The organism is Streptomyces chrestomyceticus JCM 4735, assembly GCF_003865135.1.
GTDB lineage: Bacteria > Actinomycetota > Actinomycetes > Streptomycetales > Streptomycetaceae > Streptomyces > Streptomyces chrestomyceticus.
This window is the reverse complement of the sequence record NZ_BHZC01000001.1, coordinates 3,039,904-3,095,558: the sequence shown is the minus strand read 5'-3', so window position 1 is coordinate 3,095,558 and position 55,655 is coordinate 3,039,904. Positions and strand designations below refer to the sequence as shown.

At 72.6% G+C, this 55,655-nt stretch carries 50 protein-coding genes and 3 pseudogenes (2 of these 53 only partly in view); 24 read left to right on the top strand and 29 right to left on the bottom strand.

The features are described from left to right. Positions 1-1,721, top strand: partial view of an ATP-binding protein gene (locus tag EJG53_RS42405; RefSeq protein ID WP_125044938.1) — the 3' portion only. The gene continues 799 nt to the left of window position 1, outside the view; the window shows 1,721 of its 2,520 coding nt (coding positions 800-2,520); its start codon lies beyond the left edge, outside the window; its stop codon occupies positions 1,719-1,721. A 141-nt stretch (positions 1,722-1,862) separates the two neighbouring features. Here EJG53_RS42405 and nucS read toward each other — a convergent pair whose 3' ends face one another. Beyond that, positions 1,863-2,525, bottom strand: a complete 663-nt coding sequence (gene nucS / locus EJG53_RS12690; RefSeq protein WP_031008081.1) for an endonuclease NucS — start codon at positions 2,523-2,525, stop codon at positions 1,863-1,865. A 214-nt stretch (positions 2,526-2,739) separates the two neighbouring features. Here nucS and EJG53_RS12685 point away from each other — a divergent pair, with 214 nt between their 5' ends. Beyond that, the gene (locus EJG53_RS12685; protein WP_125044937.1) at positions 2,740-3,132 is read left to right on the top strand and encodes an SCO5389 family protein; all 393 of its coding nucleotides are present in this window, start codon (positions 2,740-2,742) and stop codon (positions 3,130-3,132) included. A 242-nt stretch (positions 3,133-3,374) separates the two neighbouring features. Here EJG53_RS12685 and EJG53_RS12680 read toward each other — a convergent pair whose 3' ends face one another. Beyond that, the gene (locus EJG53_RS12680; protein WP_125044936.1) at positions 3,375-4,415 is read right to left on the bottom strand and encodes an LLM class flavin-dependent oxidoreductase; all 1,041 of its coding nucleotides are present in this window, start codon (positions 4,413-4,415) and stop codon (positions 3,375-3,377) included. Positions 4,416-4,604: 189 nt separating this feature from the next. On the opposite strand from EJG53_RS12680, the gene EJG53_RS12675 reads away from it, so the two are divergent. After that, on the top strand, positions 4,605-4,922 hold the full coding sequence (locus tag EJG53_RS12675) for an ATP/GTP-binding protein (RefSeq protein WP_125044935.1): 318 nt from the start codon (positions 4,605-4,607) through the stop codon (positions 4,920-4,922). 12 nt (positions 4,923-4,934) lie between these two features. On the opposite strand, the gene EJG53_RS12670 is transcribed toward EJG53_RS12675, so the two are convergent. From EJG53_RS12670 to mce, 8 genes and pseudogenes are all read right to left on the bottom strand, one after another. Beyond that, positions 4,935-5,909 (bottom strand): ABC transporter permease, encoded by a 975-nt coding sequence (locus tag EJG53_RS12670; RefSeq protein WP_125044934.1) that lies wholly within the window; start codon positions 5,907-5,909, stop codon positions 4,935-4,937. Continuing rightward, the gene (locus EJG53_RS12665; RefSeq protein WP_125044933.1) at positions 5,906-6,277 is read right to left on the bottom strand and encodes a hypothetical protein; all 372 of its coding nucleotides are present in this window, start codon (positions 6,275-6,277) and stop codon (positions 5,906-5,908) included. The genes EJG53_RS12670 and EJG53_RS12665 overlap by 4 nt, the downstream gene beginning before the upstream one ends. After that, positions 6,274-7,557, bottom strand: coding sequence for an ABC transporter ATP-binding protein (locus tag EJG53_RS12660; RefSeq protein WP_125044932.1), 1,284 nt, complete (start codon positions 7,555-7,557; stop codon positions 6,274-6,276). Before EJG53_RS12660 ends, EJG53_RS12665 begins: the two co-directional genes overlap by 4 nt. 161 nt (positions 7,558-7,718) lie before the next feature. Further along, positions 7,719-8,492, bottom strand: coding sequence for an ABC transporter permease (locus EJG53_RS12655; protein ID WP_125044931.1), 774 nt, complete (start codon positions 8,490-8,492; stop codon positions 7,719-7,721). Positions 8,493-8,494: 2 nt separating this feature from the next. After that, positions 8,495-9,534, bottom strand: a pseudogene (locus EJG53_RS12650) (ABC transporter ATP-binding protein). 256 nt (positions 9,535-9,790) lie between these two features. Beyond that, complete coding sequence (locus tag EJG53_RS12645) at positions 9,791-10,729, bottom strand: coiled-coil domain-containing protein (RefSeq protein WP_031008063.1); 939 nt, start codon at positions 10,727-10,729, stop codon at positions 9,791-9,793. 114 nt (positions 10,730-10,843) lie between these two features. Beyond that, positions 10,844-15,121 (bottom strand): polarized growth protein Scy, encoded by a 4,278-nt coding sequence (gene scy, locus EJG53_RS12640; RefSeq protein ID WP_125044930.1) that lies wholly within the window; start codon positions 15,119-15,121, stop codon positions 10,844-10,846. A 199-nt stretch (positions 15,122-15,320) separates the two neighbouring features. Beyond that, positions 15,321-15,794, bottom strand: coding sequence for a methylmalonyl-CoA epimerase (gene mce, locus EJG53_RS12635; RefSeq protein WP_125044929.1), 474 nt, complete (start codon positions 15,792-15,794; stop codon positions 15,321-15,323). A 173-nt stretch (positions 15,795-15,967) separates the two neighbouring features. On the opposite strand from mce, the gene EJG53_RS12630 reads away from it, so the two are divergent. The 3 genes from EJG53_RS12630 (at position 15,968) to EJG53_RS12620 (ending at position 18,463) form a co-directional block, all read left to right on the top strand. Then, positions 15,968-17,143 carry an acetyl-CoA C-acetyltransferase gene (locus EJG53_RS12630; protein ID WP_125049335.1) on the top strand — a complete coding sequence of 392 codons (1,176 nt, stop codon included), beginning with the start codon at positions 15,968-15,970 and terminating at the stop codon, positions 17,141-17,143. Between the two features lie 87 nt (positions 17,144-17,230). Continuing rightward, positions 17,231-18,199 carry a methylmalonyl Co-A mutase-associated GTPase MeaB gene (meaB, locus tag EJG53_RS12625; protein ID WP_125044928.1) on the top strand — a complete coding sequence of 323 codons (969 nt, stop codon included), beginning with the start codon at positions 17,231-17,233 and terminating at the stop codon, positions 18,197-18,199. Between the two features lie 3 nt (positions 18,200-18,202). After that, the gene (locus tag EJG53_RS12620) at positions 18,203-18,463 is read left to right on the top strand and encodes a hypothetical protein (RefSeq protein WP_125044927.1); all 261 of its coding nucleotides are present in this window, start codon (positions 18,203-18,205) and stop codon (positions 18,461-18,463) included. 74 nt (positions 18,464-18,537) lie between these two features. Here the strand turns inward: EJG53_RS12620 and EJG53_RS12615 are convergent, their stop codons facing one another. After that, positions 18,538-19,200 (bottom strand): PepSY domain-containing protein, encoded by a 663-nt coding sequence (locus EJG53_RS12615; protein ID WP_125044926.1) that lies wholly within the window; start codon positions 19,198-19,200, stop codon positions 18,538-18,540. Positions 19,201-19,325: 125 nt separating this feature from the next. On the opposite strand from EJG53_RS12615, the gene EJG53_RS12610 reads away from it, so the two are divergent. Together EJG53_RS12610 and EJG53_RS12605 are read left to right on the top strand one after the other, a co-directional pair. Next, positions 19,326-19,988 (top strand): response regulator transcription factor, encoded by a 663-nt coding sequence (locus tag EJG53_RS12610; protein ID WP_125044925.1) that lies wholly within the window; start codon positions 19,326-19,328, stop codon positions 19,986-19,988. Then, on the top strand, positions 19,981-21,390 hold the full coding sequence (locus EJG53_RS12605) for a sensor histidine kinase (RefSeq protein ID WP_125044924.1): 1,410 nt from the start codon (positions 19,981-19,983) through the stop codon (positions 21,388-21,390). Before EJG53_RS12610 ends, EJG53_RS12605 begins: the two co-directional genes overlap by 8 nt. Positions 21,391-21,442: 52 nt before the next feature. On the opposite strand, the gene EJG53_RS12600 is transcribed toward EJG53_RS12605, so the two are convergent. The 4 genes and pseudogenes from EJG53_RS12600 to EJG53_RS12585 form a co-directional block, all read right to left on the bottom strand. Next, positions 21,443-21,919 (bottom strand): MarR family winged helix-turn-helix transcriptional regulator, encoded by a 477-nt coding sequence (locus tag EJG53_RS12600; protein ID WP_031008046.1) that lies wholly within the window; start codon positions 21,917-21,919, stop codon positions 21,443-21,445. Positions 21,920-22,035: 116 nt separating this feature from the next. Further along, a pseudogene (locus EJG53_RS12595) lies at positions 22,036-22,808 on the bottom strand (AIM24 family protein). Beyond that, positions 22,805-23,455, bottom strand: a complete 651-nt coding sequence (locus tag EJG53_RS12590) for an AIM24 family protein (RefSeq protein WP_125044923.1) — start codon at positions 23,453-23,455, stop codon at positions 22,805-22,807. The pseudogene EJG53_RS12595 and the gene EJG53_RS12590 overlap by 4 nt, the downstream one beginning before the upstream one ends. Beyond that, the gene (locus EJG53_RS12585) at positions 23,455-24,093 is read right to left on the bottom strand and encodes an AIM24 family protein (protein ID WP_125044922.1); all 639 of its coding nucleotides are present in this window, start codon (positions 24,091-24,093) and stop codon (positions 23,455-23,457) included. Before EJG53_RS12585 ends, EJG53_RS12590 begins: the two co-directional genes overlap by 1 nt. A gap of 129 nt (positions 24,094-24,222) precedes the next feature. On the opposite strand from EJG53_RS12585, the gene EJG53_RS12580 reads away from it, so the two are divergent. Both EJG53_RS12580 and EJG53_RS12575 read left to right on the top strand, forming a co-directional pair. Further along, positions 24,223-24,567, top strand: a complete 345-nt coding sequence (locus tag EJG53_RS12580) for a DUF3817 domain-containing protein (protein WP_031008038.1) — start codon at positions 24,223-24,225, stop codon at positions 24,565-24,567. Beyond that, positions 24,564-24,869, top strand: a complete 306-nt coding sequence (locus EJG53_RS12575) for an MTH1187 family thiamine-binding protein (protein ID WP_125044921.1) — start codon at positions 24,564-24,566, stop codon at positions 24,867-24,869. Before EJG53_RS12580 ends, EJG53_RS12575 begins: the two co-directional genes overlap by 4 nt. An 18-nt stretch (positions 24,870-24,887) precedes the next feature. On the opposite strand, the gene EJG53_RS12570 is transcribed toward EJG53_RS12575, so the two are convergent. Next, a complete protein-coding gene (locus EJG53_RS12570) occupies positions 24,888-25,892 on the bottom strand; it encodes an ArsR/SmtB family transcription factor (RefSeq protein WP_125044920.1) in 1,005 nt (334 codons plus the stop codon). Between the two features lie 118 nt (positions 25,893-26,010). Between EJG53_RS12570 and EJG53_RS12565 the strand changes: the two genes are divergently transcribed. The 4 genes from EJG53_RS12565 (at position 26,011) to EJG53_RS12550 (ending at position 30,160) form a co-directional block, all read left to right on the top strand. After that, positions 26,011-27,324: an MFS transporter gene (locus EJG53_RS12565; protein ID WP_125044919.1), complete on the top strand. Its 1,314-nt coding sequence runs from the start codon at positions 26,011-26,013 to the stop codon at positions 27,322-27,324. A gap of 96 nt (positions 27,325-27,420) precedes the next feature. Then, positions 27,421-27,930, top strand: a complete 510-nt coding sequence (locus EJG53_RS12560; protein WP_125044918.1) for a MarR family winged helix-turn-helix transcriptional regulator — start codon at positions 27,421-27,423, stop codon at positions 27,928-27,930. Positions 27,931-27,983: 53 nt separating this feature from the next. Next, a complete protein-coding gene (locus EJG53_RS12555) occupies positions 27,984-28,316 on the top strand; it encodes a DUF3817 domain-containing protein (RefSeq protein ID WP_125044917.1) in 333 nt (110 codons plus the stop codon). 143 nt (positions 28,317-28,459) lie between these two features. Beyond that, positions 28,460-30,160 (top strand): acyl-CoA mutase large subunit family protein, encoded by a 1,701-nt coding sequence (locus EJG53_RS12550; protein ID WP_125044916.1) that lies wholly within the window; start codon positions 28,460-28,462, stop codon positions 30,158-30,160. Between the two features lie 53 nt (positions 30,161-30,213). Here EJG53_RS12550 and secD read toward each other — a convergent pair whose 3' ends face one another. The 4 genes from secD to EJG53_RS12530 all read right to left on the bottom strand — a co-directional run bounded on the left by secD (position 30,214) and on the right by EJG53_RS12530 (position 35,469). Then, on the bottom strand, positions 30,214-32,556 hold the full coding sequence (secD, locus tag EJG53_RS12545; RefSeq protein ID WP_125044915.1) for a protein translocase subunit SecD: 2,343 nt from the start codon (positions 32,554-32,556) through the stop codon (positions 30,214-30,216). 121 nt (positions 32,557-32,677) lie between these two features. After that, the gene (locus EJG53_RS12540) at positions 32,678-33,181 is read right to left on the bottom strand and encodes a hypothetical protein (protein ID WP_125044914.1); all 504 of its coding nucleotides are present in this window, start codon (positions 33,179-33,181) and stop codon (positions 32,678-32,680) included. 111 nt (positions 33,182-33,292) lie between these two features. Further along, positions 33,293-34,690: a sensor histidine kinase gene (locus EJG53_RS12535; protein WP_125044913.1), complete on the bottom strand. Its 1,398-nt coding sequence runs from the start codon at positions 34,688-34,690 to the stop codon at positions 33,293-33,295. After that, on the bottom strand, positions 34,687-35,469 hold the full coding sequence (locus EJG53_RS12530) for a response regulator transcription factor (protein ID WP_244955113.1): 783 nt from the start codon (positions 35,467-35,469) through the stop codon (positions 34,687-34,689). Before EJG53_RS12530 ends, EJG53_RS12535 begins: the two co-directional genes overlap by 4 nt. Positions 35,470-35,532: 63 nt before the next feature. Between EJG53_RS12530 and EJG53_RS12525 the strand changes: the two genes are divergently transcribed. Then, positions 35,533-36,696 carry a UDP-N-acetylglucosamine--N-acetylmuramyl-(pentapeptide) pyrophosphoryl-undecaprenol N-acetylglucosamine transferase gene (locus tag EJG53_RS12525; protein ID WP_125044912.1) on the top strand — a complete coding sequence of 388 codons (1,164 nt, stop codon included), beginning with the start codon at positions 35,533-35,535 and terminating at the stop codon, positions 36,694-36,696. Between the two features lie 62 nt (positions 36,697-36,758). Beyond that, positions 36,759-37,754, top strand: coding sequence for a GDP-mannose 4,6-dehydratase (locus EJG53_RS12520; protein ID WP_125049333.1), 996 nt, complete (start codon positions 36,759-36,761; stop codon positions 37,752-37,754). A 78-nt stretch (positions 37,755-37,832) separates the two neighbouring features. On the opposite strand, the gene EJG53_RS12515 is transcribed toward EJG53_RS12520, so the two are convergent. Continuing rightward, positions 37,833-38,519 carry a TetR/AcrR family transcriptional regulator gene (locus EJG53_RS12515; protein ID WP_125044911.1) on the bottom strand — a complete coding sequence of 229 codons (687 nt, stop codon included), beginning with the start codon at positions 38,517-38,519 and terminating at the stop codon, positions 37,833-37,835. Positions 38,520-38,873: 354 nt separating this feature from the next. Between EJG53_RS12515 and EJG53_RS12510 the strand changes: the two genes are divergently transcribed. The 4 genes from EJG53_RS12510 (at position 38,874) to EJG53_RS12490 (ending at position 43,135) form a co-directional block, all read left to right on the top strand. Next, positions 38,874-39,836 (top strand): tetratricopeptide repeat protein, encoded by a 963-nt coding sequence (locus EJG53_RS12510; protein WP_125044910.1) that lies wholly within the window; start codon positions 38,874-38,876, stop codon positions 39,834-39,836. A 626-nt stretch (positions 39,837-40,462) separates the two neighbouring features. Next, positions 40,463-41,104: a DUF6230 family protein gene (locus EJG53_RS12500; protein WP_125044909.1), complete on the top strand. Its 642-nt coding sequence runs from the start codon at positions 40,463-40,465 to the stop codon at positions 41,102-41,104. Positions 41,105-41,244: 140 nt separating this feature from the next. Then, a complete protein-coding gene (locus EJG53_RS12495; protein ID WP_125044908.1) occupies positions 41,245-41,751 on the top strand; it encodes a DUF6114 domain-containing protein in 507 nt (168 codons plus the stop codon). Continuing rightward, complete coding sequence (locus EJG53_RS12490; protein ID WP_125044907.1) at positions 41,741-43,135, top strand: hypothetical protein; 1,395 nt, start codon at positions 41,741-41,743, stop codon at positions 43,133-43,135. The genes EJG53_RS12495 and EJG53_RS12490 overlap by 11 nt, the downstream gene beginning before the upstream one ends. Before the next feature lie 80 nt (positions 43,136-43,215). Here EJG53_RS12490 and pyk read toward each other — a convergent pair whose 3' ends face one another. The 3 genes and pseudogenes from pyk to pta form a co-directional block, all read right to left on the bottom strand. Next, a complete protein-coding gene (gene pyk, locus EJG53_RS12485) occupies positions 43,216-44,643 on the bottom strand; it encodes a pyruvate kinase (RefSeq protein WP_031008005.1) in 1,428 nt (475 codons plus the stop codon). Positions 44,644-44,759: 116 nt separating this feature from the next. Beyond that, positions 44,760-45,971, bottom strand: a complete 1,212-nt coding sequence (locus EJG53_RS12480; RefSeq protein WP_125044906.1) for an acetate kinase — start codon at positions 45,969-45,971, stop codon at positions 44,760-44,762. 43 nt (positions 45,972-46,014) lie between these two features. After that, positions 46,015-48,113: pseudogene (gene pta / locus EJG53_RS12475) on the bottom strand (phosphate acetyltransferase). Positions 48,114-48,342: 229 nt separating this feature from the next. Between pta and EJG53_RS12470 the strand changes: the two are divergent. The 4 genes from EJG53_RS12470 to EJG53_RS12455 all read left to right on the top strand — a co-directional run bounded on the left by EJG53_RS12470 (position 48,343) and on the right by EJG53_RS12455 (position 50,566). Then, positions 48,343-49,368: an ATP-dependent 6-phosphofructokinase gene (locus tag EJG53_RS12470; RefSeq protein WP_031007997.1), complete on the top strand. Its 1,026-nt coding sequence runs from the start codon at positions 48,343-48,345 to the stop codon at positions 49,366-49,368. Between the two features lie 168 nt (positions 49,369-49,536). Then, a complete protein-coding gene (locus EJG53_RS12465; RefSeq protein WP_125044905.1) occupies positions 49,537-49,956 on the top strand; it encodes a phage holin family protein in 420 nt (139 codons plus the stop codon). Beyond that, a complete protein-coding gene (locus tag EJG53_RS12460; RefSeq protein WP_125044904.1) occupies positions 49,953-50,306 on the top strand; it encodes a DUF3618 domain-containing protein in 354 nt (117 codons plus the stop codon). The genes EJG53_RS12465 and EJG53_RS12460 overlap by 4 nt, the downstream gene beginning before the upstream one ends. Then, positions 50,306-50,566 carry a DUF4235 domain-containing protein gene (locus EJG53_RS12455; protein WP_031007993.1) on the top strand — a complete coding sequence of 87 codons (261 nt, stop codon included), beginning with the start codon at positions 50,306-50,308 and terminating at the stop codon, positions 50,564-50,566. Before EJG53_RS12460 ends, EJG53_RS12455 begins: the two co-directional genes overlap by 1 nt. 101 nt (positions 50,567-50,667) lie before the next feature. On the opposite strand, the gene EJG53_RS12450 is transcribed toward EJG53_RS12455, so the two are convergent. From EJG53_RS12450 to EJG53_RS12430, 5 genes are all read right to left on the bottom strand, one after another. Beyond that, complete coding sequence (locus EJG53_RS12450) at positions 50,668-50,973, bottom strand: hypothetical protein (RefSeq protein WP_031007991.1); 306 nt, start codon at positions 50,971-50,973, stop codon at positions 50,668-50,670. Positions 50,974-51,107: 134 nt separating this feature from the next. Continuing rightward, positions 51,108-52,766: a catalase gene (locus EJG53_RS12445; RefSeq protein ID WP_125044903.1), complete on the bottom strand. Its 1,659-nt coding sequence runs from the start codon at positions 52,764-52,766 to the stop codon at positions 51,108-51,110. A gap of 137 nt (positions 52,767-52,903) precedes the next feature. Next, on the bottom strand, positions 52,904-53,896 hold the full coding sequence (locus EJG53_RS12440) for a YihY/virulence factor BrkB family protein (protein ID WP_125044902.1): 993 nt from the start codon (positions 53,894-53,896) through the stop codon (positions 52,904-52,906). An 82-nt stretch (positions 53,897-53,978) separates the two neighbouring features. Then, entirely contained in the window at positions 53,979-54,386 is a 408-nt protein-coding gene (locus EJG53_RS12435) for a HalX domain-containing protein (protein ID WP_125044901.1), read from the bottom strand. Between the two features lie 119 nt (positions 54,387-54,505). Then, positions 54,506-55,655, bottom strand: the 3' end of a protein-coding gene (locus EJG53_RS12430) for a polymorphic toxin-type HINT domain-containing protein (protein WP_167515102.1). It continues 2,807 nt past the right edge of the window; the window shows 1,150 of its 3,957 coding nt (coding positions 2,808-3,957); its start codon lies off the right edge, out of view; its stop codon occupies positions 54,506-54,508.

Here is a 55,655-nt window from a genome sequence, read left to right as displayed (position 1 = left end):
CCGCCGACCTGTGGTTCGAGTCCGAAGGGCTGCCCCTGCGCTTCGTGCAGGCCGGTGCCCTGCTGCGGCAGCGGACCCGTGCCGGCCAGGACACCTTCGATGCGTACGGGGAGCACTCCGACGACGACGCCGCGGCCGGGGACGGCCAGGGCGGCACCGCCGGACCGCTGCCGACCGTCGCCGAGGCCGCCTCGCCCGCGCCGCTGATCGCCGCCGGCCTGAGCGAGGCGGCGCGCGAGACGCTGCGCTTCGCGGTCGCGCTGGGCGGCGAGCTGCCGCACCAGGCGCACCTGCCCGCGCTCGCCCAGGACACCCACGCGGACGCCGCCCTCGGCGCGCTGCTGGACTGCGGGCTGATCACCCCGGCCGGGGGCCACTACCGGCTCGCGGCGACGGTGGAGGACCAGTTGACGGCCGCCGGGTACGACGACGGCGCGGGCGAGCGGGCCCTGACCGCCGCCCAGCACTACGCCTGGTGGGCCGGGCACCCCTCGGTCACGCCCGAGCGGGCCGCCGCCGAGGCCGACGCGATCCTGGCCGCCATGAACGTCCTGACCGGCAGCCGGGAGAGCGGCCACCCCAGCGCCGCCGTCCTGCTGGCCCGTACGGCCGCCCCGGCCTTCGCCGCCGCCCTGCACTGGAACGCCTGGGAGCGCAGCCTGCGGCACGGCGCCGAGGCCGCCCGCATCGCCGGGGAGGTCGCCGAGGAGGCGTACTTCCACCACGAGCTGGGCGTCCTCGCCCTGTGCACCGGCAACCTGGACCGGGCGCGGGCCGAGCTGGAGGCGTCGATAGGACTGCGCGGCGTGCTCTCCGACCGGCGGGGCGCGGTCGCGGGACGGCGCGCGCTGGCCCTGGTCGCCGACCGCTCCGGCACGTTCACCCCGCCCGCCGGTACGGCCACACCGGCCGGCGAGGAGATCCCGGACGCGCGGACGGAGGAGTCGGCCTCGCCGCCCGGCGGGGTGCCCGCCGCCCTCGCCGCGGCCCCGGCCGTCGACGCGACCGCGCCCACCGTGGTCACCCACGCCGTCACCGGCGGCGGCAAGAACGCCGGCCAGGGCGGCACCAGGGCCGGCGGCCGCAAGGCCGTGGTGCTGAGCGCCCGGCGCAACCTGGTCGCCGCGGCCGCGGGCGCCCTGCTCGTCGCCGTCCTGGGCACCGTCGTCACCCTGGGCGCGGTCTCCGGGAACGACGACGGCGGCCCGGGCGGGAAGGTCAAGACCGAGCAGTCCGCAGAGCCCGGCAAGGACGGTGACGGCCTGCCAGCCGACCAGCCGGGCACCGGCGGCACCCGCACCGGCCAGGGCAGCCGGCCCGGCACCGGCGGCCATGGCTCGACGACGCCGGGCACCGGCGGACAGCCCACCGGCTCGCCCGCCCCGAGCACCGGCGCCACGGACCCGACCACCGGCCGGCCCACCGACGGCAGCACGGACCCGACCGATCCGACGACGCGCCCGACCGACCCGACCACCCGGCCCACCGACACGGGGACGGGCACCGGCAGGCCCACGGACAAGCCGACCGGCAAGCCGACGGACAAGCCCACCGACAAACCGACGGACAAGCCGACCGACAAGCCCACGGACAAGCCCACGGACAAGCCGACCAGCCAGGAACCGACCGGCACCACCGGCAACCCGGCGCCCAGCAGCGCCAACGGCAGCAGCTCGGCGGCCACCACCTCCGGTGGCACGGGCGGCGGCACGGACGTCTGAACACAGCACGACGGCCCGGTACGGAACCGTCCGCCTCAGGGGCGGGCGTTCCGTACCGGGCCGTCGTCGTCCGTACCGGCGGGGTCCGCGGGGCCGGGCGTGCTCACTCCCGGCGCCCCGGCCCGCACCGGTCCGGGCCGCTCAGAACAGCCGCAGCTTGTCGTCCTCGATGCCGCGCAGCGCGTTGTAGTCCAGCACGACACAGCCGATACCGCGGTCGGTGGCCAGCACCCGCGCCTGCGGCTTGATCTCCTGGGCCGCGAAGACGCCCTTCACCGGAGCCAAGTGCGGGTCCCGGTTGAGGAGTTCGAGATAACGGGTGAGCTGCTCGACCCCGTCGATCTCACCGCGCCGCTTGATCTCCACGGCGACCGTCGCGCCGTCCGCGTCCCGGCACAGGATGTCCACCGGGCCGATGGCGGTGGGGTATTCGCGGCGGATGAGCGAGTAGCCCTCGCCGAGGGTCTCGATCCGGTCGGCCAGCAGCTCCTGGAGGTGCGCCTCCACGCCGTCCTTGATGAGACCCGGGTCCACGCCCAGCTCGTGCGCCGAGTCGTGCATCACCTCTTCCAGGGTGATGATGAGCTTCTCGCCCCCCTTGTTCTCCACCGTCCACACACTGCCGTCGCCCTCCTTGAGGGTGCACGGCGGGGACATCCAGTTCAGGGGCTTGTAGGCCCGGTCGTCCGCGTGGATGGAGACCGAACCGTCCGCCTTCACGAGGATCAGGCGAGGGGCCGACGGGAGGTGGGCACTGAGCCGGCCCGCGTAGTCCACGGAGCAACGGGCAATGACGAGACGCATGGTGCGCCACGCTACTCGACCGGAGGCCGCCGACGCGATTCGCCCCTGAACCGCCCGCTCCGCCGGCGGCCGGTTGTCTCGGCAATCTTCTGGTGTGCGCCGGGTGTGCGGCATACCGTTGAAGCGGGGGGTCGTGGTACGGACACGCTCCGTCGCGAAACCCCCGTCCCATCCCTGAGGCTCCGTCCCGGCGGGGCCGCGAGAGGAGAACCTCATGTCGCTCGACGTCTCACCGGCCCTCCTCGAACAGGCCGAGCGAGGCGAGGTCGACGAAGCGGAATTTGTCGACTGCGTCCGGACCTCCTTGCCCTACGCATGGGGGATGATCAGCTCCCTGGTGGCCCAGCTCAAGGTGGACGGCGGCGAGTTCGCCGACAACCGGACGCCGCCGCCGGACGAGCGGGCACGCGGTGAGCTGCTGCGAGCACTGGCGAGTGACGCGATACGCGGATCGTTGGAACGTCACTTCGGTGTGCGGCTGGCATTCCAGAACTGCCATCGGGTCGCGGTCTTCCCGCTCGACCCGTCGGTGGACGACAGGCTGGCCAAGTTCACCTCCGTCCGTGGCCAGCTTCTGAACCAGTCGCCTGAGCTGCGCGACTGCTGACCGAAGATGCTGCCGCTGCGCATGCGCGACGGAGGCCGTACGGCAAGGGTGCGCCGGCGGCAGCATCGGCCGGACCGGCGCGGGTACGGCGGCGCCGGCGCGGCGCGCACGGCGTCCCCCGGGCGCGGGGCCGGGGGACGCCGGGTACGCCGGCGGGGGACGCTGGGCGACGGCGGGCCCGTCCCGACGGCCCGCGCGAGCCGCCCCGCCGCCCCGGAGCAGCCTTCGGAACCGCCTCCGGATCAGCCCTCGGATCGGCCGAGCCGCGGCAGCACCTCGGCGCCCAGCCGCCGGACGTTCTCCTCGGTGGCGGCCAGGTCGCCGGAACCCTCCACCAGCAGCGCGAAGCGCCGGATGCCGGTCCGCTCCGCCGAGGCCGCGAGCCGGTCGGCGCACCGTTCCGGCGGCCCGACCGGATGCAGGTCGCAGAGCAGCTCCGCATAGGCCAGCGGGTCGCGCATGGCGCGGTGCCGACCGTCGACCGTCTCATGGGCCGCCAGCCCGCGCCGCAGCCAGCCCGGCATCGCCTTCGTGAGGACCTCGGCCGCGCCCTGCCGGGTGTCGCCGACCTGCACCACCCCGGCCGAGACGTGCTCCGCCGCTGCGACCAGGTCCGGGTCGCGCCCGGCCGCCAGCGCGGTCCGGCGCCACAGCGCCACCATCTCCGCCTTCTCCTCGTCGCCGCAGTGCATCCCCAGCAGCATCGGCAGCCCGCGCTCGGCGGCCAGCCGCACCGTCCCGGGTGAGGTGCACGCCAGGACGACGGGCGGGCCGGACGGCATCTCCAGCGACTCGTCGGGCCGCGGTACGACGGCGACCTCCCGGAAGGAGTGACGTTCCCCCGCGGCGCCGACCCGCGGCTCGCGCAGCCAGCGGAGCAGCAGGTCCAGCGACTCGGGGAAGTGCTGCTCGTAGGCGGCCAGTCCCGACCCGAAGACCTCCAGGTCCACCCAGGGACCGCCCCGGCCGACACCGAGGGTGAACCGCCCGCCGGAGGTCAGGTGCAGCAGCGCGGCCTGTTCCCCGAGGGCGACCGGATGCTGGGTCGGCAGCACGCTGACGGAGGTGCCGACGCCGATCCGGTGGGTACGGCCCAGCAGCAGGGCGGCCAGTGTCGCCGCCGACGGGCAGACCCCGTACGGCACGAAGTGGTGCTCCGCCAGCCAGACGGCGTCGAGCCCGGCCTCCTCCGCGACTTCCGCGGACCGCACCGCCCGGTGGAGTGCCTCTCCCTGCCCCTGACCGGGAAACTGGGCGGCCAGAATGAAAGTCCCAACACGCATCGCTCTTCTGCCTCCTCGCAGCCGACGCGACATCCCCCTAACAGGCAACAACGGGTGACACGTGCCAAGGGCACGGCCTGCGGCGAAGTTTCCCGATGATCGCAGGATTGCGGCGGCCGACTACGCCCCATGACGGAGCCGCGTAGGGTGGTGACGGCCCGTGACCCCGCAGATTTCCCGAGGTGCCCAGTGTCTCCGCGTCGAAACCGCTCTCGCGGCGGTGAGAAGCCAGCCGACCACGCGGGCGGGGGCCGCTACGGCCTGGAACGTACCGAGGAATGGCGCGGCGAGGAGTGGGTCGTACGGCATCTGGGGGGCGGCGGGGCGGCCAAGCACTACCGCTGCCCGGGGTGCGACCAGGAGATCCCGCCGGGGGTGCCGCACGTCGTCGCCTGGCCGCGGGAGGGCGACGTGGACGAGCGCAGACACTGGCACAAGGCGTGCTGGAACGCACGGGACCGCCGGAGCGCGCGGCTCCAGCGGTCCCGTAACGCGCCGAGGTACTGAGCGGGGCCCCGGTCAGACGTCGCGCTTCTGCAGCGCCGCGTACGCGCCGCCGAGGACGACGGCGGTGACGCCCGCGAGGAGGAGCAGCGGCTGCCAGCCGGTCGGGCCGTCGGGCATGAACGGCTGGCCGTAGAGCGAGGCGAGGTTGTTCGGGACCGAGTACTCGATCAGCTTGGTCGCGAACGGGCGCAGGCTCTCCGAAGTGATCATGAAGACGGCCATCAGCATGGGCAGCAGGACCAGGCCCGTCATCGCGCTGATCGCACCGGCCGAGTGCCGCAGCAGGGTGCCCGCCGCCAGGGACAGCAGACTCAGCACGGCCACGAACAGACCGGCGCCGACGGTGGCGCGCAGCCACTCGTCACCGGTGGGCGCCGGGCCGGTGAGCATCCCGGCGTGCGCCACCGCGACCAGTGCGTTGGAGACCGTGGTGACGACGAACGTCAGCCCGAACAGGACGATCGCCTTGGCGGTCAGCACCCGCGCCCGGCTGGGGCAGGCCGTGAACGTCGTACGAATCATGCCGGTTCCGTACTCCGAGGAGATCACCAGCACGCCGAGCGGGATCACGCACAGCGTCCCCAGCAGCAGGCCGAACCAGGCGAAGCCGAGCTTCGGCTCGACCACCCGGTCCGGGTCCGCCAGGGCCAGCGCCGTCAGCAGCCCGATGCCGACGTTCAGCAGGACCAGCACCCCCAGCGTCCACATCGTGGAGCGCACCGAGCGGATCTTCGTCCACTCGGAGGCGAGCGCGTGGCCCAGGGTCGTCCGGCGCACCGGAATCGGCGAGACGTAGGCCGGACCGGCGCCGCTGGGGCCGGCGGCCTGCCAGGCGGCCGGGATCTGCTGCTGGTGCGGCGGCTGCTGGGCCTGCTGGGGCGCGGCTTGCTGGTGCGCCTGCTGGTGCGGTGCGGGCTGGTGCGGCTGCTGGTAGGGCGCCTGCTGCGGCGGAGGACCGGCGGGCGGCTGCTGGGCCTGGAGCGTCATGGTGCCCGCGTCCTTGGGCGCGCCCTGGGGGCCTGCGGTGCGCTCTGCGGGGCCTGCGGCGCGGGCTGGGCCTGGAGCATCATCGTCCCGGCTTCCTTGCCGGGCGCGGCGGCGGGCGGCTGCTGAGCCTGGAGCATCATCGTTCCGGCTTCACGGGCCGGAGGCTGCGCCGAGGGCTGCGGCTGGGCCGGAGACTGCTCGGCGGGCTGCTGCTGGGGCGCGTGAGCGGCCAGCGGCCGGGGCTCCGGCTGCTCGGCGGGCGGTTGCGCGGGCGGCTGCGGTGCTCCCGCCGGGGGTGTCGGGCCGGTGCCGGGCGCTTCGGTGGCGTGCGGCTCAGGCTGTGGCTGCGGCTGCTGAGGGCTGGTCATCGGGCGTCCTCGGTGTGCGGCTCGGAGGTGTCGGCGGGGGCGGCGGGCTGGGCGGCGGGCGGCATCGGCGCCGGGGCGCCGGCCTGCGGGCCCGGCTGCGGCTGCCCGTACGGGTTCGGCTGTCCGTACGGCGAGCCCTGGCCGGCCATCGGCGGCGGGTAGCCCTGGCCCGGCACGCCGCCGGGCCCCTGCGCGTACGGGTTCGGCTGCCTCTGAGCCCCGGGGAGCGGCTGACCCGGGTGGCCGGGCTGCCCGTACGGGCCCGGCTGCGGCGCCGCGTACCCCTGCGGCGGCTGCCCCGGCGCGCCCGGGCCCTGCGGCGCGAGACCAGGCGCTTGCTGCTGGAGGCCGGCCCGCTGGTCGGTCGTCGAGCGGTAGTCCACGACCCCCTGCGTCAGTTGCATGTACGCCTCTTCCAGCGACGCCTGATGCGGCGACAGCTCCCACAGGCGGATGTCCGCGTCGTGCGCGAGGTCGCTGATGCGGGGCAGCAGCAGCCCGCTGACGCGCAGCGCGCCGTCCTGCTCCGGTACGACCCGGCCACCCGCCTCGCCGAGCAGCGCGCCCAGCTTCTCGCGCAGCTCCGGCTCGGTGTCCGGCGTACGGACGCGGGCGAAGTCGGCGGAGTTGGCCGAGATGAAGTCCTTGACCGACATGTCGGCCAGCAACTGGCCGCGGCCGATGACGATGAGGTGTTCGGCGGTCAGCGCCATCTCGCTCATGAGGTGCGAGGAGACGAAGACCGTACGGCCCTCGGCGGCCAACTGCTTCATCAGGTTGCGGACCCACAGGATGCCTTCGGGGTCCAGGCCGTTGACCGGCTCGTCGAAGAGCAGCACCTGCGGGTCGCCGAGCAGCGCCGCCGCGATGCCCAGGCGCTGGCCCATGCCGAGCGAGAAGCCGTTGGAGCGCTTGCGGGCGACGTCCTGGAGGCCGACCACGCCGAGGACCTCGTCGACGCGGCGGGCCGGGATGCCGGAGAGCTGGGCGAGGCAGAGCAGGTGCTGGCGCGCGCTGCGGCCGCCGTGCACCGCCTTGGCGTCGAGCAGGGCGCCGACGTGCCGAGGGGCGTTGGGCACCTGGCGGAACGGGATGCCGCCGATCGTGACGCGGCCGCTCGTCGGGGTGTCCAGCCCCAGGATCATGCGCATCGTCGTGGACTTGCCGGAGCCGTTGGGGCCCAGGAAGCCGGTGACGGTGCCCGGCCGCACCTGGAACGACAGGTTGTGCACGGCTGTCTTGGCGCCGTAGCGCTTCGTCAGACCGAATGCCTCGATCATTCTCCGCCCCTCAGAAATGGTTCGGGGCAGAGGTGCTCTCGTACCCCCGTGAGGGTTAGGAGGTTATCCGCAGGCTGACGGTTCCCGTCAAAACGCGGGCCGGCGCGGGGGCCCGGGGCGCGGCCGGCCCGCGCCGTACGGCCGCCGCCGGCGCCCCGGCCTCAGGCGTCGCGCCGCTTCAGCAGGACGTATCCGCACACCAGGGCGGCCACCGTCCACGCCACCATGATGGCGAACCCGCCCCACGGCCCGTACGGCACCTCGTCCCCGGCCGGCGGCACCACCTGCATCACCTTCTGGCCGGCCTGGTCGGGGAGGTACCAGCCGATCTTCTTGGTGGCCGAGACGTTCCCCAGGACGGTGGAGATCAGGAAGAAGAACGGCATCAGGATGCCCAGCGCCAGCATCGGGCTGCGCAGCATCGTGGCCACGCCCATCGAGAACACCGCGATCAGCGTCATGTACAGCCCGCCGCCCACCACGGCGCGCAGGACGCCCGGGTCGCCGAGGGACGCCGCGTGCGTGCCGAGCATCGCCTGCCCGATGGAGAAGGAGAGGAAGGCCGTCACGAAGGAGACGACGAGGGCGAGCAGGGTGGCGACGGCGACCTTGCTGAAGAGGAAGGTGCCGCGCTGCGGTACGGCGGCGAGCGAGGTACGGATCATGCCGGTGCTGTACTCGTTGGAGACCACCAGCACCCCGAAGACGATCATCGCGAGCTGGCCCAGTCCCATCCCGGCGAAGCTGATGGCCGTGGCGTCGAAGGTGATCCGGTCGCGGGGGGACATGGTGCCGAAGTCGTTGGAGGCGAGCAGGCAGATCAGCGCGCCCAGCGCGACCGTGACGACCAGCGCGACGCCCAGCGTCCACACCGTGGACCGCACCGACCGGATCTTCGTCCACTCCGACTTCAGGACCTGCGGGACGGCCGCCATCGTCAGGACCTCCGCTTCGTGTTCCGCCAGCCGGCGCCCCAGCCACCGCCGGGCGGGGTGCCCGGGGGCGGCGCTCCCGGCGTCCCGGGCGGCGGCGGGGCCTCCGGCAGGCCGTCCTCCGGCGCCGCGGGCCGCGGTGTCGCCGAGTGCGCGTGGTACTCCACCGAGCCGGCGGTCAGTTGCATGAACGCTTCCTCCAGGGACGCCTGCTGCGGGCTCAGTTCGTGCAGCACGATCCGGTGCCGCGCGGCCAGCTCACCGAGGTCGGCGGCGCTCACCCCGTCGACCTCCACCGCCTCGCCGGCCGGCGAGGCATGGTGCCCGGCCCCCGGAGCACGTCGAGCAGCCGCTCGCGCTCCGGCGACCGCATCCGTACGTACGCGCGCGAGTTCTCCCGGATGAACTGCGCCATCGAGGTGTCCGCCAGCAGCCGCCCTTGGCCGATGACGATGAGGTGGTCGGCGGTCAGCGCCATCTCACTCATCAGGTGCGAGGAGACGAAGACGGTGCGGCCCTGGGCGGCCAGACCCTTCATCAGGTTGCGGATCCAGTGGATGCCCTCGGGGTCGAGTCCGTTGACCGGCTCGTCGAACATGAGGATCTCGGGGTCGCCGAGCAGCGCGGCCGCGATGCCCAGGCGCTGGCCCATGCCCAGGGAGAAGCCGTTGGAGCGCTTCTTGGCCACCCCGGTGAGGCCCACGGTGTCCAGCACCTCGTGGACGCGGGCGCGCGGGATGCCGTTGCTCTGGGCCAGGCACAGCAGGTGGTTGAAGGCGCTCCGGCCGCCGTGCACGGCCTTGGCGTCCAGCAGGGCGCCGATGTGCTCCAAGGGGTTGGACAACTGCCGGTAGTGCCGTCCGTCGATACGGACCTGTCCCGACGTCGGGTGGTCCAGGTCGAGCATCATCCGCATCGTCGTGGACTTACCGGCGCCGTTGGGGCCGAGGAAGCCGGTGACGATCCCGGGCCGCACGGTGAAGGTCAGCCCGTCCACGGCGAGCTTGTCGCCGTACCGCTTGGTCAGCCCCGCGCTCTCGATCATGTACAGCACGCTAAGCGGGGGCCGGTGCCCCCGCATCTCGGGCGTACCGGACACCGCGCGGAAGGGCCACCGGTCGCCGGACCGCCCCCGTACGACGGTCCGTACATCTGCTGAAAGCATTCCGCCCGCCCGGCCTCCGGGGGAGAGGCGGGGCGGGCGGAGCGCGTCTGCTGCCGTCGGGCGCGGTCCCGGCCGTCACGGGAGCGGGCTGCGGGAGCCCACCGGCCGTACCGGCGTCACAACGGCGAACGGCGCCTCAGCGCGACTGCTGCGCCGGGACGCCGCGGGAGATGGGCTCCTCGTCCGCCGGGGTGCCGGCCGCGGCGACCGCCGCGCCGGTGAGCGTGGCGAGCATCTCGCGGACGTTCGTCAACTGGGCGTTGATGGAGTCCCGGCGGTTGGTCAGCGCCGCCAGCTCCCGCTCGGACTCGCTGCGGATCCGGTCCGCCTTGGCGTTCGCGTCCGCCACGATGTCCTCGGCCTGGCGCTGCGCCGTCTCCACCGTCTGGCGGGCCCGGCGCTCCGCGTCCGTCCGCAGCTTCTCGGCCTCCAGCCGGAGCTGCTCGGCCCGGTGCTCGATCTCCGCCAGCCGCTTCTCGGCCTTGGCCTGACGGGAGGCCAGGTCCCGCTCGGACTGCTCGCGGCGCTTGGCCAGGTTGGTCTCGAAGTCCGCGGCGGCCTGCGCGGCCTTGGCGCGGGTCTCCTCGAAGAGGGAGTCCGCCTCCTCCCGCTTGGACTGCGCGTCCTTCTGCGCCTCGGCGCGCAGCGCGGTCGCCTCGCCCTGCGCCTTCTCGACGATGCGGGCGCCCTCGTCCTCGGCCTTGGCCTTGCGGTCCGTCGCGAACTGCTCGGCGTCGTTACGGACCTGCTGGGCGGCCGACTCGGCCAGCTCGCGGTGCTGCTCGGCGGCCCGCCGGGCCTCCTCGCGCAGGTCCTTCGCCTCTTCCTCCGCCAGCCGGAGGATCTTCTCGACCCGCGCGCCGAGGCCCGCGTAGGACGGTTCGGCGTCGTTGACCTGGGCCTGGGCGTTCTGCGTTTCGAGGTGCAGCTCCTCGATCCGCTTCTCCAGCGAGGTGATACGGGCCAGGGCGCTGTCGCGGTCGGCGACCAGCTTCGAGATGCGGTCGTCCACCTGACCGCGGTCGTACCCACGCCGCACGAGCTCGAAGCCGTAGGGGGAGGAAGTGTCGCTCATGGGGTTCCTGTCGAAAGAGACCGGTGAGGTGATAAAGGGAATCCTAGGGGCCGCAACGGCGTGTCATCGAGTCATTGCGCGTTTGAAGTGCAGAATGGCCCCTCATTCGGGTGGCTACCCCTCAGACTGCTTGCCACTCGAACGAGTTGCGCCCGCCCCCGCCGCGGCCTTCGCCCCGTCCTTGCCACCACCGTTGGCCGGGGCCTCGAAAGACTCCAACGCCTCCAGCACGTCCTGGACACGGGAGATCTCCGTGTTGATGTCCTTGCGGCGCCGCACCAGCACCTCCAGCTCGCGCTTGCCCTCCTCGACGATCCGCTCCGCCTCCGCGCGGGCCTCGGCGCGCATCCGCTCCGACTCCCGTACGGCCTCGGCCTTCTTCTGCTCGGCCTCCTTGAGCAGCCCCTCCGCCTTCTTGACCGCCGCGATGCGGACCTTGCTGGCCTCGCTGCTGGCGTCCGACACCATCCGCTTGGCCTTCTCCTCGGCCTCCGCCTGCTGCTGCGTGGCCTGCGCGATCAGCTTGTCGACCCGCTCCCCGGCGTTCTTCATCGTCTCCGAGGACTCGCGGCGGGCCCGCTCGTGCAGCTCCTCGACCTCGCTCTCGATCCGGGCCCGCAGCTCCTCGGCGCGGTCCCTTATCGCGGTGGCGTCCCCGCGGGCCTCGCTCAGCAGGACGTCCGCGTCCGTACGGGACTTCTCGACCCGCGCGTTGCCCTCGGCGGTGGCCTCGGCGACGATTCGGTCGGCCTCCTTGCGGGCCGCGCCCACCATCCGGTCGGCCTGCTCCTCGGCGGCGGTCGCCGACTTCAGCGCCTCCTCCTGGGCCTTGGCCACCAGTTGGTCGGCCTGCTCGGCGGCGTCCGCGCGGCGCTGCGCGGCGTCCTTGCGGGCCGCGTCGACGGTCTGCTCCGACTCCTCCAGCGCCTCGGTGCGCAGCCGGTCGGCCTCCGCCTCCGCTTCCGCCTTGATCCGCTCGGACTCGGCCCGCGTACGGGTGGCGTGCTCCTGCGCCGAGGTGACGGTGTCCGCCGCCTCCGCGCGCAGCCGATCCGCCTCCGCGGTGGCCTCGGCGATCATCCGGTCCGCCTGCTCGCGGGCGTCCGCCCGGGTGCGGTCGGCGTCCCGCTCGGCGCCCGCGACGGTCTCCGCGGCGTCCGCGCGCAGCCGCTCGGCCTCGCTGCCCGCCTCGGAGATCAGCGTGTCGGCCTGCTCCGCGGCGTCCGAACGGGTCCTGTTCGCCGCCTCGCGTGCCTCGTCGCCGATCCGCTCCGCCTCCTGGCGCGCGGTCTCCAGCGTCTCGGCGGCCTCGGCCCGCAGCCGCTCCGCCTCGCCGGTCGCCTCCGCGACCAGCTCCGCCGCCCGCTGCTCGCCCTCGGCGCGCAGCCGCTCGGCGGCCTCCCGGCCCTCGCGCACCGTACGGTCCGCGTCGTCCTGCGCCGAAGAGGTCAGCTCGGTGGCCTCGGTGACGATCCGTTCGGCCTCCGCGCGCGCCTCGGTGAGCAGCCGGTCCACCTGTTCGGCGGCGTCCGAACGCATCCGGTTGGCGTCGTTGCGGGCCTCCGCGCGGGCGCGGTTGGCGTCCTGCTCGGCCGAGGCCAGCGCGTCGGACGCGTCCGTCCGCATCTGCTGCGCCTTGGCGGAGGCGTCCGACACCAGCTTCTCGGCCTGCGCGGTGGCCTCCGCGATCAGGCTGTCGGCCTGTTCGGCGGCGTCCGTACGCGCCTGGCCGGCCGCTTCGCGCGCCTCGTCCAGCGTGCTCTCGGCCTCCGCGCGCAGCCGCTCGGCCTCGGCGGCGGCCTCGGTGCGCAGCCGGTCGGCCTCCGCGATGGCCTCCGCGACCGTACGGTCGGCGAGGGCCTTGGCGGCCTCGGCCTCCTCCTGGGCCTCGCGCCGGGTGCGGCCCGCGTCCTCGGCGGCGCGCTCGCGCTCCGCGTAGGCGTCGGCCCGTACCCGGTCGGCCTCCTCCTGCGCCTCGGTCCGCGTACGGTCCGCGGCGTGCTCGGCGGCCGAGCGCAGCCCGGCGATCTCCTCCTCGGCCTGCTCGTGCAGCCCGGCGACCGCGTCCCGCACCTGCTGGGCGGTCTGCTCCGCGGCGGCGACCAGCTCGGCGGCGCGCCGGTCCGCCTCCTCGACCAGCCGCTCCGCCTCCTCCTGCGCCTCGGCGACCCGCTTGCGGGCCGAGGCGAGCAGCTCCTCGCTCTGCTCGCGCGCGGCGGTGCGCTCCTGGTGGGCCTCCTCGCGGGCCTCGCCGAGCAGCTCCTCGGCCTCCCGGCGGCGGCGGGCCGCCTCCTCCTGGGCGGCGGCCAGCGCCTCGGCGGCCTCGGCGCCGGTACGCTCCGCGGCGGCCGCGGCCTCCGCGCGCACCCGGTCCGCGGTCTCCTGCGCCTCGGTCTTCAGCCGCTCCGCCTCGGCGGCGGCGTCACTGCGCAGCCGTACGGCGACGGACTCGCCCTCGGCGCGCGCGGCGGACGCGTCGGTCGCCGCCTCCGTACGCAGCCGCTCGGCCTCGTCCTCGGCCTGCTGCTGGAGCACCCGCAGCCGCTCCGCGGACTCCGCCTTGAGCTTGGCGGCCTCCTCCTGCGCCTCCCGGCGCAGCTTCTCGGCCTCGCCGCGGGCGTCGTGCAGCGCCTCCTCGGCCGCGGTGACCTTCTCCGCGGCGTCCGCCTGGAGCCGGTCCAGCTCCTCCTGCACCTCGGTACGGCGCTCGGCGGCGGCCTCCTCGGCCTCCGTACGGAGCTGCCGCGCGGCCTCCTCGGCCTCCGCCTTCAGCGCCGCGGCGGCCTCCTCGCCCTCGCTGCGCAGCTCCTCGGCCTCCGCACGGGCGCGCTCCAGCGCCTCCTCGGCCTGCTTGCGCAGGGCCGTGGCCCGCTCGATGGCCTCGGTACGGACCCGCTCGCTCTCCGCGCTCGCGCCCGAACGTGTCTCCTCGGCGTCGGCCTTCGCCTCGGCCAGCAGCTCCTCGGCCCGGGCGGCCGCCTCCTCGATCTGCTGGACCGCCTCACGGCGCGCCTCGGCCCGGATCCGGTCGCCCTCGTCGACGGCCTCGGACCGGAGCTGCTCGGCCTCGCCGCGCAGCCGCCGTGCCTCCTCCTGGAGCTCGACGGTCTTGGCGCGGTACTCCTTCGTGTCGTCCTTGGCGGCGCCCTTGAGCTGCTCGGCGGTGTCGTGCGCCTCACCGCGCAGCCGGTCCGCCTCGGCCTCGGCCTCCCGGCGGACCCGCTCGGCCTCCTCGGCGGCGGCCTTCGTGGTGGCCTTGGCGTCCTCGGACGCCTTGGTCAGCACCTCCTCGGCGGTCCGCGCGGCCTTCGCGAGCTGCGCCGCGGAGTCCTCCGCCGCCTTGGACCTGGCGGCCTCCTGCGCCTCGGCGACCAGCCGCTCGGCCTCCGTACGGGCGTCCGCGCGCAACTGCTCGGCCTCCGCCTTGAGGGCGTCGGCCTCCTTCGTGGCCTCGGCGACCAGCCGGGCGATCTCCGCCTTGGCGGTCCGCAGCCGCTGCTCCTGGTCGGACTCGGCGGCCGACAGCCGCTTGGCGGCGCTCTCCTGCGCCTCGGTGACCAGCTTCTCCGCCTCGGCGCGGGCCTCGCGCAGCGCGCGGTCGGCCTCCTGCAGCCGTTCCTCGGCGGTCCGCGTCAGCTCGGCGGACTGCCGCCGCGCCTCCTCGGTCTCCGTACCGACGCTCGTCCGGAGCTGCTCGGCCTGCTCGGTGGCCTCCTGGGCCTGGGTGGAGGCGGCGTTCAGCAGCCGCTCGGCGTCCGTACGGGCCCGGCGCAGGAGCGCGTCGGCCTCGGCGCGGGCCTGCTCGGCCTCGCTGCCCAGCCGGGCGCGGGTCTGCTCGGCCAGCCGCTGCGCCTCGGCGCGGGCGGCGCTCAGCGCCTGCTCGGCCTCGGCCCGCGACTCGTCCATGAGCCGGCGCGCCTGCGACTCCGTACGGGCGCGAAGCTGCTCCGCCCAGGCGACGTTCTCGTTGACGTGCGACTCGACGGTCTGGCGGCGCTCGTTGAGCTCCTCGTCCAGCCGGCGGCGCCGTTCGACCGCCTCGGCGTGCAGGTCGGCCTCCATGCGCGCCTGGCGCTCGGCCTGCTCCTGCAGGAGCCGCTGCGTCTGGGCGCGGGCCTCGCGCACCTCGCGCTCGGCGTCCGTACGCAACTGGTCGGCCTGGATCTGGGCGTTGCGCAGGAGCTGCTCGGCCTGATGGCTGACGTTGTCGTAGGCGGGGCGGGCCGCGATGGTGCGCCGCGCCTCGTGGAGCTTGGCTCGCAACACCTCGACCTGGTACCCGAGGTCGTCGGCGTGCTGGACCGCCTTGTCCCGCTCGGTCTTCAGCCGCTCCATCTCGGCCTCGAACTGCGAGAGGTGGTCGTCAGCCTCGTAGCGGTCGTTGCCCCGCACTGCGCGGTCCCATCCGTCCCCTGGTCATGGTGGCGGCCGGCTCCCATCTGCTCGTCCGCAGCCCGAATTGCCTCGTGCCGGGCGCGTGCTGGAGCTGACCCTTCCGAAGAAATGGTGTCAGATCATCGGCGGAGTGTGGACCGGGCCCCGACCCGGCCCCCGGCCGAAGGTGCACTCTACCGGCCGGGGAAGGGAAAGGTCAGTGCTCAGTCGTGGAGGGAGACGAGGAAGCGGGGCCGGCAGTTCCCTCGTGGGGCGCCGCGGTGACCAGTTCGGTCAGGACACCGTGGCAGTCCTTGGGGTGCAGAAAGGTGATCCGCGACCCCATGGAACCGGTGCGCGGCGCGTCGTAGAGCACCCGCACCCCCTTGTCCCGAATGGCCTCGGAGTCCCCGTCCACATCCGCCGTACCGAAGGCGATGTGATGCACTCCCTCCCCGTTCTTGGCGAGCCACTTGCCCACCGCGGAGTCCGCCCGGGTGGGTTCCAGGAGCTGGAGGTACGAGGCGCCGCCGTCCGACGTATCGTTGATCTTCAGCATGGCCTCGCGGACGCCCTGCTCCTCGTTGACCTCGGTGTGGAAGACCTCGAAGCCGTACGTGGCGCGGTAGAACTCGACGGTCGCGTCGAGGTTCTCGCAGGCGATCCCGATGTGGTCGATTCGCGTCAGCATGGCTCCAGTGCACCGCCCGCACGCGTGGTTACGCAACGTGCGCGCGATCACACCCGCGGCCCGGTGACCCGGCGTCTACCGCTCAGTACATTGACGGGAACCCTCGTTAACCTCCCTGTACAGGAAGGGCCGCGCTGATGTCGACAGCGAACGGTACGTCCAGCACCACCTCCGTGATCGTCGCGGGCGCCCGTACCCCCATGGGCCGCCTGCTGGGGTCCCTGCGCAGCTTCTCCGGCGCCGACCTGGGCGGGGCGGCCATCAAGGCCGCGCTGGACCGGGCGGGCATCGGCGGCGACCAGGTGCAGTACGTGATCATGGGTCAGGTGCTGCAGGCCGGCGCGGGCCAGATCCCCGCCCGCCAGGCCGCCGTCAAGGCCGGCATCCCGATGAGCGTGCCGGCGCTGACCGTCAACAAGGTCTGCCTCTCCGGCCTGGACGCCATCGCCCTCGCCGACCAGCTCATCCGCGCCGGCGAGTTCGACGTGGTCGTCGCGGGCGGTCAGGAGTCCATGACCAACGCGCCCCACCTGCTGCCCAAGTCCCGTGAGGGCTTCAAGTACGGCGCCGTCGAGATGCTCGACTCGATGGCCCATGACGGCCTCACCGACGCGTACGAGAACGTCGCCATGGGCGAGTCGACCGAGAAGCACAACACCCGTCTGGGCATCGGCCGCGCCGAGCAGGACGAGATCGCCGCCCGCTCCCACCAGCGGGCCGCCGCCGCCCAGAAGAACGGCCTCTTCGAGGCCGAGATCACCCCCGTGGAGATCCCGCAGCGCAAGGGCGAGCCGGTCGTCTTCAGCAAGGACGAGGGCATCCGCGCCGAGACGACCACCGAGACCCTGGCCAAGCTGCGCCCCGCCTTCGCCAAGGACGGCACCATCACCGCCGGCACCTCCTCCCAGATCTCCGACGGCGCCGCCGCGGTGGTCGTGATGAGCAAGGCAAAGGCCGAGGAACTGGGTCTCGACTGGATCGCCGAGATCGGCGCCCACGGCAACGTGGCGGGCCCGGACAATTCCCTCCAGTCCCAGCCGAGCAACGCGATCCGGCACGCACTGGGCAAGGCGGGCCTCACCGTCGAGGATCTTGACCTGATCGAGATCAACGAGGCGTTCGCCGCGGTGGCCGTGCAGTCAATGAAGGACCTCGGGGTGTCGCCGGAAAAGGTGAACGTCAACGGCGGAGCCATTGCGCTCGGTCACCCGATCGGCATGTCCGGCGCCCGCATCGTGCTCCACCTCGCCCTGGAACTCCGGCGGCGCGGCGGCGGCATCGGCGCGGCGGCACTGTGCGGCGGCGGTGGTCAGGGCGACGCGCTGATCCTCCGCGTCCCCGGCAAGTAACCGCGGCGCGACGGACCGGGCGGGCCGAACCCCGCCCGCCCCGTGACGCAGCGTGACCGTAAGAACCGAGACAGGAGGAGCTGGGCCGTGGTGGACGTCCCCGAACTGGTGGAACAGGCGCGGCAGGGCCGGCCGCGGGCCGTGGCCCGGCTGATCTCGCTGGTGGAGGGCGCGTCCCCGCACCTGCGCGAGGTAATGGCCGCGCTGGCCCCCCTGGCAGGCGGCGCGTACGTCGTCGGTCTCACCGGCTCACCCGGCGTGGGCAAGTCGACCTCCACGTCCGCCCTGGTCAGCGCCTACCGACGGGCCGGCAAACGGGTCGGCGTGCTCGCCGTCGACCCGTCCTCCCCGTTCTCCGGCGGCGCCCTCCTCGGCGACCGCGTCCGGATGTCGGACCACGCGTCCGACCCCGGCGTCTACATCCGCTCCATGGCCACCCGGGGCCACCTGGGCGGCCTCGCCTGGGCCGCCCCCCAGGCCATCCGGGTCCTGGACGCGGCCGGCTGCGACGTGATCCTCGTCGAGACGGTGGGCGTCGGCCAGTCCGAGGTCGACATCGCCGGCCAGGCCGACACCACGATGGTCCTGCTGGCCCCCGGCATGGGCGACGGCATCCAGGCCGCCAAGGCCGGAATCCTGGAGATCGGCGACGTCTACGTCGTCAACAAGGCCGACCGCGACGGCGCCGACGCGACGGCCCGCGAGCTCAACCACATGCTCGGCCTCGGCGAGGCCCGCGCCCCCGGCGACTGGCGCCCGCCCATCGTCAAGACGGTCGCCGCCCGGGGCCAGGGCACCGACGAGGTGGTCGAAGCCCTGGAAAAGCACCGCGCCTGGTCGGAAGAGCACGGCACCCTGGCGGAACGCCGCCGCGCCCGGGCGGCCCGAGAGGTCGAGACGATCGCGGTCACCCGGCTGCGGGAGCGGATCGGCGACCTGAGGGGCGACCGCCGCCTCTCCGTCCTCGCGGAGCGGATCGTGGCGGGGGAACTGGACCCGTACGCGGCGGCGGATGAGCTGGTGGCGGGGGTCACGGGGGAGGAGACGGAGGGCTGACGGATGGACCGCACGGCCCTGGACGCGCTGGCGGCCAGGATGAAAGAGAGCGGGACTCCTGACCGGGAGCAGGTGTTCCGGGAGTTGCGGGAACAGGGGATGTCTCCTATCGAGACCATCTATGTCGCGGCCCGGGTGTTCGACATGTCTCTCCCGGAAGCGAAGAGCGCAATCTACGAGAGTCCGGCTTGGCGCGATCAAGGAGCGGACTGGCGGCGGTTGCAGGATGAAGCCGCCGAGAGTGCCGGCGACAGCTCGCACTGAGTGAAGGCCACGGCTCAGGAGGGGCTCCCCGCGTGGGGAGCCCCTCCGTTCGTGAGCGGCAGGCTGTGGAGCCCTCAGTCGTCCTGCCCATCGTTGTCGTTGTCGTCCGAGTCCCGCGGAGCAACCGCCACCTTGGCAGTCTTCGGATCAACAGTGAGCTTGTGCTCCTTGCCGTCCTTGGAGACGGTCTCGACCTCCCAGACGGCGCTGGAACGGTGGTCGTCGTCCAGGTCGACGGAGGTGACGGTCCCGTACCGGCCGGCCGCCTTCCGGGCCGCCGTCGTGGCGTCGACGGTGGTGCCCTTGAGCTCGGCGCGGGCGTGGTCGACGCCGTGGTCGTCGTCACCTTCGTGTTCGACGTGCTGGTTCAAAACCTTCGCGTTGCCCGCGTCGAGGGTGACCTCGTGCCACTTGTTGTCCTTGCCGAGGACGTCGACCTCCCAGACCAGGCCGGGACGGTCCTGGTCGAGGTCGATGCCGGTGACGGCGCCGGGGGCGGCCTTCAGGGCCGCCGCGGCGGCCTCGGGGGCGGAGACGGTCGCCGCCTTGGCCTCCCGCGCGTCCTCGCGCACGTCGTCGTCGGGAACGCTGACGCTGGAACGCGGCGCGGACGACGTGGCCGACGCGGACGGCGAAGACACCTGCCCGGAGTCGCCACCAAGGGCGACGGCGGTAACCGCGCCACCCCCGACGATCGCTGCCGCGGCCACAGTGGCGATGACGATGTTGCGCTTCATCTCGGTTCGTTCTCCCCGGTCGGTGAGGTGTGCTCGATGACGTGCTCCACAGTGGCCGGGGGAAGCTGAAGCCAGGCTGAAGTCACCTGAAGGGCTCTTCAGGCGGCCGGTGGCATCGTGTGCGTATGCGCCTGTTGATCGTGGAGGACGAGAAGCGGCTGGCCCTGTCGCTGGCCAAGGGGCTGACGGCCGAGGGGTACGCGGTCGATGTGGTGCACGACGGCCTGGAGGGCCTGCACCGGGCGGGTGAGGGCACGTACGACCTGATCGTGCTGGACATCATGCTGCCGGGGATGAACGGCTACCGCGTCTGCGGGGCGCTGCGTGCCGCCGGCAACGACGTGCCGATCCTGATGCTGACGGCCAAGGACGGGGAGTACGACGAGGCCGAGGGGCTGGACACCGGCGCGGACGACTACCTGACGAAGCCGTTCTCGTACGTGGTGCTGGTGGCCCGGATCAAGGCGCTGCTCCGCCGCCGGGGACGGACCGCGTTGCCCGTGCTGCGCGTGGGGGAGCTGAGCATCGACCAGGGGGCCCGGCGGGTGGAGCGGGACGGGGAAGAAATCGTCCTCACCACCAAGGAGTTCGCCGTGCTGGAGCAACTGGCGCTGCGCGCGGGGGACGTGGTGTCGAAGGCGGAGATCCTGGAGCACGTCTGGGACTTCGCGTACGAGGGGGACGACAACATCGTCGAGGTGTACGTGAGCGCGCTGCGCCGGAAGCTGGGCGCCGCGGCGATCGCGACGGTGCGCGGCGCCGGGTACCGGCTGGTGTCCGGTGCGTAGGTTCTTCGGGAAGGTACGGGTCCGGGCCGCGGCGGGCGCCTCCCTCGTGGTGGCGGTCGCGCTGGTCGCGGCGGGCACGGCGCTGCTGCTGGTGCTGAAGAACAACCTGGTGGGGCAGGCGGATTTGCAGGCGGAGAACGCCGCGCGGGAGGTCGCGACGCAGATCGCGACCGGCAAGCCGTACGAGAAGCTCGACCTGCCGGACGGGGACGACCTTCCGGTGGTGGTGCTGGCCGAGGACGGGCGGGTGCTGGCGGCGGGCGACGACGTACGGGCGGTGGACGGCAAGGCCGTGACGGAGCGGCATCCGCCGACGGCGCGGCAGCCCGACGGGGCCGGCTCTGGCGACGATGACGACGACCGGGAGATCAAACCGGGCGAGGTCGACGACGAGGCCCGGCACAGCGGCGGTACGGCCACCGTCGGGCACCGGACGGCGGACTACCGGTTCGCCACCGTCGAGGCCAAGGACACCCAGGGCGACAAGGCCGTCGTACGGGCGGGCGCACCGCTGGCGGCCGAGCGCGAGGCAGTGGGCTCGGTGCGCACCGCGATGCTCATCGGGCTGCCCTGCCTGCTGCTCGTCGTGGCCGGGGTGACCTGGCTGGTCACGCGGCGGGCGCTGCGCCCGGTGGAGGGCATCCGGCGGGAGATGGCGGCGATCACGGCCAGTACGGACCTGTCGCGGCGGGTGCCGGAGCCGGGCTCGCGGGACGAGATCGACCGGCTGGCCCGTACGACCAACGAGACGCTGGGCGCGCTCCAGGAGTCGGTGGAGCGGCAGCGCCGGTTCGTCGCGGACGCCTCGCACGAGCTGCGCAGCCCGATCGCGAGCCTGCGGACACAGTTGGAGGTGGGCATCGCCCACCCGGAACTGCTGGACGCGGAGGGCGCCGTGGAGGACGCCGTACGGCTGCAGAACCTGGCCGCCGACCTGCTGCTGCTGGCGCGGCTGGACGCGGGGGAGCGGCCGGCGGACACCCGGATCGACCTGGCGGCGCTGGTGCGCGAGGAGGTCTCGCAGCGGGTGGGCGACCGGATCGCCGTGGAGGTGGGCGAGCCGGCGGGCGTGGAGGTCGCCGGGTCGCGGAGCCAGCTCGGGAGGGTGCTGGGGAACCTGCTGGACAACGCGCAGCGGCACGCGGCGGGTGCCGTACGGGCCGGTGTGGTGCGGGACGGCCGGTGGGCCGTGCTGCGGGTCGAGGACGACGGGCCCGGGGTGCCGCCGGAGGAGCGGGAGCGGATCTTCGAACGGTTCGTACGGCTCGACGACGCCCGCAGCCGGGACGACGGCGGGGCCGGACTCGGCCTCGCCATCGCCCGCGACGTGGCGGAACGGCACGGCGGCACGCTGACCGTGCGCGACGGCTCGGTGTTCGAACTGCGGCTGCCGGCGGCGTAGCGGCCGTCGGCGGTGCGTGACGGCCCGCCCCGTACCCCCGGCGGCGCAGCCGTCAGACCTTGCCGCGGCGCCCCCGGAGATGCTCGGCCACCGGGGTCAGCGACGCCCGGAGGGATTCGAGGTTCTCGGGGGCGAACAGGTCGATGAAGTGCCGCCGTACGGACGCGACGTGGTGCGGCGCGACCCGGCGCATGGTGTCCCAGCCGTCGTCCGTGAGCACCGCGTACAGACCGCGGCGGTCGGACTCGCAGCTCTCCCGGCGTACCAGGCCCGCGTTCTCCATCCGGGTGATCTGGTGGGACAGGCGGCTCTTGGACTGCAGGGTGGCGGCCGCCAGGTCGCTCATGCGCAGCCGCCGGTCCTCGGCCTCGGAGAGGTTGACCAGGATCTCGTAGTCGTTGTTGGTCAGTCCGAACGGCTGCAGGTCGCGCTCCAGCTGGTGCATCAGCAGCCGGCTGACGTCCAGGTGGGTGCGCCAGGCTCGCTGCTCCTGCTCGGTCAGCCAGGGAGTGTCGCTGTCGGTCGTCATGAATGAATTCTACCCGTGGAAGTTGAATATCGAATTAGTCATGGCTTGTGACATGCCTCAGGCGCTCGGTCGGGCGCTTGCTCAGACGTTCGAGGTCACCGTCCGCAGACTACCGCTCACAGCCCGAAGCGGCGCTGGAGCCCCCGAGGGCGCCCGGTAGCTGCGGCGTTTGTGAGCCACTTTGGCGCGTTGCCTCACCCCCGCCCGGCACCCCCGCCTCGGCCGTGACCTCCCCCGTCGCCAGCTCGGGCATCAGTTGTTCGGTGGACTGGAGCAGCACCGTGCCCGCCCCGACGAACTCGAACTGGTGCTCCTCGCCGGAGACTCCGCCCAGGCCCGTGTGCGCCCGTACGCCGCCCAGGAATCCCCGCAGGTACTGGTGGTCGTAGTGGTGGCAGGGCGAGGGGCAGTCGGCCCAGCCCACCAGGGCCTGCGGGTCCACCCGGATCGGCGGCTCCATGAAGACGACCGGGCCGTTGGAGGCGGCCACGAACTTGCCCGTGCCGATCAGCGTGAGGAAGCCCGGAATGATCGACTGCTTCAGCGACAGAGATGGCTGAAACGCGAGCAGGTTGCCCGAGCGAATGGTCAGGTTGCCGTCTTCGAGATCGTAGGAATTGACGTCGAACGCCCGGTCGGCGAGGAGCATCTTGCCCTGGCCCTCGGCGACGACCCAGTCCGCCGCGTGCAAAGGCGAATGGAAGCTGTGGGCGATCAGGCGGTCCAGCGCGCCGTGCCCGATGCCCTGGAAGTCGATCCGCCCGTAGTAGGCGATCATCTTCCCCTTCTGCAGGAACCACTGGCCGTTCAGGTCGACGCTGAAGGTGTACTCGTTGACGTTGTCGTCCGAGGGGAGCGTGTGGGGGTCGAAAACGACGGGACCGGTCACAGTTTCTCCTCCGACGCCTGTACGTAGACGGTGCCCTGGCCGGACAGCTCGAGCTGGAACGCCTCTCCCGAGCCGCGGCCGACCATGTCGCGCCAGCCGAGGGCCGTGGAGAGCTTGTTGCGGACGTCGCCGCGGTGCGCCACGTACGCCTGCGGGTCGACGTGGACGGGCCCCTGCGGGGTGATGGGCAGCTCGATGACGCCGCCGTGCGCCATCACGGCCACCGCGCCCTGCCCCTTGAGGGTCGTGGTGAACAGGCCCTGGCCGGTGACCTGGCCGCGCACCATGCCCATGACGCCGCCCTGCGACCCCATGAACATCGTGCCCTGCTGGAGCGTCCCGTCGAAGGCGAGCAGCCGGTCCGCCTCGACGTACAGGGTCTCGCCGGTCAGGTCGACGACATGGATGTGGTGGCCGCCGTGGCCGAAAAGGACCGTTCCGCTCCCTTCCACGGTCATCAGCGGCGTCGCCTCGTTGGCGATCCGCCGGCCGATCATCGAGCCGATACCGCCCTGGCCGCCCTGGATGTTGGGGGTGAAGCTGACGTCGCCCTGATAGGCGAGCATCGCGCCGCGCTGGCTGTACATCCGCTGCCCCGGGCCGATCTGCGCCCGCACCATGCGGGAGTTGACGGAGGTGAACGGCATCAGAGCTCACCGCCGACCGTGTTGCGCTCGCTGGGCTGCACGTACACCAGGCCCTCGCCCTCGAAGCGGATCTGGAAGGACTCGCCGGAGCCCTCGCCCATGAAGGTGCGGAAGTTCACCCCGGACTGGAAGTGCTGCTTGAGGTCGCCGGTGTGGGCCACGTACGCGCCCGGGTCGACCTGGAGCGGGTACTGCTTGGTGACGCGCAGCACCACGGCGGGGCCGTCGGAGACGATCGCGGCCTGGCCGCTGCCCTCGACGGTGGTGGTGAACAGGCCATTGCCCTGCGAGGCGCCGCGCAGCCCGGTGAAGGTGGTGCCGGTGCGCAGCGCGGCGTCGGTGCACAGCAGGTTGCTGGCCTCCACGTACAGCTTCTCGCCGTGCAACTGCACGAGGTTGATCTCGCTCGCGCGGTCGGCGAAGTAGCAGGTGCCGTGGCCCTTCACCTCCATCACTTCCATCTGTTCGCCGGTCAGCCGGCGGGTGACCATGCCGCGCAGCCCGTCACCGCCGCCGGTCATCTTCTTGAACGTCATCCGGCCGTCGTAGGCGACCATCGCGCCGTTCTTCGCCTTGACGGCATCGCCGGTCATGTCGACGGCGAGCACTTTGCTCCCCTGGAGCCGAAACTGAGCCACAGGATCGAAGGTAACCGGCGTACCGACCCCTGAACAGTGATCCTTTGCGGGCCTGCAACAATGGTGACGCCCTTGTGAAATGCCGCACAAGCGCGCCCTGCCGCCACCTGCCACCCGAACGAGGTTCCCGTGGACATCAAGACCGCTTCCGCCCTGCGCCGGCTCCGCCTGGTCTCCGCCCCCGAGGCGGTTTCGTTCCTGCTGTTGCTCGTCTGCTCGGTCCTCAAGCGGACCACCAGCTTCAACGGTGTGATGGTGATGGGCATGGTGCACGGCGTCCTGTTCATCCTGTACGTGGTGTTCTGGCTGGACGCCTGGAACCGCACCAAGTGGCAGTTCAAGACCGCCGCGCTGTACTTCGTGCTCTCCGTGCTGCCCACGGGCGGCTTCTTCGCCGAGCGGATGCTCAAGCGCGAGGCCGAGGCCACCGTCATCGCCGCCCGCGCCCGCCGGGAAGGTGTGGTCAACGCATGATCGTCGCATTTTCGGTCAGCCCGCTGGGGGTGGGTGAAGACGTCGGTGAGTACGTCGCCGACGCCGTACGGGTGGTCCGCGAGTCCGGGCTGCCCAACCGTACGGACGCGATGTTCACGTCCGTCGAGGGTGAGTGGGACGAGGTCATGGACGTCGTCAAGCGCGCCGTGGCCGCCGTCGAGGCGCGCGCCGGGCGGGTCTCGCTCGTCCTGAAGGCCGACATCAGGCCGGGCGTCACCGACGGCCTGACCGCCAAGGTCGAGACCGTCGAGCGCCACCTCGCGGCGGGCTCGGAGAACTGACCGTCCGGACACCGGAGCTCAGCGCGGCGCGCCGCCCGTACCCCCCGCGCTGAGCGCGATGCCCAGCGGCGTCCGCTCGTACAGCACCTGGTGCCCGTGGCGGCGCGAGGTCAGCAGACCGGCGTCGCGCAGCACCGACAACTGCGCCGACACCGACGACGGCGCGAGCCCCAGCCGCTGCGCCAGCGCCGTGGTCGAGGCCGGTTCGTCCAGCGCGACGAGCACCGCCGCCCGGTTCACGCCGAGCAGCCGGGCCAGCGCCGGGCCGGTCTCCGGCTCCTGCCACAGCCCGCCGATGCCGCGCGCCGGGTAGAGGACGGTGGGCTGCCAGTGCGGCTCGTAGGCGCTCACCACGTCGGGCCACACGAAGACGCTCGGCATCAGCAGGACGCCCCGCCCGTCCAGGTCCTGGATCTGGAGGAACCGCGCGCGGGTGCGGACCGTCAGGGTGCCGCCGGACCAGGTGATGCGCGGGCTGAGGTCCGCGAACAGCTTCTCCAGCCCGTCGCTCGCCAACTGCCGGGACCGGTAGGCGACCTCGGCCTCCAGCAGGGCGCGCAGCCGTGGCCAGTCCGGGGCCAGCAGGGCGTGCCAGGCCCGTTCGGTGGCGTCGGCCAGCTCCCGCACGGCGCCCGCCGGGTCCGCCAGCATCGCCCGCCCCTTCGGGGAGGCGGCGGCCCCGGGCGTACAGGCCAGCGACTTGGCCAGCTCCGCGTGGGCGACGGCCGGGTCCGTGGCCCGCACCCGCGCCAGCTCCTCCTCGAAGGGCGCGAGCGACGACTCCGGCGGCGGCCCCAGGAAGTCCGGGGTGTAGCCGGGCTGCGGCGACGGCATCAGGAGCCACAGCGCGGACAGGTCCAGGCCCGCCAGCGCCGTCCGCATCCGCCGCAGCCAGGGCAGGTGGTAGCCGTGCCGGTCGGTGCGCAGCAGGGTCCGTACGGCTTCGTGGGTCTCGCAGAGCGGCGAGATGGCGAAGCGGATGCGCAGCAGGTCGTCCGCGCCGAAGCGCATGTCCAGCGGCATGACCGAGGCCCCCCTCTCCTCATACCTCCACTCTTCCCACCGAGCGGCCGTATCCGTCATGGATTCGTGCCCCGCCGAAAGACTGGGGGCGAAAGGCCCGGCCCGGCACGCTGCCACCATGCCCGTCCCCTCCGGGCCCGCCACCACGGGCCCCGCCGAGCCGCGCTCGGAGCCACCGCCACCCCCTGCCGGAACCGGCTACCGCGCCGTCTTCGCCGTCCCCGAATTCCGCTCCGTCTTCGCCGCCCACCTCCTCTCCTCGCTCGGCGTCGTCCTCTGCGAGATCGCGCTCTCCGTACTCGTCTACCGGCTCACCGGATCGCCGCTGCTGAGCGCGCTCACGTTCGCGCTGGGCCTGCTGCCGTACGTGGTCGGCGGCACCCTGCTCTCCGCCGTCGCCGACCGCTACCCGGCCCGCCGCGTCCTCGTCGTCTGCGACCTGCTGTGCGCGGCCTGCGCCGCCGCGATGCCGGCCCCGGGCACGCCGGTCGCCGTCCTGCTGGCCCTGCGCTGCGCGACCGCCGCCATAGCCCCCGTCTTCGCCGGAACCCGGGCCGGGACCTTGGGCGACGTACTGGGGGACGGCGACCTGTTCGTCCTGGGACGCTCGCTGATCCGCATCGTCAACCAAGGCGCACAACTGGTCGGCTTCGCCGCCGGGGGCCTGCTCCTGGCCGCGGTGGCACCCGGCGCGGTGCTCGCCGTCACCGCCGCCACGTTCCTCGCTTCGGCCCTCCTCCTACGCCTCGGCACCCACCCCCGCCCCGCGCGCTTTACGACCCCCGGGGCGCTGCTGGGCGCCTCCCTGACCGGCACCCGACACCTCCTCTCCGACCGCCGCATCCGCTCCCTTCTCCTCCTGACCTGGCTCCCCCCGACCTTCGTCGTCATCCCCGAAGCACTGCTCATCCCGTACGCGGACTCCCTCGGCGCGGGCCCGGCAGCGGCCGGCCTGCTCATGTGCGCCATGCCCATCGGCGCGATCACCGCCGAAACCCTGGCCGGCACCTACCTGAGCCCCCGGTCCCGCACCCGCCTCACCTTCCCCCTGGCCATCTTCTGCGTCCTCCCCTCCCTGGGCTTCGCCACCCGCCCCTCACTCGGCTGGGCGGTAGCACTCCTGGTCCTGACCGGCACCGGCATCGCCTACAACTTCGGCGTCGACCGCTGGTTCGTGACCGCCGTACCCGACGCCCTCCTGGGCCAGGCCATGACAGTGATGCAGGCGGGCCGCATGACGATCATGGGCTTGGGGATGGGGGCGGCGGGGGTGGCGGCCGAGCTCGCGCCGCTGCGGGTGGTGATGCCGGCTGGTGGGGTGGTGGGGGTGGTGGCGGTGCTGCTGGTGGTGTTCCAGGTCCGGCGGACGCGCGGCGACCGGCTGCCGCTCCCTGGGGACACGGAGACCGCGCCCGTCGGCGGGGCCACCTGAAGCACGGCAGCACCCCGGATCGGAAGATGGTCCCCCCGGATACCGAACCCTGAGACAGGGCTGACCACGATATGGCCGACCGGTAGGGTCGATGGCGTGCCGAAGCCGCTCAGTCTTGCCTTCGATCCGATCGCCCGTGCCGACGAACTGTGGCAGCGACGATGGGGAGCCGTGCCGTCCATGGCCGCGATCACTTCGGTCATGCGGGCCCATCAGATCCTGCTGTCCGAGGTGGACGCGGTGCTGAAGCCGTACGGGCTGACGTTCGCCCGGTACGAGGCGCTGGTGCTGCTCACCTTCTCCAAGGCGGGGGAGCTGCCCATGTCGAAGATCGGGGAGCGGCTGATGGTGCACCCGACCTCGGTGACCAACACCGTCGACCGGCTGGTGAGGTCCGGGCTGGTGGACAAGCGGCCGAATCCGAACGACGGGCGGGGCACGCTGGCGTCCATCACCGAGCAGGGGCGGGTGACCTGTGACAAGGCGACGCGTGACCTGATGGCGATGGAGTTCGGGCTGGGGGCCTACAGCGCCGAGGAGTGCGCGGAGATCTTCGCGATGCTGCGGCCGCTGCGGGTCGCGGCCGGTGATTTCCAGGACGAGTGATCCGTGGTAGGGGCGGCGAAGATCGCCCCGGAACGGGCGGTTACGCTCGGACCATGAAACGCAGCGTGCTGACCCGATACCGGGTGATGGCCTACGTCACCGCCGTCATGCTCCTCGTCCTGTGCGCCTGCATGGTGGCCAAGTACGGCTTCGACACGGGCAAGGACCTGACGCTCGTGGTCTCGCAGATCCACGGCGTGCTCTACATCATCTACCTCGTCTTCGCCTTCGACCTGGGGTCCAAGGCGAAGTGGAAGTTCGGCAAGCTGCTGTGGGTGCTGCTCTCCGGCACCATCCCGACCGCTGCCTTCTTCGTCGAGCGCAAGGTCGTCCGGGAGGTCGAGCCGCTGGTCGCGGAGGGGTCGCCGCAGACGGCGAAGGTGTGAGGGAGCGGACGGTCGCCGTACCGTCGTCGCACGGCCGCCGGGTTCCGCCGGCGGCCTTCGCGTAGGGCCCGACGGGTGCCGTTCGGCGACTTCCGGCCGTCAGCCATCGACAATTACTAGGACGTCCTAGTAAATTCGGGGGTATGGACGCTGACGCGATCGAAGAGGGCCGCCGCCGCTGGCAGGCCCGGTACGACTCGGCCCGCAAGCGGGACGCGGACTTCACCACGCTCTCCGGCGATCCCGTGGAGCCGGCGTACGGCCCCCGTCCGGGCGACACGGTCGACGGCTTCGAGCGCATCGGCTGGCCGGGGGAGTACCCGTTCACCCGCGGCCTGTACCCGACCGGCTACCGCGGCCGTACGTGGACCATCCGCCAGTTCGCGGGCTTCGGCAACGCCGAGCAGACCAACGAGCGGTACAAGATGATCCTGAAGGCGGGCGGCGGCGGACTCTCCGTGGCGTTCGACATGCCGACGCTGATGGGGCGGGACTCCGACGACCCGCGCTCGCTCGGCGAGGTCGGCCACTGCGGTGTCGCCATCGACTCGGCCGCCGACATGGAGGTCCTGTTCAAGGACATCCCGCTCGGTGACGTCACGACCTCGATGACGATCTCCGGACCGGCCGTCCCGGTCTTCTGCATGTACCTGGTCGCCGCCGAGCGCCAGGGCGTCGACCCGGCCGTCCTGAACGGCACGCTCCAGACGGACATCTTCAAGGAGTACATCGCCCAGAAGGAGTGGCTCTTCCCGCCCGAGCCGCACCTGCGCCTGATCGGCGACCTGATGGAGCACTGCGCGCGCGGCATCCCCGCGTACAAGCCGCTCTCGGTCTCCGGCTACCACATCCGCGAGGCGGGCGCGACGGCCGCGCAGGAGTTGGCGTACACCCTCGCCGACGGCTTCGGGTACGTGGAGCTGGGGCTCTCCCGCGGCCTGGACGTGAACACCTTCGCGCCCGGTCTGTCCTTCTTCTTCGACGCCCACCTGGACTTCTTCGAGGAGATCGCGAAGTTCCGGGCGGCCCGCCGCATCTGGGCCCGCTGGATGCGCGACGTGTACGGCGCGACCAGCGAGAAGGCCCAGTGGCTCCGCTTCCACACGCAGACCGCCGGTGTCTCGCTGACCGCCCAGCAGCCGTACAACAACGTCGTCCGTACGGCGGTGGAGGCGCTGGCCGCGGTCCTCGGCGGGACGAACTCCCTGCACACCAACGCCCTGGACGAGACCCTCGCGCTGCCCAGCGAGCAGGCCGCGGAGATCGCGCTGCGCACGCAGCAGGTGCTGATGGAGGAGACCGGCGTCGCCAACGTCGCGGACCCGCTGGGCGGCTCGTGGTTCATCGAGTCGCTGACCGACCGGATCGAGGCCGATGCGGAGAAGATCTTCGAGCAGATCAAGGAGCGGGGCGCCCGGGCGGTGCCGAACGGCGAACACCCCATCGGGCCGATGACGTCCGGCATTCTGCGCGGTATCGAGGACGGCTGGTTCACCGGGGAGATCGCCGAGTCCGCCTTCCGCTACCAGCAGGCGCTGGAGAAGGGCGAGAAGAAGGTCGTCGGCGTCAACTGCCACCACGGCTCGGTCACCGGTGACCTGGAGATCCTGCGGGTCAGCCACGAGGTCGAGCGCGAGCAGGTACGGGTCCTGGCGGACCGCAGGGCGGCCCGGGACGACGCGCGGGTGCGCTCCTCGCTGGACGCGATGCTCGCCGCCGCGCGCGACGGCGGCAACATGATCGAGCCGATGCTGGCGGCCGTACGGGCCGAGGCGACGCTCGGTGAGATCTGTGACGTGCTGCGCGCGGAGTGGGGCGTGTACACGGAGCCCGCGGGGTTCTGACGGCGGTACGTACCGGGGGCGGGGCCGTGTGCGGTCCCGCCCCCGGTGCCGTGTCAGACCACCGCGCCGTTCCCGGCCCCGGCCTTGTCCCGCGGGCGGGCGGCGGGTGCCTCCGGGCCCGGGTGGCGGCTCTCCAGGACGACGGCGGCCGGGGTGGCCGTGAAGATCGTCGAGGCGATGCCGAACAGGACGCCCGCCAGCAGCGCCACGGAGAAGTCGGCCAGTGAGTCGCCGCCCAGCACCGCGAGGGCGGCGAGGACGAACAGGGCACCCATGCCGGTGTTCACGGTGCGGGGCACGGTCTGCACGATCGCCCGGTCGGCGAGGCGCGCGAGCCCCTCCGGACCGCGCGCGGCCCGGTCGCCCTTGGCGGCGCGCCGCAGTTCCCGTACGCGGTCGAAGAGCACGACCGTGTCGTTGACGGAGTAGCCGACGACGGTCAGCAGCGCCGCGAGGAAGACGCTGTCCACCGGTTTGCCCAGCCAGGCGAACAGGCCCACCACCAGCACGACGTCCTGCACCATGGCGAGGACCGCGGCCGTCGCGAACGTCCAGCGGAACCGGATGCTCAGATAGATCAACTGGGCGGCGACCGCGATACCCAGCGCGATCAGTGCCTTGCCGCGCAGCTCGCTGCCCATGCTGGGCCCGATCTTCTCGTCCCGTTCGACCTCGACCGTGCCGCCGGGCTTCTGGAGGGACGCGCGGATACGGTCCTGCTCGGCGTCGGTGAGCTGTTCGGTACGTACGGCGATGCCGCCGTCCCCCGACTCCTGGACGACCGCGCGGGGGAAGCCCGCCGCCGAGACCGCCTCGCGCGCCGTCTCGGCGTCCACCGTACGGCTGGTGCTGTACTCGACGAGCCGGCCGCCGGTGAACTCCACGCCGAACTCCAGCCCGCGAACACCGATTCCGGCGACGGCGAAGAGCAGGAGACCGGCGCCGAGGCCCAGCCAGGTGCGGCGCCTTCGCATCAGCCGCGGTTCGCGACGCGCCAGCCAGCGGCGTACCCGCCCCTCGGACGCCATGCCGGTGATCGCGGGCCGCCGCCGTACGCAGCCCCGGCGCACCGCCCAGCCCGCCAGCACCCGGGTGATGACCAGCGCCGAGACCATCGAGGCCAGCACCCCGATGGACAGCGTGACGCCGAAGCCCTTGACCGGTCCGGTGGCGAAGAGGAACAGCAGGCCGGCGGCGAGCAGCGTGGTGACGTTCGAGTCGAGGATCGCGCTCCACGCCTTGCCGAAGCCCTCGCGCAGCGGGCGCCGCAGATCACCGCCGGAACGGGCCGCGCGGCGCGCGTACTCCTCCCTGGCCCGCTCGAAGACCAGCACATTGGCGTCCACCGCCATACCGATCGCGAGCACGAAACCGGCCAGGCCGGGGAGGGTGAGGGTGGCGCCGAGGGCGACGAGCACGGCGTACGAGATCAGTCCGTACGCGGCGAGGGCGACCGTGGCCAGTGCGCCCAGCAGCCGGTAGACGACGATGACGAACACGCCGGTGCAGAGCAGGCCGATGACGGCGGCGGTGGCACTGGCCTTGATCGCGTCGGCGCCCAGCGTCGGGCCGACGGTGCGCTGTTCGACGACCTCGACGGGCACCGGCAGGGCGCCGCCCTTGACGAGAGCCGCCAGGTCGCGGGCCTCGGTGTCGCTGAAGCCGCCGGTGATCTGGGCGTTGCCGCCGGCGATGCCGGTCCTGCACGGCACGCTCTGCTGCATGCCGGGCGCGGAGATCACCCGGTCGTCCAGCACGATCGCGACCCGCCGGGCCGGATCGCCGGGCGCCGCGCACGCCGCCTGCCCGGTGATCCGCGCCCAGGCGTCCCCGGCGGCGCCGCGGAAGGACAGGTCGACGGTCCAGCCGCGCCCGCCCTGCGCGTCGAAGACGGCCTCCGCGTCCTTGACGCCCTCGCCGGTCAGCGCGGGCGCACCGAGCCGCAGGGCCTGGCCGGGCGTGTCGGGGTCGGCGAGGGTGCGGGTGCGGTCGTCCTTGGCCTTCAGTTCCGGCGTGCCCTTGGGGTCCGGGAGGGCGCTGAGCACGGGGTGGAAGGTGAGTTGCGCGGTACGGCCGATGACCTCGACGGCCTGCTTCGGGTCCTGGACCCCGGGCAGTTCGGCGACGATGCGTTTCTCGCCGGAGCGGGACAACGAGGGTTCGGAGACGCCGAGCGCGTCGATCCGCTGCCGCAGCACCTCCAGCGCCCGGTCGGTGGCGGCGGAGTCGGCACGGGCGGTGGGCGAGTCCCGGGTCTCCAGGACGATCTGGGTACCGCCGCGGAGATCGAGGCCGAGGCGGGCGGGGGTGGTCAGGGCGAAGAACAGGGACACGGCGACGACGGCGAGCGCGATCAGCGCACGCCAGGGCCGCCGCGACGGAGCGCGGGACGGCATGGGGTTCCCCTTCAGGGATACGGAGGCGGGGCGCGGGGCGGTCGCGCGCACCGGGCCGGGACGGCGCGCCGAGGGCGTCGCCGGGCATGCCGGTGCTGCGGGCCGCCGTACGCCTGGGGCGTCAGCGTCTCCGTACGAAGGGAGGTCCGCGCGGGCTGCGCGGGGAGTACCGGGCCCAGGGCGGCGCCCGCTCCTGGCGCGGGCCGACGGTCTCGCCGTACCCGAAGGGGGAGTGGCGGGGCGCCGGGGACGCGGTGGGCAGCGCGCCCGGGAGGCCGGGGAAGCGCGGGTGCGGGAGGACGGCCTGGACGTGGGCGGTGGCGGTCTGGCGGGCCACCGGCCGGTCCGGGGTGGTGCGGGCGTCGGCCCGGGGGTGGCCGGGCGCGGTGTGTGCCGTGAGTACCTGGGGTGCGGCGGCGGACGATGGCCGGGAAGCGGTGCCGGCGGGGCCGGAAGTGGTGCCTGCCGGACTTGTGGCGGCAGCAGCCGGTGAGCCGGTCAGCAGCGGCCCGGACGTGGCGCCCGCCATTCCGGACGTCCCGGCCAGGACCAGCAGGACGGCCCACAGCCCGGCCAGCGCGCGGGGCAGGACGCCCGGCAGCGCACGGCGTGCTCGTCCGCTCACCGCCCGCCCCTTCCGGTCCGCCCGTTCGGCCCGTACCCGGCCGTGATTCCGGCCCAGGGTAGTACGCCGTTGCCGGACCGGGACCCGTACAACCTCCCGTACGGTCCCGTCCTACCCCACCGGGAAGCGGAGGCGGAAGAGCGCCCCGCCGCCCGGCGCCTGGGCTGCCGTCAGTTCGGCGTGGTGGGCGCGGGCGATCTGGCGGGCCATGGCCAGGCCGAGGCCGGAGCCGGGCAGCGCGCGGGCGGTCTCGGCACGGTAGAAGCGGTCGAAGACGTGCGGCAGGTCCTCGGCGGTGATGCCGGGGCCGTGATCGCGTACGGTCAGCTCCAGCGCGTCCCCCGCCAGGGCCAGTTCCGTCTCGACCGGGCCGCCGGGCGGTGAGAACTTCGCCGCGTTGTCCAGGAGGTTGGACAGCAGCCGGGACAGCCGCGCCGGTACGCCCGGGACGGTCACCCCGTGTGCCGCACCGTCGGCCCGTACGGTGAACGTGATCTCCGGCCAGTGGCCGCGCGCCGCCTCCACCGCGTGCTCCAGCAGCGCCGCCGGGCGGACCTGTTCCACCAGCGGCTGCGGCTCCTCGTCCCGGGCCAGTTCGATCAGGTCGTTGACGAGGGTGGTGACCTCGCGGAGCTGGCGGCCCAGGGCGCCGGACGCGCGGTCGCGCTGGGCGTCGGTCAGCCGGTCGGCACGGGCGAGCAGTTCGGCGTTGGTGCGCAGCGCGGTCAGCGGGGTGCGCAGCTCGTGGGAGGCGTCCGCGACCAGCCGGCGCTGTGCGGCGACCGACTGTTCCAGTTCGCCGAGCATGGTGTTGAAGCTGGCGGCGAGGCGGGTGACCTCGTCCTCGCGGCCGGGCGGCCCGGCGGGCAGTTCGATGCGGTGCCGGGCGTCGCGGGTGGCGGCGATGCGTTCGGCGGTGGCGGTGAGGCGGGCGACCGGGGCCAGGCCGGTGCGCGAGACCCAGTAGCCGAGCCCGGCCGCCAGCAGGACACCGGCGCCGCCGACTCCCGCCAGTGCCAGCGCGGCCTTCTGGACGCCGCGCTGCACGGTGTCCGTGCGCAGTGCGACCTGGAGCGCCTCGTCCTTGCCGCGCAGCCGCACGGTGTACATGCGCACCGGGTAACCGGCCACGGTCAGCTCGCTGTAGTACGGCGCGTGCCGCCCGGCGGCGACTGCGCGGGTGGTGTCGTCGACCGGCAGCGCGTAAGGGGCGCGCGGGTCCCTGGACTTGTCGGAGGGGACCGACTGGACACAGGGAACGGCCTGGAAACGGCAGCTCGTGTCGCCCGCAGTCGGGCCCCAGGTGCGCATCTTCTCGGAGTACTGGGCTGCTGTCTGGGCCAGGTTCAGTTCCAGTTGCCGGGTCATCTGGTAGCGGATGATGAAGAACGCCGCCGTGCAGATGCCGACCGCCACCAAGGCCACTGCGGCGGATGCGGCGATCGCCAGCCGGGTCCGCAGCGGCCGGCGCCGCCGCCAGCGCGCGCCCAGGCCGCGCCGCCCGCTCACGCCCGTCCCGCCCTGCCGCCCCGGCCCGCCTGGCCCGGCTCGTCCAAGCGGTAGCCGACGCCGTGCACGGTGTACACCAGCCGGGCCTCGCCGCCCGCCTCCAGTTTGCGGCGCAGGTAACCCACGTACACGGCGAGCGAGTTGGAGTCCGGCCCGAAGTCGCGGCCCCAGACCCGCTCCAGGATCACCTCGCGCGGCATCACCTGCCCGGGGTGCAGCAGGAGCAGTTCCAGCAGGGCCCACTCCGTACGGCTGAACTCCAGCGGCCGCCCGCCCCGGTGGCCGGTGCGCGTCAGCGGGTCGACGACCAGGTCGGCGAAGGCCAGCGAGGTGTCGTCGGCGGCGCCGGCCGACGCGCGGCGCAGCAGCGCCCGCACCCGCGCGACCAGCTCGTCCAGCGCGAACGGTTTGACGAGATAGTCGTCGGCGCCCGCGTCCAGCCCGTCCACCCGCTCGCTGACCGAGTCCAGCGCGGTCAGCACCAGGATCGGCGTACGGTCGTCCAGCGCGCGCAGCCGCCGGCAGACCGCCAGGCCGTCCAGCACCGGCATCATCACGTCCAGCACGATCGCGTCCGGCTGCCAGGAGGCCACCTCGGACAGCGCCGCCAGCCCGTCGGCGGCGCCGCGCACCGCGTACCCCTCCACGGTGAGGCCGTCTTCGACGGCGGCCCGTACCTCCGGTTCGTCGTCCACGACGAGGATCTTCGGCGGGGACGCGGCGGCGGGCTGCTGGGCGGCGCTCCGGGGCGCGGGGTGCGGTGCAGGCGAGGACGGCATGCACACAGGCTGCCAAACCTCCGTCTTAGAACCTTCTTAGGGCGCTTGACGAGCGTGGCGGCCATGCGCACACCACTCTCAGTCGTCATCGGTGCGGGCGGTACCGGCGGCCACATCTACCCCGGGCTCGCCCTCGCGGACGCTCTGCGCCGGGCTGTGCCCGACGCGGTGGTCTCCTTCGTCGGTACGGAGCGCGGGCTGGAGACGCGGCTCATCCCGCAGGCCGGATACCGCCTGCACACCGTGGACATGATCCCCTTCGACCCGTCGCTCGGCGCCAAGCGCTATCTGCTGCCCGCCGCGCTGCTGAAATCGGGCGCGCAGTGCCGCTCGATCCTGCGGCAGCAGGAGGCCCAGGTCGCGGTCGGCATGGGCGGCTACCCGAGCGCGCCGGTCATCGTGGGGGCGCGGCTGGCCGGGCTGCCCAGCCTGGTCCACGAGTCCAACGCGGTGCCCGGCCGGGCCAACAAGTTCGCCGCCCGGCTCACCCCGCACATCGCGCTCGCCTTCGACCGCAGCCGCGCGCACCTGACGGGCGGCGAGCGCGCCGAGACGGTCGGGATGCCGCTGGTCGGGCCGCTGGCGAACCTGGACCGTACGGCGCTGCGGGAGCGGGCGCGCCGGGAACTGGGCGTGCCGGCCGGCACCCGGCTGCTGCTCGTCAACGGCGGCAGCCTGGGCGCGGCCCGGCTCACCGAAGCCGCGGTCGGCCTGGCGGCCCGCCACCGGACCCGTACGGACCTGCGGCTACTGATCAAGACCGGGCCCGCGGCGCTGGACGGGACCCGGGAGCGGCTGGTGGCGACGGGCGGCGCGGCGGTCGCCGAGGCCGTCCCGTACCTGGACCGGATGGACCTGGCCTACGCCGCCGCCGACCTCGTGGTGTGCCGGGCCGGTTCGGCGACCGTCGCCGAACTGGCGACGATCGGGATGCCCGCGGTCCTGGTCCCGTACCCGCACGCGCCCGGCGACCACCAGACGCACAACGCGCGGGTGCTCTCCGACGCGGGCGCCGCCGTCCTCCTGCCGGACGCCGAGACCACCGCGGAACGCCTGGACGCACTCGTCACCCCGCTGCTCGACGACCCCGCCCGGCTGGCCGCCATGGGCCAGGCCGCCGACCCGGGCACCCACGCGCGCGCCGCCGACCTGCTGGCCGCCAAGGTCCTGCGGCTGGCCGGCCACCCCGCAGCCCACCCCACCACCTACCTGAGGGAGACCGCATGAGCACCCGCATGAGCACCACCGACCACGCCACCGCCATCAACGCCACCGCCGGCCACGCCGCCATGGAAGCCCGCTGGAAGGACCGCACCGTCCTGGTCACCGGCGCCGAGGGCTTCATCGGCTCGACGCTGGTGGACCAGCTCGTCGGGTACGGCGCGAAGGTGCGCGCGTTCGTGCACTACAAGCCGTACGCGGAGAAGGGGCACCTGGCCCGCTACCTGGGCCCGGACAGCCCGGTCGAGATGGTCGCGGGCGACGTGCGGGACGCCGGACGGGTGGCGGACGCCGTCGCCGGCTGCGACACGGTCTTCCACCTCGCCGCCCTCATCGGCATCCCGTACAGCTACGACTCGCCCGGCGCCTACGTCCAGACCAACGTCGTGGGCACCGAGAACATCGCCGAGGCCTGCCGCCGCCACTCCGTGCGCCGCCTGGTGCACACCTCCACCAGCGAGGTGTACGGCACCGCCCTGACCGCGCCGATCAGCGAGGACCACCCGCTGCAGCCGCAGTCCCCGTACTCCGCCTCGAAGATCGGCGCGGACATGATGGCGCTCTCCCACTGGCACGCCTTCGAGCTGCCGGTCACGGTCGTCCGCCCGTTCAACACCTACGGCCCGCGCCAGTCCGCGCGCGCCGTCATCCCCACCATCCTGGCGCAACTGCACGCGGGCTCCCGGGAGATCCGGCTGGGCTCGCTCACCCCGACCCGCGACTTCACCTACGTCACCGACACCGCGGCCGGCTTCCTGGCGATGGCCGACTGCGACCGGGCGCTGGGCGAGGTCGTCAATCTCGGTACGGGGCGCGAGATCTCCATCGGTGACCTGGCGCGGGCCCTGATCGCCGCGTCCGGGCGGGACGCCGAGGTGGTGGTGGAGGGCTCCCGGCTGCGGCCCGCCGGGAGCGAGGTCCAGCGACTGCTTTCGGACAATTCGCGGGCGCGCGAGTGGGCCGGGTGGGCGCCGGAGGTGTCCCTGGAGGACGGGCTGAAGCGGACGTCGGAGTGGGTCGCGGAGCATGTGCACCTGTTCGCGGCGGACCGGTACCAGGTCTGAGGGACAGGCGGTACGGGTACGGGCGCCCGGCGCGAGGGGCGGCCCGTCCCCGTACCGGTACGTGGCCGCCCGGCAGCCTCACGCCCCGGCCGGGCCCGCTTCCGCGAGTCCGGCCAGCCCCGTCAGCAGCAGCGCGCTGAACTGCTGCGCCCACAGCTCGTCCACCGGCTCCGCGCTGACCAGCGCCCGGTGCACGACGGCGCCCGCGATCACGTCGAAGATCAGCCCCACCGCCCGCCCGGCGGCCGCCGCGCCCTCCTCGCCGTCCGGGTCCGGCGGCAGCTCCCCGCGCGCCTGGGCCCGCTCGCGTCCGAGGATCACCAGCCGCTTCTGCCGTTCGACCACGGCGGAGCGGATCCGGATCCGCAGCGCCTCGTCGGTGGTGGACTCGGCGACCACGGCCATCAGCGCGGTCTTGGTCTCCGGACGGGCCAGCAGGGAGGCGAACTGCAGGACGACGCCCTCGATGTCGGCCTGGAGGCAGCCCCGGTCGGGGAGTTCGAGTTCGTCGAAGAGGACCGCCACGGCGTCCAGGACCAGCTCGTTCTTGTTGGCCCAGCGGCGGTAGAGGGTCGTCTTGGCGACCCCGGCGCGGGCGGCCACGTCGCTCATCGTGAGCTTGCCCCAGCCCAGCTCGACCAGTGCGGCGCGGGTGGCGTCGAGGATCGCGCGGTCCGCCTCGGCGCTGCGCGGCCGGCCCGTACGGCTCCGGGGACCCGCACGGTCCGCGGGGGAGCTGGTGCCGGTGAGGGGGCAGCGGTGCATGGGGGCGACCATACCGGCCAGTAGCCGCGGGCGGGCCCGGCCTCGTGAGGCAGATCACCCGTACGGTTCGCGGGAGGGGGTGCCGGGCCGGGGCGCCGGACAGTTACGCTACGGGTCGTAGCGAAAGGGTGGGCCCGCACGGCCCGCCCCGGACGCGACAACCACAGGCCGCGGGTGGGGACCCGGGGCCACCGCAGCACCGCACCGGCCCCGGGCCGGTGCACGCGGCACCTCCGTCCTGCGCCGGCACACCGGCGGGCCGCATGGACGGACCGGCGCCGCGCACTTTTTCGCGCACCGTGAATTTTCGGCACCGCTTTTCGCAACGGTCCGCGGAAGGGGGAGGATAGGCCCATGCAGCCACGCAACATGTCCATGAGTGGAGTCGTCGACCTCGCCGCGGTGAAGGCGGCCGGGGAAGCGAAGCAGAAGGCGGAGCAGGCGCGCGCCGAGGCGGCCCGCACCGGCCGGCCCACGGGCGGCGCCCGTCTGGTGTTCGACGTCGACGAGGCGGGGTTCCAGCAGGACATCCTCCAGCGCTCCACCGAGGTGCCGGTCGTCATCGACTTCTGGGCCGAGTGGTGCGAGCCGTGCAAGCAGCTCGGCCCGCTGCTGGAGCGGCTGGCGGGGGAGTACGCCGGCAAGTTCGTCCTGGCCAAGATCGACGTCGACCGCAACCAGGCGCTGTTCCAGCAGTTCGGCGTGCAGGGCATCCCGGCGGTCTTCGCGGTCGTCGCGGGCCAGCCGATCCCGCTGTTCCAGGGCGCGGCCCCGGAGGCGCAGATCCGCCAGGTGCTGGACCAGCTCGTCCAGGCCGCCGAGCAGCAGTTCGGGATCGTCGGCGCGCCCGTCGACCCGGCGGACGCCGCGCCGCAGGAGGACGTCCCCGAGCCGGCCGGCCCGTACGACGCCCTGCTGGAGGCCGCGAACCAGGCGCTGGACGCCGGTGACCTCGACGGTGCCGTCCAGGCGTACAAGAACGTGCTCTCCGACGACCCGGCGAACCCGGAGGCCAAGCTCGGCCTGGCACAGGCCGAACTGCTGCGCCGGGTGCGTGACCTGGACCCGCAGGAGGTGCGCAAGGCGGCGGCCGACGACCCCGCCGACGTGCAGGCGCAGATCAAGGCGGCCGACCTGGACCTGGTCGGCGGTCATGTGGAGGACGCCTTCGGGCGGCTGGTGGACACCGTCCGGCGCACGGCGGGCGACGACCGCGAGGCCGCGCGGGTCCGGCTGCTGGAGCTGTTCGAGGTCATCGGCACCGACGATCCCCGGGTGATCTCGGCCCGTACGGCCCTGGCGCGGGTGCTGTTCTGATCCCCCTCTGACCCCTCGGCGTCCGGTCCCCCGCGCCCCCTGAGGCGCGCGGACCTCACCACTCGGCAGCGGCCACGTTTTACCAAATCTTGGTAATCGTGGCCGCTGTTACTTGGAGTAAGAGGAGCGAGGGTTTTTGCCGGTGTTCCTCCCCGATCGCCCCATGTCTCCTCACCACTGGTGACAACCCTGGGTGCTCGCCCGATTTCGCGCCGTCGCACCCTGGTCATCTCTCCGTTACTCGCAAGTAACGAACCCCTTGTGCGACAGCCGCCGATGCACCACGATCGGCCACGCTCGGTCCATTCCCGCCGCCCGGCAACCGGTCGGCGCCGCGGGGTCCATGGGTCCCCACCGAGTGGCCGGCGGCACCGTCACCGGTCCCGGACAGGGGGGTTCCTGCTCACCCGGCAGGGCCTGTCCGACAAACGCCGCGCGTGAGCGTGGCCAGTGGTTGTCGCTCGGGGGTGATCGCCGGTGCATCGGAACGCCGTACGCCCGTACGCCATTTCGATACGGGCGCTCTCCTTCCCGAGGACGTAGCACTTCTCCCATCCCAGGTACGGCCGCCGTCTCCCGAGACCCGGACCGCGACCGGAGATGTACGTCCGAGAAGGAGGAAAGTCATGGAGTCCCTGGCTCGTGGCGGGACCAGATGGAAGCGGTTCGCCGTTGTCATGGTGCCGAGCGTCGCGGCGACGGCTGCCATCGGAGTCGCCATCGCGCAGGGTGCGCTGGCGGCGTCGTTCAGCGTCTCCGGTCAGCAGTTCAAGGTCACCGCGTCCGAACTCGACGGTGACGGATTCGTCCAGTACGGCGCCCTCGACAAGGGCAAGAACGGCCAGCACCCGGTCGCCGTGGTGGGCCTGAACTCCGCGAAGATCACCAACCTGTGCCAGTCGGTCGTCGTGCCGGTGCCGGTCTTCGGCGACGTGACGATGCAGCTCAAGGCGGGCGGTGACGGCGGCCCGAAGGTCCTGGCGAAGAAGCTCTACATCGACGCCGACGACCTGCAGACCAACGCGACGTTCACCAACGTGGACATCGGCGTCTCGGTGGACGACACCGGCGCCGACGGCAAGACGCCCGGTCCGGCCAAGCCCGGCGAGGGGGGCAGGGGTGCCTACCTCCCCGGCTCCTTCGCCCAGCAGGCCGAGCATGTGCTGTTCAAGGACGTCAAGCAGCGCGCCTGGGCCACCACGGCCGGCACGTTCCAGCTCAGCGGTCTGCACATGAGCGTCAGCCGCGGCAAGAACGAGTGCTACTGACGCACTGAGCGCACGGGGGCGGGGGTGCGCGTGGCGGCGGTCCGCCGTCCGCGCGCCCCGCACCCGTACGCCGGTGGCCGCCGCGCCACGCACCCCGGCTCACGTACCACCGATTAGCCAGTCCCGAGGAGCTGTACGACATGAGCGCCGACACGCGACCACGACTGAACGAGAAGACCGGCCGCAAGCGCACTTCGTTCCGGGAGTGGCGAGGTCAGCGCCCGTTCTGGGGCGGGGTGCTGACGCTGCTGGCCGGATTCCCGATCATGTACATCCCCTACGCGAACCTCACGATCGGCTCCCTGACCGTCCGGATGGCGACGACCGCGGGCGCCGGCTCGCTGATCATCGGCGTACTCCTGGTCGTGCTCGGCCTGACCATGTGGTTCCAGCCCGCCTCCCGCGTCTTCGCGGGGGTCGCGGCGATCCTGCTGTCCCTGGTCTCCCTGGTGGTCTCCAACTTCGGCGCCTTCGTGGTCGGCTTCCTGCTGGGCCTGATCGGCGGCGCGCTGGCGGTCTCCTGGGCGCCGGGCAAGCCCATCGCCCCCGAGGGGGGCGAGCCGGCCCGGCCCGTGGGCGGCGCACCGGACGGCCTGTCAGGAGCGAGCCCGGTCACCGGGACGAACGGGAGGAACAGTGCCGGGTGACGAGCACGAGACGCAGGCGGCCGCCCCGGCGGCGAGAACCGGGCCGCGCCACGCGGCCCCGCGCAAACCGCTGCTGACCCGGCTGCACGTCCCCGCGGGCAAGGCGATCGCGCTCGCCGCGATGCCCACCGCGGTCCTGATGGGCATGGGCCTGACACCGCAGTTGGCGATGGCCAAGCCGCAGCCGCCGGAGAGCCCCTTCAGGAACGGCCCGTGCGTCAGCGCCCCCGACAAGGCGGAGCAGGACGCCAAGGACAAGGCGGCCAAGGAGAAGGCGGCCAAGGAGAAGGCGGAGAAGGCGGAGAAAGACAAGGCCGCCAAGGACAAGGCCGAGAAGGAGAAAGCGGCCGAGGACAAGGCGGCCGAGGACGGGTCCGGCAAGGACCAGGGCTCCGGCACCGGGAACTCCGGTACGGACGACACCCCCGCCCCCGGCGCCACCTCCCCGTCCCCGGGCAAGAACGGTACGTCCCCGTCCCCGTCCCCGTCCGCGGGCAAGTCCACCGCCCCGTCCCCCTCCGCCACCCCGTCCCCCTCGGAGCAGAACCCCTGGTACGACCCGCTGGGCGTGGGCAAGAAGCTGCACGACGTCTTCCACCCCGGCGGCAGCGCGTCCGGCACCCCGGGCACGTCCCCGTCGCCGTCCCCGTCCTCCTCCGCACCCTCGGGCAAGGACTCCGGATCCGGCTCCGGCGGCACGTCCGCCAAGCCCGGCGGCAAGGCCACCGACCGCCTCAAGGACACCGCCGGCAAGCTGGGCAAGGCGGCCGACGACGCCGAGGACAAGGCGGGCAAGGCGCTGGACGACGCGAAGGACAAGGCGGACGACGCCTCGCCGTCGGCCACCCCGTCCCCGTCCCCCAGCGGCAGCGCCGGCCCGGACGCCCCCGACGCGGACGGCAGGAAACCGTTCCCCTGCGTCGAGGAGAAGAAGGTCGCGGGCAAGGCCGAGCAGCCGCCGACCGCCGTCCCGAACCAGCCCTGGTACCTGGAGTCCAGCGGCCTGACCCTGCGCGGCCTGGACTACGAGGGCGTCGTCAACCTCACGATGCCGAACGGCCGGACCAAGCAGGCGCTGAAGTTCACCGCGGACAGCATCGACATCGGCGACCTCCACCAGATCGTGGACGGCCCGGCCGGGAAGAAGTACCACGTCCAGGCGGCCGCGGGTTCCACCTCGACGATCCGCGACGGCAAGGTCACCATGTACACCGAGCGTCTCCAGGGGAACCTCTTCGGCCTGATCCCGATCGTCTTCGACCCGGAGCACCCGCCGCCCCTCAACGTCCCCTTCGCGTACTTCACCAAGGTGAAGATCACCCAGGCGGGCCAGTTCGGCGGCACCCTGACGATTCCGGGGCTGCACCACTCGGTCTCGGACTGAGTCCGGCACGTGCGTACGGCGGTGGGCCGCACCCCCGAGGGGATGCGGCCCACCGCCGTACTCAGGTCACGCGCCGCGCGTCAGCCGCGGTCGCCGCCCAGGTGGTGGACGCGGACCATGTTGGTGGTGCCGGGGACGCCGGGGGGCGAACCGGCCGTGATGATCATGGTGTCGCCGTCGTTGTAGCGCTGGAGCTTCAGCAGCTCGGCGTCGACCAGGTCGACCATCTCGTCGGTGTGCTCCACGTGCGGCACGACGAAGGTCTCCACGCCCCAGCTCAGCGCGAGCTGGTTGCGGGTGGCGGCGTCCGTGGTGAAGGCCAGGATCGGCTGGGCCGCGCGGTAGCGGGACAGGCGGCGGGCGGTGTCACCGGACTTGGTGAAGGCCACCAGCGCCTTGCCGTTGAGGAAGTCGGCCATCTCGGCGGCCGCGCGGGCCACCGCGCCGCCCTGGGTGCGGGGCTTCTTGCCCGGGACCAGCGGCTGCAGGCCCTTGGACAGCAGCTCCTCCTCGGCCGCCTCGACGATCTTCGACATCGTCTTGACGGTCTCGATCGGGTACTGGCCGACCGAGGACTCGGCGGAGAGCATGACCGCGTCGGCGCCGTCCAGGATCGCGTTGGCGACGTCGGACGCCTCGGCGCGGGTCGGCCGCGAGTTGGTGATCATCGACTCCATCATCTGGGTCGCCACGATCACCGGCTTGGCGTTCCGCCGGCACATCTCCACCAGGCGCTTCTGCACCATCGGGACCTTTTCGAGGGGGTACTCCACGGCCAGGTCGCCACGGGCCACCATGACGCCGTCGAAGGCCGCGACGACCTCCTCCATGTTGTTGACCGCCTGCGGCTTCTCCACCTTGGCGATCACCGGGACGCGCCGGCCGACCTCGTCCATGACGCGGTGCACGTCGTTGACGTCCTTGGCGTCCCGTACGAAGGACAGCGCGACCAGGTCGCAGCCCATGTTCAGGGCGAACTTCAGGTCGTCGATGTCCTTCTCGGACAGCGCCGGGACGTTGACCGCCGCGCCGGGCAGGTTGATGCCCTTGTGGTCGGAGATGACGCCGCCCTCGATGACGATGCAGCGCACCCGGGGGCCGTCGACCTCGACGACCTGGAGTGCGACATTGCCGTCGTTGATCAGGACCGGGTCGCCCTTGGAGACGTCGGCGGGCAGGCCCTTGTAGGTCGTGCCGCAGATGGTCTTGTCGCCGGGCACGTCCTCGGTGGTGATGACGAACTCGTCGCCGCGCACCAGCTCGACCGGGCCGTCGGCGAAGGTCTCCAGGCGGATCTTGGGGCCCTGGAGGTCGGCCAGCACGCCGATGGCGCGGCCGGTCTCCTCGGCGGCCTTGCGGACGCGGTGGTAGCGCTCCTCGTGCTCCGCGTGGGTGCCGTGGCTCATGTTGAATCGGGCCACGTTCATGCCGGCCTCGATCAGCGTCTTCAGCTGGTCGTAGGAGTCGACGGCGGGGCCCAGGGTGCAGACGATTTTGGAACGGCGCATGGCTCAATCCTATCGTTTGTTTCGGAGCGGAATTATTTGGGCTCGGGTGCCCGGATGCGTGCTGTGGGCCAGGCGCCGCGGGGGTGCCGACGGCGCCTGGCCGGGTGTGCCGGAGGTCAGCCGCCGACCAGGGCGTAGGTCTGGCCGGCGATCTCCAGCTCCTCGTCGGTGGGGACGACGGCGACCGCGACGCGTGCGTACTCCGGCGATATCAGCCGCGCCGCGTCGGACCGTACGGAGTTCAGGTCGGCGTCCACCGCCAGCCCCAGCTCCTCCAGCCCCTTGACCGCGGCCTCGCGCACCGGGGCGGAGTTCTCGCCGACGCCCGCGGTGAACGCCACCGCGTCCACCCGGCCCAGCACCGCGCTGTAGGCGCCGATGTACTTCTTCAGCCGGTGGATGTAGATGTCGAAGGCGAGCGCGGCCCGCTGGTCGCCCTCGTCGATCCGGCGGCGGATCTCCCGCATGTCGTTGTCGCCGCACAGCCCGACCAGGCCGCTCTTCTTGTTGAGCAGCTCGTCGACCTCGTCCGCGTCCATGCCCGCCACCCGCTTGAGGTGGAAGACCACGGCCGGGTCGATGTCGCCGGAGCGGGTGCCCATGACCAGGCCCTCCAGCGGCGTCAGGCCCATGGAGGTGTCCACGCAGCGGCCGCCGGCCACCGCCGAGGCGGAGGCGCCGTTGCCCAGGTGCAGCACGATGACGTTGACGTCCTCGGGCGCCTTGCCGAGCAGCTCGGCGGTCTTGCGCGAGACGTACGCGTGCGAGGTGCCGTGGAAGCCGTACCGGCGGATGCGGTGCGCGTCGGCCGTCTCCACGTCGATGGCGTAGCGCGCCGCGTGCTCCGGCATCGAGGTGTGGAAGGCGGTGTCGAAGACCGCGACCTGCGGCAGGTCGGGGCGGAGCGCCTGGGCGGTCCGGATGCCGGTGATGTTCGCCGGGTTGTGCAGCGGCGCGACCGGCACCAGCCGCTCGATCTCCTTGAGCACCGCGTCGTCGACCACGGTCGGCGCGGTGAACTTCAGGCCGCCGTGCACCACCCGGTGCCCGATCGCCGCCAGCTCGGGCGAGTCCAGGCCGAGCCCGTCCGCGGCCAGCTCGTCGGCGACCGCCTGCAGCGCCTCCTCGTGGTCGGCTATCCGGCCCTCGCGCTCGCGCTTGTCCCCGCCGGTCGCCAGCGGCGTGTGGGACAGGCGCGAGGTCTCCTCGCCGATGCGCTCGACGAGGCCCACGGCGAGCCGGGAGCCGTCCTGCATGTCGAGCAGTTGGTACTTCACCGAGGAAGAGCCGGAGTTGAGGACGAGGACGCGGGTGGCGTTGGCAGTCATGAAGCAGCTTTCGGTCGGTTGTGGGGGGCGGGCTGCGGGGGTGTCAGGCGCCGGCGGCGGGCGAGCCGCCCGGTGCCGCACCCTGCGCCTGGATGGCCGTGATGGCCACGGTGTTGACGATGTCCTGGACGAGCGCGCCGCGCGACAGGTCGTTGACCGGCTTGCGCAGGCCCTGGAGCACCGGGCCGACGGCGACCGCGTTGGCCGAGCGCTGCACGGCCTTGTAGGTGTTGTTGCCGGTGTTCAGGTCGGGGAAGACCAGCACGGTGGCCCGCCCGGCGACCTCGGAGTCCGGCAGCTTCGTCCTGGCCACCGCGGCGTCCACCGCCGCGTCGTACTGGATCGGGCCCTCGACCAGCAGGTCGGGCCGGCGCTCGCGGACCAGCTCGGTGGCCTTGCGGACCTTGTCGACGTCCGCGCCGGAGCCGGAGGTGCCGGTGGAGTACGACAGCATCGCGATCCGCGGCTCGACGCCGAACTGGGCGGCGGTGGCCGCCGACTGGATGGCGATGTCCGCGAGCTGCTCGGCGTCCGGGTCCGGGTTGACGGCGCAGTCGCCGTAGACCAGGACGCGGTCGGCCAGGCACATGAAGAACACCGAGGAGACGATCTGCGCGCCGGGCTTCGTCTTGATGATCTCGAAGGCGGGGCGGATGGTGGCCGCGGTGGAGTGCACCGCGCCGGAGACCATGCCGTCGGCCAGGCCCTCCTGCACCATCAGCGTGCCGAAGTACGACACGTCCGCGACCACGTCGTACGCCAGCTCGTAGGTGACGCCCTTGTGGGCGCGGAGCTTGCCGTACAACTCGGCGAAGCGCTCGCGCAGCGGGGATACCTGCGGGTCGATGATCTGCGCGCCCTCCAGGTCGATGGCGAGGTCGGCGGCGCGCTTGCGGACCGCGGCCTCCTCGCCGAGCAGCGTCAGGTCGCACACGTCCCGGCGCAGCAGGACGTCGGCGGCGCGCAGCACCCGCTCCTCGTTGCCCTCCGGCAGGACGACCCGGCGGCGGCCCGCGCGGGAGCGCTCGATCAGCTCGTGCTCGAACATCATCGGGGTGACGCGGCCGGAGCGGGCGATGGAGATACGGTTCGTCAGCTCGGCGGTGTCCACATGCCGCTCGAACAGGCCGAGCGCGGTCTCCGCCTTGCGCGGCGCCGCGGCGTTCAGCTTGCCCTCGACGGCGAACAGCTCCGCCGCGGTCGGGAAGGAGCCGCCGGAGACCGAGATCACCGGGGTGCCGGGCGCGAGCCGGTCGGCCAGCGCCATGATGTCGGGCCCGGGACGCTCGTCCAGGGTCAGCAGCACGCCCGCTATGGACGGGGCGCCGGCGCTGTGCGCGGCGAGCGAGCCGATGACCAGGTCGGCGCGGTCGCCGGGGGTCACGACCAGGCAGCCGGGGTCAGCGCCTTCAGGAAGGTCGGCAGCATGGCGCCGCCGAAGACGAAGTCGCGGGCGTCGCGGGCCAGCCCCGAGTCGTCGCCGAGCAGCACCTCGGCGCCGAGCGCGTGCACGATCTGGCCGACGGTGGGCGCGGAGAGGGCGCCGTCCTCGGGGAGCGCGTAGCAGGGGACGGGCAGGTGGGCGGAGAGCTGTTCGGCGACGGCCGGGTGCTGGCCGGGCGCCACCCGGTTCACGATCAGGGCGACGACGTCGCAGCCCAGCGAGTGGTAGGCGCGGTAGGCGTTGTGCGCCTCGGCGCGCACCGACGCGGCCTCCTGGCCCTGGCCGCCGACGACCGGCAGCACCGCGGCGCCGAACTCGTTCGCCAGCCGGGCGTTCAGGTTCAGCTCGGCCGGCAGGCTGGTGGCGGCGTAGTCGGAGCCGAGCACCAGGACGTACTCGTGGTCCTTGGCCACCCGGTGGAAACGCTCGACGAGCTGGGAGACCAGCTCGTCGGTGCCCTGCTCGGCCTGGAGGCGGGCGGCCTCCTCGTAGCCCAGGCCGAAGACGGTCTCGGCGGGCTGGGAGAGCCGGTAGCGGGCCCGCAGCAGTTCGAACAGGCGATCGGGTCCGTCGTGGACCAGCGGGCGGAAGACGCCCACCCGGTCCACGTGGCGGGTCAGGAGTTCCATGACTCCCAGCTCGACGACCTGGCGGCCGTCGCCGCGGTCGATACCGGTCACGTACACGCTGCGCGTCACGCGTGCTCTCCGATCCATCCGTCGCTTCGCAAGGTCAAATTTCCCGTTATGGTGAGCTTGCCCCTCTTGACAATACCTGCGGCTGTGGTTAAGTCGCCCCTCCAGTTTTACGCATGTGTCAGCGGGCAGTCGCAGTGGTGCCCGACGCTGTGAGCGCAACGCGCGCCGGCCCGTGAAACAATCGGACCGGCTCACAAGAACCAACAGCGAGCACAGGAGACACAGCACCATGCGTATCGGAGTCCTCACCGCGGGCGGCGACTGCCCCGGCCTCAACGCTGTGATCCGTTCGGTGGTGCACCGCGCCCTCACCGGCCACGACGACGAGGTCATCGGTTTCGAGGACGGCTTCAAGGGCCTGCTGGACGGCCGGTACCGCAAGCTGGACCTGGACGCCGTCAGCGGCATCCTGGCCCGCGGCGGCACCATCCTCGGCTCCGCCCGCCTGGAGCGCGCCCGGCTGCGCGAGGCGTGCGAGAACGGCAAGGACCTGGCCCGGGAGTACGGCATCGACGTGCTCATTCCCATCGGCGGCGAGGGCACGCTCACCGCGTCGAAGATGCTCGCCGACGCCGGCCTGCCGATCGTCGGCGTGCCCAAGACCATCGACAACGACATCTCCGCCACCGACCGCACCTTCGGCTTCGACACCGCCGTCGGCGTCGCCACCGAGGCCATCGACCGCCTCAAGACGACCGCCGAGTCGCACCAGCGGGTCATGGTCGTCGAGGTCATGGGCCGGCACGCGGGCTGGATCGCGCTGGAGTCCGGGATGGCCGGCGGCGCCCATGGCATCTGCCTGCCGGAGCGCCCCTTCGACGTGAACGACCTGGTCGCGATGGTCGAGGAGCGCTTCGACCGGGGCAAGAAGTTCGCCGTGGTCTGCGTCGCCGAGGGCGCCCACCCCGCCGACGGCACGATGGACTACGGCCACGGCGAGATCGACCAGTACGGCCATGAGCGCTTCCAGGGCATCGGCACCGCCCTCGCCCGCGAGCTGGAGCACCGCCTCGGCAAGGAGGCCCGCCCGGTCATCCTCGGCCACGTCCAGCGCGGCGGCACGCCCACCGCGTACGACCGCGTGCTGGCCACCCGCTTCGGCTGGCACGCCGTCGAGGCCGCGCACCGGGGCGACTTCGGCCAGATGACCGCCCTGCGCGGCACGGACATCGTGATGAGCCCGCTGGCCGACGCGGTCACCGAGCTGAAGACCGTGCCGGTGAGCCGCATGGACGAGACCGAGTCGGTCTTCTGACCCACCGCTTCCGCAGCCGACGGCGCGCGTTCCCCCGCCGGGGAGCGCGCGCCGTCGCGTTGCGCGGAAGACGGCCCGTACGGCGCCCGGCACCGTAACGGCCGGCATTCCGGTTAACCGGCCCGTGAGGAGGTACCCGGCGCGCACAAGGAAGGAGGCGTGACCGGGATGAGCGACTTCGTGGATCACCGGACGGCCCGGCCGGACGGCAGGCCGGTCAACGAACTGGTCACCCAGGCGTCGGAGCAGCTCTCCAGCCTGGTGCGCGACGAGATGCGGCTGGCGCAGACGGAACTGGCGCGCAAGGGAAAGCGCTTCGGCGTGGGCGGCGGGCTGCTCGGCGGCGCCGGCACGGTGGCGTTCCTGGCGGCCCAGGCCCTGGTGGCGACCGCGATCATCGCGCTCGGGCTGGTGCTGCCGCTGTGGGCGGCGGGCCTGGTGGTCGTGGGCGTGCTGCTGGTGCTGGCGGCGGTCCTGGGGCTGCTGGGACGGCAGCGGATTCGCCGTGCCACCCCGCCGGTGCCCGAGGAGGCCGTACGCAGCGTCCGGAAGGACATCGAGACGATCAAGGAGAGGGCCCGGCGATGACCAGTGACCCCGGCAAGGGCGGCACGGCGGGCCCGGACGAACTCCGGGCCCGGATCGAGCTGACCCGGCAGGAACTCGGCGACACCGTGGCCGCGCTGGCCGACAAGGCCGACGTCAAGAGCCGCGCGCGGGAGCAGGCGGCCCGGCTGTCGCGTTCGACCGGCGTCCGGGCGGCCGCCGCCGCGGGCGGCGCGCTGCTGGCCGGCGCGCTCGTGCTGCGGCGTCGGAACCGCGTGCGGATGCGCCCGTACGTACGGCGCGCCAAGCTGCGTACGAGGAAGACCGCCCGCCCGCTCGCCAAGGCAGGGGCCAAGGCCCGGCGGGCCTGCCGGAGCAAAGGACACCACTGATGATTAAACTGCTCTACAAGCCGCTCGGCGTGCTGTTCGGCGTCCTCGGCGGTGTGCTGGCCGGGGCGCTGTTCAAGCGCCTGTGGAAGCTGGTCGGCGGCGCGGAGGACGCGCCGAAGGCCACCGACGAGGACCGCCGCTGGCGCGAGGTGCTGCCCGCCGCCGCCCTTCAGGGCGCGACGCTCGCGGTGGTCAAGGCGGCCGTGGACCGCAGCGGCGCGACAGCCGTCCGCAAGGCCACCGGCACCTGGCCCGCCTGAATCCCCGGCGCCGCCGTACGTCGTACGGCGGCGCCGGGCCGTACGCGACGGGGCCGCGGTCCGCACACGTACCCCCGGCGGGCCCCGCCGTCAGGATGCCGTCACGGCCGGGGATCGACCCGCTGCCAGCGGGGCCGCGCGTCCCCGCCCCGGCGCCCCGCGACGGACGCGCAGCGCGGGCACACCCGCTGGACCCGGTCTGCGGCCCCGCCGGACTCGGGCAGGATGTCGGGCCAGGCGACGTGCGGGAACCGGGCCAGTTGCGAGCGGCTGAGCGAGAGACCGCACACGGTCTGGTTCAGCCCCTGCTCCCAGGCGTGCACCTCGCCCGCCGGCAGCCGCCGCCCGTCCTCGTCGTCCACCCACTGGCCCGATCCCGCGACCGCGTACCGCTTCGCCGCTGCCATGCCCGATCGTTCCTCCTCCCGTGGCGCCCCGCGCGGGAGGCGCGGGGAACCACCTCGGTGCCACGGGACACGGCCCCGCCGGACCACCGGCGAGGCCGTGTCCCAGGGCGTCGTCCGTGCGTTCACCGTGCCCGTCAGGAGGCGACGGTATGCCGCTCGTCGGGTACGCAGTGGGTCATGGTCAGCCCGGACACGTCCCGCGGCGGATTGTCGCCGAGGCGCGTCAGCCGCTCCCGGTCCTCGTCCGTCAGGTCCTGGCCGGCCAGCGGCTCCAGATGGGCGACGTCCTTCGGGCCGATGCCCAGCCCCTCGCCGACGCGCAGCCCCAGCTCGTTCTCGACCAGCAGGAAGTGCCACACCATCCGCTCCTGCACCGGCCGGTCGGCCTGGGAGATCAGGTCGGTGAGGTTCTTGACGAGGTCGTCGCGCTCCCAGTCCGCCATCAGCCGGAAGCGCTGGCCCGCCTGGAGGTAGTCGTTGGTGCGCGGGATGCGGCTGCGGGTGAGCCGGCCGCGGATCTCCGGCCCCTGATCGTCGTGGGTCGGGTAGGTGCCCTCCCGCAGGCCGCCGGTGATCGACGGCTCGTAGTTGACCTCCGGGTTCGGCCCGTGCTGGTCCTGGTCGTACGCCATCAGGCCGTCGCGCTGGTTGGTGTGCACGGTGGCCCGCTGGGCGCGGTTGACGGGGAGCTGGAGGTAGTTCGGGCCGACGCGGTAGCGCTGGGTGTCGCTGTAGGAGAAGGTCCGGCCGACGAGCATCTTGTCGTCGGAGAAGTCCAGGCCGTCGACGAGGACGCCGGTGCCGAAGGAGATCTGCTCGTTCTCGGCGAAGTAGTTGTCCGGCATCCGGTCGAGGACCATCCGGCCCACCGGACGGGGCGGGAAGTCCTGCTCCGGCCAGACCTTGGTGTCGTCCAGCGGGTCGAAGTCCAGCTCCGGGTGGTCGTCGTCGCTCATCATCTGGACGACCAGTTCCCACTCGGGGTGGTCACCGCGCCGGACCGCCTCGTACAGGTCTTTCGTCGCGTGGCCCAGCTCCCCGGCCTGGACGGCGGCGGCGTCCTCCTCGGTCATGCTGCGCACGCCCTGCTTCGGCAGCCAGTGGTACTTGACCAGGACGGTGTCGCCCGCCTGGTTCACCCATTTGTAGGTGTTGACCCCGAAGCCCTGCATGTGCCGGTAGTCGGCCGGGATGCCGCGCGGGCTGAAGAGGTTGACCAGCATGTGCATCGACTCCGGCGTCTGCGACATGAAGTCGAAGATGCGGGCCGGCTTCTGCTCGTGCGAGACCGGGTCGGGCTTGAGGGAGTGGATGACGTCGGGGAACTTGATGGCGTCCCGGATGAAGAAGACGGCCAGGTTGTTGCCGACCAGGTCCCAGTTGCCGTCCTCGGTGTAGAACTTCACCGCGAAGCCGCGCGGGTCGCGGGCCGCCTCGGAGGAGTCCCGGCCGCCGATCACGGTGGAGAACCGTACGGCCACCGGGGTGCGCTTGCCCGCCTCCTGGAACAGCCGGGCCCGGGTCCAGCGGCCGACGGGCTCGTCGCCCCACTTCCCGTAGCTCTCGAAGTAGCCGTACGCGGTCACGCCGCGGGCGTGCACGACCCGCTCGGGGATGCGCTCCCGGTCGAAGTGGCTGATCTTCTCGATGAACTGGTAGTTCTCCAGCGTGGCCGGTCCGCGCGCCCCGACCGTCCGCTGGTTCTGGTTGTCGTAGACCGGGTGGCCTTGCCGGTTGGTGAGCACCGGGCGGTCGTCGCCGGGCGCCGGCCCCTGGCTTGCTACGTCTGTCACTGCTCTCGGTTTCCTTCAGCACTCGGCGGCGCCCGGGTCCGCGCCGTGGGTGGGGCCCCGGAAGGTCAGAGGTACCCGCTGGGGCGGCGGTGGTGCAGACGCTCACCTTTTTGGGGCAGCGCGCGCCGGGGCCTCGCTCAGTGGTCCGGCGACGGCTCCCGTTCCGTACGGCGCCGCCGGCGCGGGAGCCGCAGACGGTCCGGCCAGGCACGGGTGTCCCGCGGCTCCACGTACGGCTCCTCCCGCGCCGGGTGCCCCTCGGTGATCGCCCGCTGCCGGGCCAGCTCGGCGTCGAACTCCAGACCCAGCAGGACCGCCAGGTTCGACAGCCACACCCAGACCAGGAAGACGATGACGCCCGCCAGGGTGCCGTACGTCTTGTTGTACGAGCCGAAGTTCGCCACGTACAGCGCGAAGCCCGCCGAGGCGGCCAGCCACAGCACGACGGCCAGGAAGCTGCCGGGCGTCAGCCGCCACAGCCCCTGGTCCCGTACGTTGGGCGTGGCGCGGTACAGGATGGTGATCATCAGCACCACGAGCAGCAGCAGGACGGGCCACTTGGCGACCGACCAGACCGCGATGCCGGTGTCGCCGACGCCCAGGGCGCGGCCCGCCTGCCGGGCCAGCGAGCCGGTGAAGACCACGATCACCGCGCTGGCCGACAGCAGCACCATCAGCACGACCGTCACACCGAGCCGCAGCGGCAGGGTCTTCCACGCCGGCCGCCCCTCCGGCAGGTCGTAGACGGCGTTGGCGGCTCGGATGAAGGCCGCTATGTAGCTGGAGGCCGACCACAGCGCGGCCAGCAGACCCACGACGGCCAGCACCCCGCCGGTGCCGGGCCCGTCCTGCAACTGGCGTACCGCGCCGCGCAGGATCTGCTGCGCCGCCTCCGGCGTGATCTCTTCGAGAGTGCCGAGCACGGCGTCGGTCGCCGACTTCCCGATCACCCCGAGCATCGAGACCAGCACCAGCAGCGCCGGGAAGAGGGAGAGCACCCCGTAGTACGTGAGGGCCGCGGCACGGTCGGGAAGCTCGTCGTCCACGAACTCCTTGACGGTGCGCCGCAGTACGGACCACCACGAGTGGGCGATCAGCGTGGTGGTTTTCTCGGACGTTTCGGCTGCCATGCGCTGCGGGTTGCCCTTTCGGGGCGGCCGAACCCTCGCCGCGGCCCTCGAACGGCCCTCCGTCGGCTTCCTCGCGGAACGGCTACGGAACGACGTCGACCGTCACCCCGAACTCCTCCCGGAGACTCCGGGCGAACTCCTCGCCTCCCCGCCCGGGTACGACCAGATGCCACCAGCCGAGCCCCGACGGATCCGCGACGGGCAGCCGCTCGGACGCCACCCGGCGGAACCGCTCGTCGACGGCCTCCACCCTCGCCCGGAAAGCCGCATACCCCTCGGTCTGCCGCAGCCGCTCGTCGGTGAGCGCACGCTCGATCGCGTCTCTGATGCGCAGCTCGTAGAAGTAGTCGGGAAGGGCGTCGTCGTAGCCTTCCTCGCAGGTGTCCACGAACGCGCTCCAGTGGCCGAGATCGCCGCGCGGCGAGACGGCCCGCGCCCGGCCCGAGCCGTACTGCACCTCCGTGTACCGGACGAAGAACTCCTCGCTCATGTCCGTCCTTTCGTGGTCGTTGTCGGTGGGGGACGGGGCCGGGGCGCACCCGGTGTCGAGGGTGCGCCCCGGCTTCACATTCCGGCGCCTTCATGTCCGGCGCTCGGCGAAAAATACGGTCAGGGGATGATACGCCCGCCGAACCGCTGTTGCTGTTCCCGGAAATACTCGTCCAGACGTTCCGGGCGGAAGAAGGTCTGCACTACGCCCCGGTTGTCCCGCACGCCGAAGTATCCGGTCTTCGGGTCCATGCGGAAGAGCGACCCCGCGTCCGACATCAGGTCACCGGAGCGCGGAGGGCCGCTAAGGAAATCGCTGGCTGCCTTCTTGTAGGCATTGTACCCGTTCGGTCCGCTGAATTCGGGCATGTCCGGCTTGACGTGAGGCTTCCCGTTGTATCTTCCCTTCTTGTTCAGGTCCACCCCAAAAACGTGCTTCAAGTAGTGATTCAGTGAGGACCTGGAGGAATTGAAGGCCGGACCGCATTCGGAATTGTGCACCAGGACCGGCGTGGTGCCCGCGAACACGTAGTACGTGTGCAGACCCGCCACAGTGAGATTGTAGGTACGGGCGGATTCGGTGAACGCGCGGTTTCGGTGGACTTTCACGACGCCGTTGTCGAGGGTCCGGAGCGTCATGCCCCTGCGGAGGTCGGCCGCCTCGACCCAGGCGTGCTGCGAGGGGGACCAGAACGGATGCTCGTGCGTGGCCGTGAGCCGCTGCTCCCCCTGCGAGGTGGCCACGGTGAGTTCGTTGAAGCGCTTGTCGTGTTCGGTGATGATGCGGGCGATGACCGTGCGAGGGCCGGTCCGGCCGTCGACCGGGTCCGTGGCGGTCACCGAGTCGCCGACCGCCACGTCCTCGACAGGCTTTCGGCTCCCGTCCGCCATCAGTACTCCGGTGCCCGCCAGGAAGCAGGTGGCGCACTTGATTCCGGCCTTGACGATGCGCGAGCCCTTGGCGATGCCTTCGACACCTTCACCGCCCAGCTTGAGTATCTTGCCGGCCTTGCCCACCGGAACAATGGAAAGGGCGAAGGAGACACACGGGCCGAAGCTCGGTTCTTTGATGCATCTTTCCAGATCGGCGAGTCCGCTGAATTCCCATGCGATGGCGGTCATCGTGGGATCGGGTTCCGGTACCTCAAGTATGCCGCCGCCGGCGATGCAGACCACGTCGGCCAGCTCGTGCGAGAGATTGGGGCGGCAAATTTTCTTCTCGGCCTTCTCCTTTTCTCTCTGTTTGCGCTCCTCTTCGGCCTTGCGGAAC

What these genes read in the sequence shown, in the direction of transcription:
- nucS (WP_031008081.1), bottom strand. Translation starts at nt 2,525, where the DNA reads ATGCGTCTCGTCATTGCCCGTTGCTCCGTGGACTACGCGGGCCGGCTC.
- EJG53_RS12685 (WP_125044937.1), top strand. Translation starts at nt 2,740, where the DNA reads ATGTCGCTCGACGTCTCACCGGCCCTCCTCGAACAGGCCGAGCGAGGC.
- EJG53_RS12680 (WP_125044936.1), bottom strand. Translation starts at nt 4,415, where the DNA reads ATGCGTGTTGGGACTTTCATTCTGGCCGCCCAGTTTCCCGGTCAGGGG.
- EJG53_RS12670 (WP_125044934.1), bottom strand. Translation starts at nt 5,909, where the DNA reads ATGACGCTCCAGGCCCAGCAGCCGCCCGCCGGTCCTCCGCCGCAGCAG.
- EJG53_RS12665 (WP_125044933.1), bottom strand. Translation starts at nt 6,277, where the DNA reads ATGACCAGCCCTCAGCAGCCGCAGCCACAGCCTGAGCCGCACGCCACC.
- EJG53_RS12660 (WP_125044932.1), bottom strand. Translation starts at nt 7,557, where the DNA reads ATGATCGAGGCATTCGGTCTGACGAAGCGCTACGGCGCCAAGACAGCC.
- EJG53_RS12655 (WP_125044931.1), bottom strand. Translation starts at nt 8,492, where the DNA reads ATGGCGGCCGTCCCGCAGGTCCTGAAGTCGGAGTGGACGAAGATCCGG.
- EJG53_RS12645 (WP_031008063.1), bottom strand. Translation starts at nt 10,729, where the DNA reads ATGAGCGACACTTCCTCCCCCTACGGCTTCGAGCTCGTGCGGCGTGGG.
- mce (WP_125044929.1), bottom strand. Translation starts at nt 15,794, where the DNA reads ATGCTGACGCGAATCGACCACATCGGGATCGCCTGCGAGAACCTCGAC.
- EJG53_RS12620 (WP_125044927.1), top strand. Translation starts at nt 18,203, where the DNA reads ATGGACCGCACGGCCCTGGACGCGCTGGCGGCCAGGATGAAAGAGAGC.
- EJG53_RS12615 (WP_125044926.1), bottom strand. Translation starts at nt 19,200, where the DNA reads ATGAAGCGCAACATCGTCATCGCCACTGTGGCCGCGGCAGCGATCGTC.
- EJG53_RS12610 (WP_125044925.1), top strand. Translation starts at nt 19,326, where the DNA reads ATGCGCCTGTTGATCGTGGAGGACGAGAAGCGGCTGGCCCTGTCGCTG.
- EJG53_RS12600 (WP_031008046.1), bottom strand. Translation starts at nt 21,919, where the DNA reads ATGACGACCGACAGCGACACTCCCTGGCTGACCGAGCAGGAGCAGCGA.
- EJG53_RS12590 (WP_125044923.1), bottom strand. Translation starts at nt 23,455, where the DNA reads ATGCCGTTCACCTCCGTCAACTCCCGCATGGTGCGGGCGCAGATCGGC.
- EJG53_RS12575 (WP_125044921.1), top strand. Translation starts at nt 24,564, where the DNA reads ATGATCGTCGCATTTTCGGTCAGCCCGCTGGGGGTGGGTGAAGACGTC.
- EJG53_RS12570 (WP_125044920.1), bottom strand. Translation starts at nt 25,892, where the DNA reads ATGCCGCTGGACATGCGCTTCGGCGCGGACGACCTGCTGCGCATCCGC.
- EJG53_RS12565 (WP_125044919.1), top strand. Translation starts at nt 26,011, where the DNA reads ATGCCCGTCCCCTCCGGGCCCGCCACCACGGGCCCCGCCGAGCCGCGC.
- EJG53_RS12555 (WP_125044917.1), top strand. Translation starts at nt 27,984, where the DNA reads ATGAAACGCAGCGTGCTGACCCGATACCGGGTGATGGCCTACGTCACC.
- EJG53_RS12550 (WP_125044916.1), top strand. Translation starts at nt 28,460, where the DNA reads ATGGACGCTGACGCGATCGAAGAGGGCCGCCGCCGCTGGCAGGCCCGG.
- secD (WP_125044915.1), bottom strand. Translation starts at nt 32,556, where the DNA reads ATGCCGTCCCGCGCTCCGTCGCGGCGGCCCTGGCGTGCGCTGATCGCG.
- EJG53_RS12530 (WP_244955113.1), bottom strand. Translation starts at nt 35,469, where the DNA reads ATGCCGTCCTCGCCTGCACCGCACCCCGCGCCCCGGAGCGCCGCCCAG.
- EJG53_RS12525 (WP_125044912.1), top strand. Translation starts at nt 35,533, where the DNA reads ATGCGCACACCACTCTCAGTCGTCATCGGTGCGGGCGGTACCGGCGGC.
- EJG53_RS12520 (WP_125049333.1), top strand. Translation starts at nt 36,759, where the DNA reads ATGGAAGCCCGCTGGAAGGACCGCACCGTCCTGGTCACCGGCGCCGAG.
- EJG53_RS12515 (WP_125044911.1), bottom strand. Translation starts at nt 38,519, where the DNA reads ATGCACCGCTGCCCCCTCACCGGCACCAGCTCCCCCGCGGACCGTGCG.
- EJG53_RS12510 (WP_125044910.1), top strand. Translation starts at nt 38,874, where the DNA reads ATGCAGCCACGCAACATGTCCATGAGTGGAGTCGTCGACCTCGCCGCG.
- EJG53_RS12500 (WP_125044909.1), top strand. Translation starts at nt 40,463, where the DNA reads ATGGAGTCCCTGGCTCGTGGCGGGACCAGATGGAAGCGGTTCGCCGTT.
- EJG53_RS12495 (WP_125044908.1), top strand. Translation starts at nt 41,245, where the DNA reads ATGAGCGCCGACACGCGACCACGACTGAACGAGAAGACCGGCCGCAAG.
- pyk (WP_031008005.1), bottom strand. Translation starts at nt 44,643, where the DNA reads ATGCGCCGTTCCAAAATCGTCTGCACCCTGGGCCCCGCCGTCGACTCC.
- EJG53_RS12480 (WP_125044906.1), bottom strand. Translation starts at nt 45,971, where the DNA reads ATGACTGCCAACGCCACCCGCGTCCTCGTCCTCAACTCCGGCTCTTCC.
- EJG53_RS12470 (WP_031007997.1), top strand. Translation starts at nt 48,343, where the DNA reads ATGCGTATCGGAGTCCTCACCGCGGGCGGCGACTGCCCCGGCCTCAAC.
- EJG53_RS12465 (WP_125044905.1), top strand. Translation starts at nt 49,537, where the DNA reads ATGAGCGACTTCGTGGATCACCGGACGGCCCGGCCGGACGGCAGGCCG.
- EJG53_RS12460 (WP_125044904.1), top strand. Translation starts at nt 49,953, where the DNA reads ATGACCAGTGACCCCGGCAAGGGCGGCACGGCGGGCCCGGACGAACTC.
- EJG53_RS12455 (WP_031007993.1), top strand. Translation starts at nt 50,306, where the DNA reads ATGATTAAACTGCTCTACAAGCCGCTCGGCGTGCTGTTCGGCGTCCTC.
- EJG53_RS12450 (WP_031007991.1), bottom strand. Translation starts at nt 50,973, where the DNA reads ATGGCAGCGGCGAAGCGGTACGCGGTCGCGGGATCGGGCCAGTGGGTG.
- EJG53_RS12440 (WP_125044902.1), bottom strand. Translation starts at nt 53,896, where the DNA reads ATGGCAGCCGAAACGTCCGAGAAAACCACCACGCTGATCGCCCACTCG.
- EJG53_RS12435 (WP_125044901.1), bottom strand. Translation starts at nt 54,386, where the DNA reads ATGAGCGAGGAGTTCTTCGTCCGGTACACGGAGGTGCAGTACGGCTCG.